General features: G+C 73.5%; 42 protein-coding genes and 5 tRNA genes (1 of these 47 cut by a window edge). 14 read left to right on the forward strand and 33 right to left on the reverse strand.

Annotation, left to right across the window (positions count from 1 at the left end; all coding sequences use genetic code 11):
* The 19 genes from secD to ACI799_RS11500 all read right to left on the reverse strand — a co-directional run.
* On the reverse strand, window positions 1-726 hold the beginning of the coding sequence (gene secD, locus ACI799_RS11410) for a protein translocase subunit SecD (RefSeq protein ID WP_456613105.1). 906 nt of this gene lie to the left of the window's left edge; 726 of the gene's 1,632 nt are visible here — the first part of the coding sequence; its start codon is at window positions 724-726; its stop codon lies beyond the left edge, outside the window.
* Window positions 727-740: 14 nt separating this feature from the next.
* Window positions 741-1,052 carry a preprotein translocase subunit YajC gene (gene yajC / locus ACI799_RS11415; protein ID WP_456613106.1) on the reverse strand — a complete coding sequence of 104 codons (312 nt, stop codon included), beginning with the start codon at window positions 1,050-1,052 and terminating at the stop codon, window positions 741-743.
* A gap of 148 nt (window positions 1,053-1,200) precedes the next feature.
* Window positions 1,201-2,325 carry a Holliday junction branch migration DNA helicase RuvB gene (ruvB, locus tag ACI799_RS11420; protein WP_456613107.1) on the reverse strand — a complete coding sequence of 375 codons (1,125 nt, stop codon included), beginning with the start codon at window positions 2,323-2,325 and terminating at the stop codon, window positions 1,201-1,203.
* Entirely contained in the window at window positions 2,322-2,960 is a 639-nt protein-coding gene (gene ruvA, locus ACI799_RS11425; RefSeq protein ID WP_456597719.1) for a Holliday junction branch migration protein RuvA, read from the reverse strand. Before ruvA ends, ruvB begins: the two co-directional genes overlap by 4 nt.
* The gene (ruvC, locus tag ACI799_RS11430) at window positions 2,957-3,529 is read right to left on the reverse strand and encodes a crossover junction endodeoxyribonuclease RuvC (protein ID WP_456597718.1); all 573 of its coding nucleotides are present in this window, start codon (window positions 3,527-3,529) and stop codon (window positions 2,957-2,959) included. The genes ruvA and ruvC overlap by 4 nt, the downstream gene beginning before the upstream one ends.
* A 108-nt stretch (window positions 3,530-3,637) precedes the next feature.
* On the reverse strand, window positions 3,638-4,399 hold the full coding sequence (locus tag ACI799_RS11435; protein WP_456588626.1) for a YebC/PmpR family DNA-binding transcriptional regulator: 762 nt from the start codon (window positions 4,397-4,399) through the stop codon (window positions 3,638-3,640).
* Window positions 4,396-5,025, reverse strand: coding sequence for a pyridoxal 5'-phosphate synthase glutaminase subunit PdxT (gene pdxT, locus ACI799_RS11440; RefSeq protein WP_456588625.1), 630 nt, complete (start codon window positions 5,023-5,025; stop codon window positions 4,396-4,398). The genes ACI799_RS11435 and pdxT overlap by 4 nt, the downstream gene beginning before the upstream one ends.
* Complete coding sequence (gene pdxS / locus ACI799_RS11445; RefSeq protein WP_456588624.1) at window positions 5,022-5,930, reverse strand: pyridoxal 5'-phosphate synthase lyase subunit PdxS; 909 nt, start codon at window positions 5,928-5,930, stop codon at window positions 5,022-5,024. Before pdxS ends, pdxT begins: the two co-directional genes overlap by 4 nt.
* 48 nt (window positions 5,931-5,978) lie before the next feature.
* Entirely contained in the window at window positions 5,979-6,530 is a 552-nt protein-coding gene (locus ACI799_RS11450) for a hypothetical protein (RefSeq protein ID WP_456588623.1), read from the reverse strand.
* A gap of 11 nt (window positions 6,531-6,541) precedes the next feature.
* Window positions 6,542-7,756, reverse strand: a complete 1,215-nt coding sequence (locus ACI799_RS11455) for a glycosyltransferase family 4 protein (protein ID WP_456588622.1) — start codon at window positions 7,754-7,756, stop codon at window positions 6,542-6,544.
* A complete protein-coding gene (locus tag ACI799_RS11460; RefSeq protein ID WP_456588621.1) occupies window positions 7,756-8,700 on the reverse strand; it encodes a phosphatidylinositol mannoside acyltransferase in 945 nt (314 codons plus the stop codon). The genes ACI799_RS11455 and ACI799_RS11460 overlap by 1 nt, the downstream gene beginning before the upstream one ends.
* Window positions 8,697-9,314 carry a phosphatidylinositol phosphate synthase gene (gene pgsA, locus ACI799_RS11465; RefSeq protein ID WP_456599338.1) on the reverse strand — a complete coding sequence of 206 codons (618 nt, stop codon included), beginning with the start codon at window positions 9,312-9,314 and terminating at the stop codon, window positions 8,697-8,699. Before pgsA ends, ACI799_RS11460 begins: the two co-directional genes overlap by 4 nt.
* Window positions 9,315-9,896, reverse strand: coding sequence for an HIT family protein (locus tag ACI799_RS11470; RefSeq protein ID WP_456588619.1), 582 nt, complete (start codon window positions 9,894-9,896; stop codon window positions 9,315-9,317).
* Window positions 9,893-11,938, reverse strand: coding sequence for a threonine--tRNA ligase (gene thrS, locus ACI799_RS11475; protein WP_456613108.1), 2,046 nt, complete (start codon window positions 11,936-11,938; stop codon window positions 9,893-9,895). The genes ACI799_RS11470 and thrS overlap by 4 nt, the downstream gene beginning before the upstream one ends.
* A gap of 50 nt (window positions 11,939-11,988) precedes the next feature.
* The gene (locus tag ACI799_RS11480; protein ID WP_456613109.1) at window positions 11,989-13,119 is read right to left on the reverse strand and encodes a CapA family protein; all 1,131 of its coding nucleotides are present in this window, start codon (window positions 13,117-13,119) and stop codon (window positions 11,989-11,991) included.
* 10 nt (window positions 13,120-13,129) lie between these two features.
* A complete protein-coding gene (locus ACI799_RS11485) occupies window positions 13,130-13,675 on the reverse strand; it encodes an MOSC N-terminal beta barrel domain-containing protein (protein ID WP_456599335.1) in 546 nt (181 codons plus the stop codon).
* Window positions 13,676-13,684: 9 nt separating this feature from the next.
* Window positions 13,685-14,068, reverse strand: coding sequence for an HNH endonuclease (locus ACI799_RS11490; protein ID WP_456588615.1), 384 nt, complete (start codon window positions 14,066-14,068; stop codon window positions 13,685-13,687).
* A gap of 92 nt (window positions 14,069-14,160) precedes the next feature.
* Window positions 14,161-14,232: transfer RNA gene (locus tag ACI799_RS11495), tRNA-Val, on the reverse strand.
* A 26-nt stretch (window positions 14,233-14,258) separates the two neighbouring features.
* The gene (locus ACI799_RS11500; RefSeq protein ID WP_456588614.1) at window positions 14,259-14,714 is read right to left on the reverse strand and encodes a TIGR02611 family protein; all 456 of its coding nucleotides are present in this window, start codon (window positions 14,712-14,714) and stop codon (window positions 14,259-14,261) included.
* 366 nt (window positions 14,715-15,080) lie between these two features.
* Between ACI799_RS11500 and ACI799_RS11505 the strand changes: the two genes are divergently transcribed.
* The 4 genes from ACI799_RS11505 to ACI799_RS11520 all read left to right on the forward strand — a co-directional run bounded on the left by ACI799_RS11505 (window position 15,081) and on the right by ACI799_RS11520 (window position 15,956).
* Complete coding sequence (locus ACI799_RS11505; protein ID WP_456588613.1) at window positions 15,081-15,545, forward strand: SsgA family sporulation/cell division regulator; 465 nt, start codon at window positions 15,081-15,083, stop codon at window positions 15,543-15,545.
* Window positions 15,546-15,640: 95 nt separating this feature from the next.
* Window positions 15,641-15,713: transfer RNA gene (locus ACI799_RS11510), tRNA-Gly, on the forward strand.
* 41 nt (window positions 15,714-15,754) lie between these two features.
* Window positions 15,755-15,825: transfer RNA gene (locus ACI799_RS11515), tRNA-Cys, on the forward strand.
* A gap of 56 nt (window positions 15,826-15,881) precedes the next feature.
* Window positions 15,882-15,956: transfer RNA gene (locus tag ACI799_RS11520), tRNA-Val, on the forward strand.
* A 123-nt stretch (window positions 15,957-16,079) separates the two neighbouring features.
* On the opposite strand, the gene coaE is transcribed toward ACI799_RS11520, so the two are convergent.
* On the reverse strand, window positions 16,080-16,676 hold the full coding sequence (coaE, locus tag ACI799_RS11525) for a dephospho-CoA kinase (RefSeq protein ID WP_456588612.1): 597 nt from the start codon (window positions 16,674-16,676) through the stop codon (window positions 16,080-16,082).
* Window positions 16,677-16,821: 145 nt separating this feature from the next.
* On the opposite strand from coaE, the gene ACI799_RS11530 reads away from it, so the two are divergent.
* Complete coding sequence (locus ACI799_RS11530; protein ID WP_456588611.1) at window positions 16,822-17,082, forward strand: hypothetical protein; 261 nt, start codon at window positions 16,822-16,824, stop codon at window positions 17,080-17,082.
* A gap of 212 nt (window positions 17,083-17,294) precedes the next feature.
* Here the strand turns inward: ACI799_RS11530 and rpsA are convergent, their stop codons facing one another.
* Entirely contained in the window at window positions 17,295-18,764 is a 1,470-nt protein-coding gene (rpsA, locus tag ACI799_RS11535) for a 30S ribosomal protein S1 (protein WP_456588610.1), read from the reverse strand.
* 220 nt (window positions 18,765-18,984) lie between these two features.
* Here rpsA and ACI799_RS11540 point away from each other — a divergent pair, with 220 nt between their 5' ends.
* Window positions 18,985-19,839 (forward strand): class I SAM-dependent methyltransferase, encoded by an 855-nt coding sequence (locus ACI799_RS11540; protein WP_456613110.1) that lies wholly within the window; start codon window positions 18,985-18,987, stop codon window positions 19,837-19,839.
* A 12-nt stretch (window positions 19,840-19,851) separates the two neighbouring features.
* Here ACI799_RS11540 and ACI799_RS11545 read toward each other — a convergent pair whose 3' ends face one another.
* Together ACI799_RS11545 and polA are read right to left on the reverse strand one after the other, a co-directional pair.
* Entirely contained in the window at window positions 19,852-20,925 is a 1,074-nt protein-coding gene (locus tag ACI799_RS11545) for an AI-2E family transporter (protein ID WP_456588608.1), read from the reverse strand.
* A gap of 52 nt (window positions 20,926-20,977) precedes the next feature.
* Window positions 20,978-23,716, reverse strand: a complete 2,739-nt coding sequence (gene polA, locus ACI799_RS11550) for a DNA polymerase I (RefSeq protein WP_456613111.1) — start codon at window positions 23,714-23,716, stop codon at window positions 20,978-20,980.
* 66 nt (window positions 23,717-23,782) lie between these two features.
* On the opposite strand from polA, the gene ACI799_RS11555 reads away from it, so the two are divergent.
* The 5 genes from ACI799_RS11555 to ACI799_RS11575 all read left to right on the forward strand — a co-directional run bounded on the left by ACI799_RS11555 (window position 23,783) and on the right by ACI799_RS11575 (window position 28,635).
* Entirely contained in the window at window positions 23,783-24,193 is a 411-nt protein-coding gene (locus ACI799_RS11555) for a PaaI family thioesterase (protein ID WP_456588606.1), read from the forward strand.
* A gap of 164 nt (window positions 24,194-24,357) precedes the next feature.
* Window positions 24,358-25,734: a branched-chain amino acid ABC transporter permease gene (locus ACI799_RS11560; protein WP_456588605.1), complete on the forward strand. Its 1,377-nt coding sequence runs from the start codon at window positions 24,358-24,360 to the stop codon at window positions 25,732-25,734.
* A gap of 3 nt (window positions 25,735-25,737) precedes the next feature.
* The gene (locus ACI799_RS11565) at window positions 25,738-26,736 is read left to right on the forward strand and encodes a branched-chain amino acid ABC transporter permease (protein ID WP_456588604.1); all 999 of its coding nucleotides are present in this window, start codon (window positions 25,738-25,740) and stop codon (window positions 26,734-26,736) included.
* Window positions 26,726-27,733, forward strand: a complete 1,008-nt coding sequence (locus ACI799_RS11570) for an ABC transporter ATP-binding protein (protein ID WP_456588603.1) — start codon at window positions 26,726-26,728, stop codon at window positions 27,731-27,733. The genes ACI799_RS11565 and ACI799_RS11570 overlap by 11 nt, the downstream gene beginning before the upstream one ends.
* Window positions 27,730-28,635, forward strand: a complete 906-nt coding sequence (locus ACI799_RS11575) for an ABC transporter ATP-binding protein (RefSeq protein WP_456588602.1) — start codon at window positions 27,730-27,732, stop codon at window positions 28,633-28,635. Before ACI799_RS11570 ends, ACI799_RS11575 begins: the two co-directional genes overlap by 4 nt.
* Window positions 28,636-29,013: 378 nt before the next feature.
* Here the strand turns inward: ACI799_RS11575 and ACI799_RS11580 are convergent, their stop codons facing one another.
* Both ACI799_RS11580 and ACI799_RS11585 read right to left on the reverse strand, forming a co-directional pair.
* Complete coding sequence (locus ACI799_RS11580; protein ID WP_456588601.1) at window positions 29,014-30,354, reverse strand: ABC transporter substrate-binding protein; 1,341 nt, start codon at window positions 30,352-30,354, stop codon at window positions 29,014-29,016.
* A gap of 234 nt (window positions 30,355-30,588) precedes the next feature.
* Window positions 30,589-31,188 (reverse strand): ANTAR domain-containing response regulator, encoded by a 600-nt coding sequence (locus ACI799_RS11585; protein ID WP_456597702.1) that lies wholly within the window; start codon window positions 31,186-31,188, stop codon window positions 30,589-30,591.
* Window positions 31,189-31,267: 79 nt separating this feature from the next.
* Between ACI799_RS11585 and ACI799_RS11590 the strand changes: the two genes are divergently transcribed.
* A tRNA-Leu gene (locus ACI799_RS11590) sits at window positions 31,268-31,341 on the forward strand.
* A gap of 8 nt (window positions 31,342-31,349) precedes the next feature.
* Here the strand turns inward: ACI799_RS11590 and ACI799_RS11595 are convergent.
* Window positions 31,350-32,678, reverse strand: coding sequence for an MFS transporter (locus ACI799_RS11595; protein ID WP_456613112.1), 1,329 nt, complete (start codon window positions 32,676-32,678; stop codon window positions 31,350-31,352).
* Here ACI799_RS11595 and ACI799_RS11600 point away from each other — a divergent pair.
* Complete coding sequence (locus tag ACI799_RS11600) at window positions 32,677-33,684, forward strand: DUF5937 family protein (RefSeq protein ID WP_456613113.1); 1,008 nt, start codon at window positions 32,677-32,679, stop codon at window positions 33,682-33,684. The two genes, ACI799_RS11595 and ACI799_RS11600, sit on opposite strands and share 2 nt — an antisense overlap.
* 21 nt (window positions 33,685-33,705) lie before the next feature.
* Entirely contained in the window at window positions 33,706-35,283 is a 1,578-nt protein-coding gene (locus ACI799_RS11605; protein WP_456613114.1) for a pyridoxal-dependent decarboxylase, read from the forward strand.
* A gap of 16 nt (window positions 35,284-35,299) precedes the next feature.
* Here ACI799_RS11605 and ACI799_RS11610 read toward each other — a convergent pair whose 3' ends face one another.
* The 7 genes from ACI799_RS11610 to trpB all read right to left on the reverse strand — a co-directional run bounded on the left by ACI799_RS11610 (window position 35,300) and on the right by trpB (window position 47,294).
* Window positions 35,300-36,178, reverse strand: coding sequence for an acyl-CoA thioesterase (locus tag ACI799_RS11610; protein ID WP_456588596.1), 879 nt, complete (start codon window positions 36,176-36,178; stop codon window positions 35,300-35,302).
* Entirely contained in the window at window positions 36,175-37,590 is a 1,416-nt protein-coding gene (gene pyk, locus ACI799_RS11615) for a pyruvate kinase (protein ID WP_456588595.1), read from the reverse strand. Before pyk ends, ACI799_RS11610 begins: the two co-directional genes overlap by 4 nt.
* Window positions 37,591-37,703: 113 nt before the next feature.
* Complete coding sequence (locus ACI799_RS11620; protein ID WP_456613115.1) at window positions 37,704-39,194, reverse strand: glutamate synthase subunit beta; 1,491 nt, start codon at window positions 39,192-39,194, stop codon at window positions 37,704-37,706.
* Window positions 39,187-43,851, reverse strand: coding sequence for a glutamate synthase large subunit (gltB, locus tag ACI799_RS11625; RefSeq protein WP_456613116.1), 4,665 nt, complete (start codon window positions 43,849-43,851; stop codon window positions 39,187-39,189). The genes ACI799_RS11620 and gltB overlap by 8 nt, the downstream gene beginning before the upstream one ends.
* 358 nt (window positions 43,852-44,209) lie before the next feature.
* The gene (gene lgt / locus ACI799_RS11630; RefSeq protein WP_456588592.1) at window positions 44,210-45,151 is read right to left on the reverse strand and encodes a prolipoprotein diacylglyceryl transferase; all 942 of its coding nucleotides are present in this window, start codon (window positions 45,149-45,151) and stop codon (window positions 44,210-44,212) included.
* Window positions 45,148-45,948: a tryptophan synthase subunit alpha gene (trpA, locus tag ACI799_RS11635; RefSeq protein WP_456588591.1), complete on the reverse strand. Its 801-nt coding sequence runs from the start codon at window positions 45,946-45,948 to the stop codon at window positions 45,148-45,150. Before trpA ends, lgt begins: the two co-directional genes overlap by 4 nt.
* The gene (gene trpB, locus ACI799_RS11640; protein WP_456597693.1) at window positions 45,945-47,294 is read right to left on the reverse strand and encodes a tryptophan synthase subunit beta; all 1,350 of its coding nucleotides are present in this window, start codon (window positions 47,292-47,294) and stop codon (window positions 45,945-45,947) included. Before trpB ends, trpA begins: the two co-directional genes overlap by 4 nt.
* Window positions 47,295-47,367: the final 73 nt, after the last annotated feature.

The raw sequence follows: 47,367 nt of genomic DNA on the forward strand, positions 1-47,367 counted from the left end.
GGTCGGGTGGGTGGCGGCGTTGGCGTCGTCGATCTCGGTGCCCTCGATGATCGTGGGGCCGAGCAGGTACTTGACGGTGCCGTCCTGGCTGCACGCGGCCACGAAGTCCTCGGGCCGGGTCACCTCGCCCAGCAGCTCCTCCGCGTCGCAGGTCAGCGTCGCGAACTCGGCGGCGGCCTCCTCCTGCGTGACGGCGGGGGCGTCCGGGTCGGGCAGCGTGGGGTCGGCGACGGCGCCGTCGCCGGTCGCCGGGTCCTCCGCCGCGTCGCCGGTGTCCTCCGCGGCGCTCCCGTCGGCCGTCTCCCCCTCGATCGCCTCGGCGTCGGTGCCGGGCTCCTCCTCGGCGGGGCCGGCGGGGGCCACCTCCAACACGGGCCGGAAGCGCAGCTGCGCCGTGGCACCGAGCTCCCGGGCCTGTTCGCCGTCGTCCCCGGGCACCGAGATGATGATGTTGGAGTCGCCCTCGGTGACCACCGAGGCCTCGGCGACGCCGAGGCCGTTCACCCGCTGCTCGATGATCCGGCGGGCCAGCTCCAGGTCCTCCTGGGCCGGCGCTTGGCCGTCGGGGGTGCGAGCGGTCAGGGTCACCGTCGTGCCGCCGCGCAGGTCGAGGCCGAGCTGCGGCGTCCGGGTGTCCCCGGTGAAGAAGACCAGCCCGTAGAGCAGGGCGACGATCAGCACGAACGCGCCGAAGTAGCGCCCCGCGGGGAGGGTGCGGTTGGCCACGGAGGTCCCCCGGGTCAGACGGTGCCGTCGGCCGGGCGCGCGGGGTCCTCGTCGGACGGCGCGGCCCCGGCCGGGCGGCGGACCTCGAGGATCGCCTGGCGGGCGAAGGTCGCCACGACACCCGGCGCGATCTCGAGGTCGATGGTGGTCTCACCGACCCCGGCCACCGTGCCGTGCATCCCGCTGGTCGTCATGACCGGGGTGCCGACGGTCAGGGAGGCCAGCAGAGCCGCGTGCTGCTCCTGCATCTTCTTGCGCTGTCGCGCGGGCAGCACGAACAGCACGACGGCCAGCAGGGCCAGCATGATCAGCGGGAAGTACTCCACGACAGGTGTGCCTCTCTTCCGCGACTGGTTGCTCGCGGTGGGTGTGGCCCGGGACGGGACCGCTCGGGTGCATCGGTTGCCGTACGCACGGCGACCAGGCGGGACGCGCACGGCCCGGCCTGCGAGTTGCGCGCCAGCGTCCGGGAGTCTAGGCGTCGAACAGGGTCTCTGACGACGACCCCGGTGCCTGTGGGTCTGCTGTGACCCGGCCGAGCGCGACGCCGCCGGCCGGCAGCGGCCGGCCGAGGTGCGCCCAGGCGGCCTCGGTCGCGACCCGCCCGCGCGGCGTGCGGGCCAGCAGCCCGGCGCGCACCAGGAACGGCTCGCACACCTCCTCGACCGTGTGCGGCTCCTCGCCGACGGCGACCGCCAGGGTGGCGACGCCGACCGGCCCGCCACCGAACTTGCCGACCAGCGCGTCCAGCACCTCCCGGTCCAGCCGGTCCAGGCCCAGGTGGTCGACGTCGTACAGGGCCAGCGCGGCCTCGGCGACCTCGCGGGTCACCCGGCCGTCGGCCTCCACCTCGGCGTAGTCGCGCACCCGGCGCAGCAGCCGGTTGGCGATGCGCGGGGTCCCGCGGGAGCGCCCCGCGATCTCCGCCGACCCCTCGTCGGTCAGCTCCACCCCGAGCAGCGCCGCGCTGCGGGCCAGCACCCGCTGCAGGTCGGCCGGCTCGTAGAACTCCATCTGGCCGACGAAGCCGAACCGGTCCCGCAGCGGGCCGGTGAGCAGCCCGGCGCGGGTGGTGGCGCCGACCAGCGTGAACGGGTTGATCTCCAGCGGGATCGCCGTCGCCCCGGGGCCCTTGCCGACGATGACGTCGACCCGGAAGTCCTCCATCGCCATGTAGAGCAGTTCCTCGGCGGGGCGGGCGATGCGGTGGATCTCGTCGATGAAGAGGACGTCGCCGGGGGCCAGGTTCGACAGCATCGCGGCGAGGTCGCCGGACCGCTCGATCGCCGGCCCGCTGGTGATCTTCACCGAGGTGCCCAGCTCGGAGCCGATGATCAGCGCCAGGCTGGTCTTCCCCAGCCCGGGCGGGCCGGAGAGCAGGACGTGGTCGGGCGTGCGGCCACGGCGGCGCGCCCCCTCGAGCACCAGGGCCAGCTGGCGGGCGACCTTGGGCTGGCCGATGAAGTCGTCGAGCGAGTGCGGGCGCAGCGCCGACTCGACGACCCGCTCCTCGTCCCCCGCCTGCGGCGACACCGACCACTCCGGCGCCGCCTCGGCGGCCAGCTCACCGGTCAGCGACCGGTCGAACGGCGCGGTCACGACCTACCCAGCAGCTGGAGCGCCCGCCGCAGCAGCACCGCGACCTCCACGCTCCCGGTCGCCGCGAGCTGCTCGTCGGCCACCGGGGCCAGCTGGGCGACCGCCCCCTCGGCCTCCTTGCCGCTCCACCCCAGCCCGACGAGGGCCGAGGTGAGCTGGTCCCGCCACGGGGCCACCGGCGTGACCGACGGCAGCCCGGCGGGCGCCGGCGCGTCCAGCGAGGTGTCGGTGCTGGTCGAGCCGAGGCGGTCGCGCAGCTCGAGGATGAGCCGCTCGGCCCCCTTCTTGCCGATGCCGGGGACCTGCATGAGCGCCTTGACGTCGGCCATCGAGACGGCGCGGCGGACCTCCCGTGGCGGGTGGATGGCCAGCACCGCCTGGGCCAGCCGCGGCCCGACGCCGTTCGCCGTCTGCAGCAGCTCGAACAGCTGGCGCTCGTCGTCGTCGGCGAAGCCGTAGAGGGTGAGCGAGTCCTCACGCACGACCAGGCTGGTGGCCAGCCGGGCGGCCTCCCCCACCTGCAGCCGGGCGATCGTCCCCGGGGTGCACTGCACCGCCAGGCCGATCCCGCCGACCTCGACGACGGCGCCGTCGGGCCCCACCGCGGCCACCCGGCCGTGCACGCTGGCGATCATCGGGCCGCCACCCCCGTCCACCGGGGCAGCGTGCCGGTGGACCGCACCGGCGCGCCGATCCCGCCGGCGATCGCGGCGGTCCGCAGCCGCTGCTGCGCCGGGCCGCGCCACGCGTGGCAGACCGCCAGCGCCAGGGCGTCGGCGGCGTCGGCCGGCTTGGGGGCGGTGGCGAGCCCCAGGACCCGGGTGACCATGAGGGTGACCTGCTCCTTGTCCGCGCGGCCGTTGCCCGAGATCGCCGCCTTCACCTCGCTGGGCGTGTGCCAGGCGACCGGGCGGTCGGCCTGGGCGGCGGCCAGCGCGGCGACGCCCGCCGCCTGCGCCGTGCCCGTCGCCGTGCCCTTGTTGTTCTGGGTGAACACCCGCTCGATCGCCACGACGTCGGGACGGTGCTCGCGCAACAGCGCCGTGACGGCGGTGTGCAGCTCGAGCAGCCGCAGCTCGAGGTCGAGCTCGGCCATGGTGCGGACCACGCCGACGCCGACCGCCGTCGGCCGCGCCCCCGGGCGCCCGTCGACCACGCCCCACCCGCACCGGGTGAGGCCCGGGTCGATACCGAGCACCCGCATCGTCACGCTCCCGTCAGCCGAACTGGTGTTCGACCGAGGCTAACCGCAGCCCCCGACCGGACCCCGTCAACACGCCAGGTGATCTGACGAATCGGCACCGGGGTCCTTCTAGGCGTCGGCGGTGACCTTCTCCATGACGTCGTCGGGCACCTCGTAGTTGGCGTAGACGTTCTGCACGTCGTCGAGGTCCTCGAGGGCGTCGATGAGCTTGAAGACCTTGGTCGCCCCGTCCTCGTCGAGCTCCACCTGGACGCTGGGCAGGAAGCCGGCGTCGGCCGAGTCGTACTCGATACCGGCCTCCTGCAGCGCGGTGCGCACGGCCACCAGGTCACCGGGCTCGCAGATGACCTCGAGCGTGTCGCCCAGGTCGCGCACCTCCTCGGCGCCGGCGTCCAGCACCGCCATCAGCACGCTGTCCTCGTCGACGTCGCCGGACTTCGGCACCACGACCACGCCCTTGCGGGAGAAGAGGTAGGAGACCGAGCCGGGGTCGGCCATCGACCCGCCGTTGCGGGTCATGGCGGTGCGGACCTCCATGGCCGAGCGGTTCTTGTTGTCGGTGAGGCACTCGATGAGCACCGCGACACCGCCGGCCGCGTAGCCCTCGTAGGTGATGCCCTGGTAGTCGACGCCACCGGCCTCGGCGCCCGATCCGCGCTTGACCGCACGGTCGATGTTGTCATTGGGCACCGAGCTCTTCTTCGCCTTCTGGATGGCGTCGAAGAGCGTCGGGTTGCCGGCGGGGTCACCGCCGCCCGTGCGGGCGGCGACCTCGATGTTCTTGATCAGCTTGGCGAAGAGCTTGCCGCGCTTGGCGTCGATCCCGGCCTTCTTGTGCTTGGTCGTCGCCCACTTGGAGTGGCCGCTCACGGCTCTCCCCTCTCTGCGTCGGCCAGGTGAGCGCGCACGATGTCGACGAACAGCGCGTGCACCCGGCGGTCCCCGGTCAGCTCGGGGTGGAAGCTGGTGGCCACCACGTCGCCCTGGCGGACCGCGACGATCCTACCGTCGGCCGCACCGCCCACGACCCGCCCGAGGACCTGCACCCCCGGGCCGGCCTCCTCCACCCACGGCGCGCGGATGAAGACGGCGTGCAGCGGGCCCCCGCCGAGCCCGTCCAGCTCGACCCGGGTCTCGAAGGAGTCGGCCTGCCGGCCGAAGGCGTTCCGCCGGACGGTCACGTCCAGCCCGCCGACGGTCGGCTGCCCCGGCGGGGCGCCGACCAGCCGGTCGGCGAGCAGGATCATGCCCGCGCAGGTCCCGTAGGCGGGCAGCCCCGCGCGCACCGCCGCGCGCAGCGGCTCGAGCAGACCGAACCGCCCGGCCAGGGTCCCCATCGTCGTCGACTCCCCGCCGGGGACGACGATCCCGTCGACGCCGGCCAGCTCCTCCGGCCGGCGCACCGGCCGCGGCTCGGCCCCCTCGGCCCGCAGCACCGCGAGGTGCTCGCGGACGTCGCCCTGCAGCGCCAGCACCCCGATGACGGGGGCGGTCACCACCCGCGGGTGGCGTAGCGCTCGGCCGCCGGCAGCGTCGAGACGTCGATCCCGACCATCGGCTCGCCCAGCCCGCGCGAGACCTTGGCGATCACGTCGGGGTCGTCGGAGAACGTCGTCGCCTGCACGATGGCCGCCGCCCGCTGCGCCGGGTCGCCGGACTTGAAGATGCCCGAGCCGACGAACACGCCCTCGGCGCCCAGCTGCATCATCATCGCCGCGTCGGCCGGGGTGGCGATGCCACCGGCGGTGAACAGCACCACCGGCAGCTTGCCGAGCCGGGCCACCTCGGCCACCAGGTCGTACGGCGCCCGCAGCTCCTTGGCGGCCACGAAGAGCTCGCTCTCGTCGAGGGTGCCCAGCGCCTTGATGCCGGCCCGGATCGACCGCATGTGCCGGGTGGCCTCCACGACGTTGCCGGTGCCGGCCTCGCCCTTGGACCGGATCATCGCCGCGCCCTCGGAGATGCGCCGCAGCGCCTCGCCGAGGTCGGTGGCGCCGCAGACGAACGGCACGGTGAACGCGTGCTTGTCGATGTGGTGCGCCTCGTCCGCGGGGGTGAGCACCTCGGACTCGTCGATGTAGTCCACACCGAGGGACTGCAGCACCTGCGCCTCGACGAAGTGGCCGATGCGGGCCTTGGCCATCACGGGGATGGAGACGGCGTCGACGATCCCCTGGACCATGTCCGGGTCGCTCATCCGCGCGATGCCGCCCTGGGCGCGGATGTCGGCCGGCACCCGCTCCAGCGCCATCACCGCCACGGCGCCGGCGTCCTCGGCGATCCGGGCCTGCTCTGGCGTGACGACGTCCATGATGACGCCGCCCTTGAGCTGCTCGGCCATGCCGCGCTTCACGCGGTCGGTACCGGTCCGGGCGACGGACGGGTCGGGCTGCGTCGTCACAGGTTTCCGCCTTGGGGTCGAGAACGGGGGTCCCCCACCCTACGGGCGTCAGCCGGCGAGGCGGCCGGCCACGTCGGCGTCCTTGGTCACGTCGCCCAGGCGGTCGTCGATGTCGAAGTAGCGCGGCAGCGGGCGCGTGCGGTGCAGGCCCGCCCAACGGGGGAAGCGCCGGCCGCGCAGCTCGCGGGTGTCGCGCACGGCGTCGTTGTAGAACCGGCGGGCCAGGGCGACCCGCGTCTGGGTGCCCGCCAGGTCCGCGCGCAGCGCCGCGGGGACGCCCGGCAGGCCGGGCGGCAGCTCGCGCAGCTGGTGCCCGAGCGCGTTCTCCGCCAGCTCGCGGTCCCCCGCGTCGCGGGCCGCGCGCGCCTCCGCTGCGTGCGACACCAGGCCGAGCCGGACCTCGGCGGCGAGGGCCGCTGGGTGGTGGCGGGCCAGCTCCTCGGCGAGCCCGGCGCGGCGCTGCAGCTGGGCGTCCAGCGTCGCCCAGGCCCGGTCGACCCGGGCGTCCAGCCGCCGCAGCCGGGTGAGCGTCCAGCCGGTCCAGACCACCAGGAGCAGGAGCACTCCGGCGGCGAGCAGCAACCAGGCCAGGGACGTCACGGTCCCCGAGGCTAGCGGCGCGGCCGCCGGATGCGGGGAGGTCCGGCCGCGGTGCCTGTCGGCGGCACGCCGGGGAACTCGTCCTCGGGCGCCGCGGTCACCACGCCGCCGCCGGGCGGCAGGACGGTCTCGTACACCGCCAGGACGCGGCGGGCGAGCACCTGCCAGTCGTAGCGCGCGGCCACCTGGGAGCCGCGCGCGGCGAGCTCGGCGCGCCGGGCGGGGTCGGCGAGCAGGTCCGCGAGCGCCCGGCCGAGCGCGGCCGGGTCGTCGCGTCGCACCACGACTCCCGCGGCCCCGTCGTCCAGCACCCGGACGAAGGCGTCCAGGTCGCTGGCGACGACGGGCGCCCCGGCGGCCATCGCCTCGATGAGGATCACGCCGAACGACTCACCGAGCAGGTTGGGTGCGCAGTAGACGTCCACGCTCCGCAGCAGCGCCGCCTTGTCCGCCTCCGAGACCTCCCCGAGCAGGGTCACGTGCGGCCGCAGCTCGGTGCCCACCATGGACCACAGCTGGTCGGCGTCACCGCGTCCGGCGATGAGCAGCCGCACCGCCGGGTGGGTCCGGACGACGGTGCGCAGCGCCGCCAGCAGCACCGGCAGCCCCTTGCGGGGCTCGTCGAACCGCCCGACGAAGCCGATGGTGGGCGGGGCGCCCGTCCCCCGGCCGTAGCCGGGCAGCGGCGGCCCGTCGGCGAAGAACGGCACGTGCACGCCGTTGGGGATGATGACGGCGTCGCCCCCCAGGTGCTCGACCTGCACGCGCCGGGCGAAGTCGGAGACGGCGATCCGGCCGCTGATCTTCTCCAGCCAGGGCCGCGTCATGGGGCCGACGGCGGCCAGCCACTTGGAGCGGGTCGTCGCCGCGTGGAAGGTCGCCACGATCGGCCCGGTCGCGATCATGCAGACCAGCAGGGACACCGACGGGGTCGCCGGCTCGTGCACGTGGACGACGTCGAACCGGCCCTCCCGGAGCCAGCGGCGCACCCGCGCGGCCGACACGGGGCCGAACTGGAGGCTCGCCATCGAGCCGTTGTACGGGACCGGGACGGTGCGGCCGGCGAAGGTGACGAAGGGGTCGGTGACCGACTCCTCGTGCTGCGCGGGCGTGAGCACCTCCACGTGGTGGCCCATCCCGCGCAGCGTCACGGCGAAATCGCGCACGTGGTACTGGACACCACCGGGGACGTCCCAGCGGTAGGGGCAGACCAGGCCGATGCGCATCAGTCCGCGCCCCCCCGGCCGGGCGCGACCGGATCGGCCGGCACGTCGGGCCAGATCCGGCCGAGCATGTGCCAGTCCTCGGGACGCTCGGCGATCCCGGCGGCGAACACGTCGGCCACCTGCTGCATCGCCGTCCCCACCCGGTCGGCGAGCCGGCCGGGACCCCGGACCGGCACCTCGGGCGAGATGCACATCCGCCACCCGGTCGCGGTGAACTGGCAGACCGCCGGCACGAGGGCGGCACCGGTGCGCTCGGCCAGCAGCGCCGCGCCACCGGGCATGGTGGCCGCCCGGCCGAAGAACGTCACCGGGACACCGCCGGCACCGAGGTTGCGGTCGACCAGCAGGCAGGCCACGCCGCCGTCGGCCAGCCACTCGCGCAGGACCTCCGAGCTCGGCCGCTCCCCACCGGTGAGCGGCACCACCCGGAAGCCCAGGGACTCGCGGTAGTCGAGGAACCGCCGGTACAGCGACTCGGGGCGCAGCCGCTCGGCGACGGTCATGAAGGGGCCGTCCAGCCAATCGGTGAACCAGGCGCCGGCCGCGTCCCAGTTGCCGCTGTGCGGCAGGGCGGCGATCACCCCGCGCCCCTCGGCGCGGGCGCGCGCGATGTGCTCGATCCCGGGGACCACGCTGTCGCGCCGGATCCGCTCCGCGGTCAGCGTCGGCAGCCGGAAGGCCTCCTGCCAGTAGCGGGCGTAGGACCGCATCGCCCGGCGGGTCAGCTCCGCGAGCTCCGGCTCGGACAGCCGCCCGCCGGTCACCACCCGCAGGTTGGCGCGCAGCTGGCGGACGCCCCGGCCGTCGCGACCGGCGGCCCACTCCCCCGCCCGGTCGAACAGTGACCGCGCGGCCGGCTCCGGGAGCATGCGCACCGCCCGCCACCCCGCTGCGTACCCCGCGTCGGACAGCCGACCGGCCAGCCGCTCCCGAGCGCCGCTCACGGTTCGATCCGCCGTCCGTCCGCGGACCGCTTCACCGCCAGCACCCGCTGGGCCACCGTGACGGCGCTGCCGGCCAGCAGCACCCACAGCGCCACGTGGACGGCGTACGGGATGCCCAGCCCGGTGAAGCCGGTGCCGGTCAGCACCAGGATCAGCCGCTCCGTCCGCTCGACGACGCCGACGTCGCAGGACAGCCCCATCCCCTCGGCCCGCGCCTTGATGTAGGAGGTGAGGACGCCCAGCACCAGGCAGAGCAGCGCGAGCAGGACGAGGAGCCGGTTGTCCCCGCTCCCGGCGAACCACCAGATCAGCGCGCCGAAGATTGCGGCGTCGGCGGCGCGGTCACCGGTGGAGTCCAGCACGGCACCGAAGACCGAGCCGCCGCCGCGCAGGCGGGCCAGCGCGCCGTCGAGCATGTCCAGCAGCACGAAGACCGTGACGGTGAACGCCCCCCAGAAGAGGTGCCCGGTCGCGATGAGCCCGGCGGCGCCGGCGATCGCCCCGACGGTCCCGGTGATCGTGACCATGTCCGGGGTGACCCCGAGCCGGGCCAGCCGCACGGCCAGCGGGTTGACCACCTTGGCCACCACGGGGCGGGCGTTGACGCCGAGCACTCAGGCCTCCGGGCTCGTGGCGTGGTGGTCCGCCCAGGCGGCGGCGAGCAGGGCGCGCGTCTCCCCCAGCACCTGCGGGAGCACGCGGGTGAGCCCGATGACCGGCATGAAGTTGGTGTCCCCGCCCCAGCGCGGCACGGCGTGCTGGTGCAGGTGGTCGGCGATGCCGGCGCCGGCGACGGAACCCTGGTTCATCCCGATGTTGAAGCCGTGCGCACCGGTCACCGCCCGCACCACCCGCATCGCCGTCTGCGTGAAGGCGCCGAGCTCGGCGACCTCCGCCGGCGTGAGGTCCGTGTAGTCGGGCACGTGCCGGTACGGCACCAGCATGAGGTGGCCGGCGTTGTAGGGGTACAGGTTGAGGACGGCGAAGACCGTCTCCCCCCGCGCCACGACCAGCCCGGCGGCGTCCTCCAGGGTGGGGATGACGCAGAACGGGCAGTCGTGCGCGCCCGTCGGCTTCCCCTCCCCGCGGATGTAGGCCATGCGGTAGGGCGTCCACAGGTGCTCGAACACCGTCGCCGGACCGCCGTCGTCGGAGGAGACCGCCACCCGGTACGGCTCGTGCGGCTCTCCGGTCATCCGGGGACCGCCGCGGTGTCCGCCGTCGGGTCGGCGTTGGTCCGGGCCGCGACCCAGGCCGCGACGAACTCGACGGCGTCGTCGACCAGCACACCGTTGCGCTGGCTGCCGTCGCGGAAGCGGAAGGAGACCGCGCCGGCGTCGGCGTCGGTGGCCCCGGCGATGAGGACGAAGGGGACCTTCTGCTTGCTCGCCGTCCGGATCTTCTTCTGCATCCGGTCGTCGGAGTCGTCGATCTCCACCCGCAGGCCGCGGGCGCGCAGCTTCAGCGCGACGTCGGTGAGGTAGGGCACCTGCTCGTCGGTGACCGGGATGCCGACGACCTGGACCGGGGCCAGCCACGCCGGGAAGGCGCCCGCGTAGTGCTCGGTGAGGACGCCGAAGAAGCGCTCGATCGAGCCGAACTTCGCCGAGTGGATCATCACCGGCTGCTGGCGGCCGCCGTCGGCGGAGGTGTACTCCAGGCCGAAGCGGGCCGGCTGGTTGAAGTCGTACTGGATCGTCGACATCTGCCAGGTCCGGCCGATGGCGTCGCGGGCCTGCACGGAGATCTTCGGGCCGTAGTAGGCCGCCCCGCCCGGATCGGGCACCAGTTCCAGGCCGGTCTCCTTCGCCGCCTCCTCGAGGACGGCGGTGGCGACCGCCCACTCCTCGTCGGACCCGATGAACTTGTCGGACGCGTCGCGGGTGGACAGCTCCAGGAAGTAGTCGTCCAGCCCGAAGTCGCGCAGGAGGCCCAGCACGAACGCCAGCAGGTGCCGGATCTCCCCGGGCGCCTGCTCGGGGGTGACGTAGCTGTGCGAGTCGTCCTGGGCGAAGCCCCGCACCCGGGTCAGGCCGTGCACGACGCCGGACTGCTCGTAGCGGTAGACCGAGCCGAACTCGAACAGGCGCAGCGGGAGCTCGCGGTAGGACCGCCCGCGCGACCGGAAGATCAGGTTGTGCATCGGGCAGTTCATGGCCTTGAGGTAGTACTTCGCGTTGTCCAGGTCCATGCCCGGGAACATGGTCTCCTCGTAGTACGGGAGGTGCCCGGAGGTCTCGAACAGCCCGCTCTTGCTGATGTGCGGGGTGCCGACGTAGTCGAAGCCCTCCTCCAGGTGCCGGCGCCGGACGTAGTCCTCCATCTCCCGCTTGATCACCCCGCCCTTGGGGTGGAAGACGGGCAGCCCGGAGCCGATCTCGTCCGGGAAGCTGAACAGGTCCAGCTCGACGCCGAGCCGGCGGTGGTCGCGTCGCTCGGCCTCGGCGAGGTGCTCCAGGTAGGCCTTGTGCGCCTCCTTGCTCTCCCAGGCGGTGCCGTAGACGCGCTGCAGCTGCGGATTCTTCTCGCTGCCCCGCCAGTACGCCGCCGCGCTCCGGGTGAGGCTGAAGGCGGGGATGCTCGACGTCCGCGGCAGGTGCGGGCCGCGGCACAGGTCGGTCCAGACCCGCTCGCCCGACCGCGGGTCGAGGTTGTCGTACATCGTCAGCTGCGCGCCGCCGACCTCGACGTCGGCGCCCTCGGCCGCGGCCCCGACGTCGTCGCCGGCGCCGCCCTTCAGCCCGATGAGCTCGAGCTTGTACGGCTCGTGGGCGAGCTCGCCCTTGGCGTCGTCGTCGCTGATCTCGCGCCGGGCGAAGTACTGCCCGGCCTTCACGATCTCCTGCATGCGCTTCTCGAGCGCCTTCAGGTCCTCGGGGGTGAACGGCCGCTCGGGGTCGAAGTCGTAGTAGAAGCCGTTCTCGACCGGCGGGCCGATGCCCAGACGGGTGCCCGGGAAGAGGTCCTGCACCGCCTGGGCGAGCACGTGGGCGGCGGAGTGCCGGATGACCGCGCGCCCGTCGGCGCTGGACGCCGCGACGGCCTCGACCTCGGCGTCGGCGTCCGGGGCCCAGGCGAGGTCCTTGAGGCTGCCGGTGGCCACGTCGCGGACGACGACGGCGCCGTCGGGGCCCTTGAGCGGGACGCCGGCGGCCTTGAGCGCGTCCTGGGCCGTCGTCCCGGCCGGCACCCGGATCGGTCCGACGGCGGTGGGCGAGGGCTGGGTGGACACGAGCATGCTCCAGGGGATCGAGGAACGGGCGCCCTGAGCCTAGTGCGCCCCCGCGCTCACCCCGGGACGATGCCCAGCCCCGCGGCCACCGCACCCCGCCGGTCGAGGACGCCGGCGATCCGCGCGAAGCTCTCGGGGTCGGCCGGGACGATCCGCACGGCGTCCTCCCCCAGCTCGATGCGCAGCGGCACCGCCTCCGCCCGGGAGACGGCGAACCGGCCGTCGGCGCCGCGGGTGAAGGTGAAGCGGGCGGCCACCGAGTCCTCGGTCGGGTACCCGCGGGTGGCGTGCTCGGCGAGGTGGTTGCCGAGGCCGTAGGCGACCCACTCGCCGCCGATCTGCTCGACCGGCTGCACCACGTGCGCGTGGTGGCCGAGCACGAGGTCGACGTCCGGGGAGCCCAGCAGCGCCCCCGCGGCCGCCTCCTGGGTGGGCGTCGGGTCGTTGTCGTACTCCTGGCAGCAGTGGAGGCTCGCGACGACGACCTCGGCGCCCGCCGCCCGCGCCCGCGCCGCGGCGGCCAGCATGCCGGGCACGTCGGGCAGGGCGGCGACGTCCACCGACCACTCCCGGCCGGCAGGCAGCGGCACGCCGTTGAGGCTGAACGTCGCCGCGACGTGGCCGACGCGCACGCCGTCCACGTCGACGAGCGTCGGCCGGCCGCTCTCCTCCCGGCTGCGGTACGTGCCGGTGTGCCCGATGCCGGCCCCCGCCAGCGTGTCGATCGTGCGGGTGAGCCCGTCGAAGCCGGCGTCCAGCGAGTGGTTGGACGCCGTGGAGCACAGGTCGTACCCCGCGCCGGCCAGCGCGTCGACGATCTCCGGCTGGACGCTGAAGCTCGGGTAGCCGCGGTACGGGCCACCCTCCGGGGCGACCGGCGTCTCCAGGTGGCAGATGGCCAGGTCGGCGTCTCCGATCAGGTCGGCGACGGGCGCGAACACCCCGCTGAAGTCGTACGAGCCGTCGGGCTGCCGGGCACCGGAGGTGAGCGCCCGGCCCTGGTGCACCAGCACGTCGCCGGTCGCGAGCAGCGTGAAGCTCTCGGGCTCGGGCTCGGGCGGCGGTTCCGGGGCCGCAGCGGACGCCCCGGGCCCGGAGACGTCGGCCGGCTCGGCGGGCGCACCGGCCCCGCCACCGCAGCCGGCCAGCAGGAGCACGGCCGCCCCGGCGGCCCCCCAGCGACGCATGGCGCCGACGCTAGAGCAGGACGGCGTCGCCGACGGTCAGCTCGCCGGGCTGTCGCACCTCGGCGTAGACGCCGAGGCAGTGCTTGGGGGTGCGGACCACGGCCAGCTCGGCGGTGCCGATCCGCACCGTGCGGCCCACCCAGCTCCGCTCGTCGTCGTCGGGCAGGTCCAGGAGCACGTTGGCGCGCGGGTCGTCGGCGGAGCAGCCCTCGGGGACGTCGCCGGCCGCCGCCCGGTCGATCGCCTGGCGGGAGACGAGGTGCACGGGGGCCGCGTCGGCACCGGAGCCCCCGGGTGCCCGCTCGATGCGCACCGGCCGGCCCAGCGCACCGCTCACCGCCGCCGCGTCGGCCTCCGGAGCGCCGGCGGGCGTGAGCGCGGCCAGGCCCGGTGCGTGCTTGCCGCGCAGCACCTCCCCGCTCTCCGCGTCGACGACCGTCCAGGCCCGGTCGCCCTCCGGGCCGGCCCAACCGACGCGGACGGAGTTCCGGGCCGTGCCGCCGAGGGACTTGACGGGGTAGATCCAGATCCGCGCCACGCGCCCGGTCGTCGTCACGGCCCGACCCTAGGCCGCCGACCGCGATCGGCGCAGGCGGCGGAGCTGCGCGTCCAGGTAGGGCCGGGCGCGCCGCTGCCCACCGGTCCGGGTGATCGCGGCGGCGAGGTCGCCCAGGGCTCGGGCCAGGCGCGCCTCGTCGGCCGGCCAGCCCCGGCGGCGGCACTCCTCCAGCCACTCGACCGGGCTGCGGTGGCCCCGCTCGCCGTTGCAGCGCGAGCAGGCGGCGACCTCGTTCTCCAGCCACGACGGCCCGCCCTTGACGCGGGGCACGACGTGCTCGGTGGTGGGGCGGACCAGCGGGGAGAACCGGCGCCCGCACCACATGCAGGTCGGCCCGTCGCGGTCCAGGAGCAGCTGGAGCCGGGCGGCGCGGTCGGGCTGGGCGCTCATCGCACCCATCGTCCCGCGATCCGGGCCGGGCCGCCGCGGAACGCCGAAGGGCCAGGCCTCCCTGCCGGGACGACCTGGCCCTTCGCGTGCGGTGGGCGATACTGGGTTCGAACCAGTGACCTCTTCGGTGTGAACGAAGCGCTCTACCACTGAGCCAATCGCCCGTTGCGCCTCTGATTGTGCCAGACGCTCATCGCCAGAGCGGTACCCACCCCGGCACCCAGTCGGGGACGCCCACCAGGTGCAGGCTGACGACGAGGATGCCGTACACGAGGGCCGCCGTCGCCAGCGCGAGCAGCAGCCGCACCCAGACCGGCTGCGCGGCGACCCAGTCGGTCCAGCGCGCGACGTGGCGCTTGGTGAACTCGAGCAGCCGCTCGGCCCAGGTGAACTCGGTGGCGAGGATGAAGAGGCCCGCGATGACCGTCAGCCACCCCGGTCCGGGCAGCGGGATGGTGACCAGGCCGATGGCCACGATGAGGCCGCCGACGATCCCCACGCCCACCCGGTAGCCGTGGTTGAGGCTCCGGCGCACGGCCAGCCGCCTCCGCCAGCGCGCCTCGGCCACGCGCTCGCGCAGGCTGCGCACGTCATCGGCGTCGTAGCGCGCGCGCCGCTCGTCCGGGGTCTCCGAGTGCTGGCGCACGCCCGCCGCCGGTGCCGTCGTGGTCTCTGATCCGCTCAGCTGGTCACCTGCCCGGTCGCGACTACCTCCGTCGGTGCCGACGGAGCCTGCCGACCGGGCTCGAGCAGATGCCGTATCCGGGGAAGCCGTCGAGGCCGGTCACCTGGGAGCCTACGGCGCCGATCTCGATCTGTGACCGCACGACGTCGCACGTGGCGAGCGCCACCGGGTCGCCGAGCCCCCGCACGACGCACGTCGCGGCGGTGGCGACCCGGCCGGTGCGACACGCCCAGCAGGTTCGGAACACCCGTCCGTGGCGCATGATGCGGGTGTGACCAGAGCACACGAAGCACGTCACTTCTCACAAGCGCCGTCGTTGGAACTGTCATGACCAGCCGATGGACTCCCGGCCACATCTCCCCCGTCACCCTGCAGCTGGTCGGCCCGCGCTCGTGGACGGAGGTCCCGGCCCTGCTCTGCTACGACCCCACCGATCCCTACGCGGTGCGCATCGCCTTCGGTGACGCCGGGGACTCGGACGACGCGGTCGACGGCGAGGAGAGCATCGCCTGGCTGGTGAGCCGGGAACTGCTCCAGGCCGGCCTCGAGCACCCCGCCGGCGACGGCGACGTCCGGGTGTGGCCCGCGCGCGCCACGGCCGACCTGCTGTACCTGCACCTGCGGGCCCCCTCGGGCGAGGCGCTCTTCGAGCTCTCCCGCGCGACGGTCGCCGCCTTCCTCCGCCACACCGAGGCCCTGGTGCCGTCCGGGTCGGAGGGCGCACTGCTGCAGCTGGACGCGGAGCTCGACGCCCTGCTGTCCAACGGCGGGCCGGACTCGCCAGGGCACTGACCTGCGAGAACGCTCCGGCGGACCCCCGGGGGAAGGGGGTGGGGGACCCCCCCTGCACACCCCCTCCGGACGTCCGCTAGAGTTCTTCTCGTAACGCGGACGTGGCTCAGCTGGTAGAGCATCACCTTGCCAAGGTGAGGGTCGCGGGTTCGAATCCCGTCGTCCGCTCGGAACCTCGGGCACCGGTCGAGAGATCGGTGCCCGCGTGCGGTGGAGTGGCCGAGAGGCGAGGCAACGGCCTGCAAAGCCGTCTACACGGGTTCAAATCCCGTCTCCACCTCGTCGCTTCCTCGCGGGGCACGAGCGCGGAGGAGGGTCCGGTCGTCAGGCCGGAAAGGGCGATTGGCGCAGCGGTAGCGCGCTTCCCTGACACGGAAGAGGTCACTGGTTCGATCCCAGTATCGCCCACCACGACAGCAGAGCCCCGGGCCGCGGCCCGGGGCTCTGCTGCGTCTCGGGACGGCGTGCCCGTGGTCGGCGCACGTGATCGAGCTCGCACCACCGCACGGTGACGATTCCCCGGGCGGCCGGCGCTCAGCTCCGCAGTGGCTCGACCCGCTGGGCCCAGAAGCGCTCGACCTGCTCGGCCAGCTGCTCGAGGGACCCGCTGTTGTCCAGGACGACGTCGGCGACCGCGCGCCGCTGCTCGTCGCTCGCCTGCGTGGCGATCCGGGCACGCGCGTCGGCCTCGGCGAGACCTCGCCCGACCAGCCGGGCGAGGCGCGTCGACAGGTCTGCCTCCACGACGACGACGAGGTCGTAGGTTCCCGCCTGCCCGGTCTCCACGAGCAGGGGGACGTCGTTGACGACGACGGCGTCGTCCGGCGCCGTGGCGACCAGCTCGGCGGACCGCTGCCGCACCATCGGGTGGACCAGTGCATCGAGCCGACGGCGGGCCTCCTCGTCGGAGAAGACGATCGCCGCCAGTGCGGCGCGGTCGAGGGAGCCGTCGGCCGCGAGCACCCCGTCGCCGAACGCGGCCGCGACCGCGGCGAGCCCCGGGGTGCCCGGCTCGAGCACCTCCCGCGCGATCCGGTCGGCGTCCACGACCACCGCGCCCCGTTCGGCCAGCAACCGGGCCACGGTGCTCTTGCCCGAACCGATGCCACCCGTGAGTCCGATCCTCAGCACGCACGGACAGTAGCGACCGCCCGGACGCAGATCACGGAGAGGTAACACGCCGCCGACGCGCCGGGCGCGTCGCAGCAGTCACACGCGCACCACCGTTAACGTCTGCCCCGGCGATCTTCCCCGCCGAGAGAGGCAGAACGAGAACATGTCACGTCACACGCCCGTCGCATCCCCGTCGTCCCGCGCCGCCGGCCGGCACCGGCTCGGTGCTGCCTCGGGCGTGCGCTGCGCCGACATCCCCGCCGTCCGCGAGCGGATGCAGTACCAGCGCCCCGCCGTCGCCCACCGCAGCTCGCTGCTGCGCTGGATGTTCTCCACGCCGACCACCGGCCGTCACACCTGGAGCTTCCTCGCCGGCTCCGGCGGCCGCCCCCGCACGGCGTTCGCCATCATCCTCAGCCTCTGAAAGAGGCCCCTCCTGCAGGGAGGGCGGGCCGACCCCAGCCGGGTCGATCACGATGCGAAGGGCCCGTGGACACCGTCCACGGGCCCTTCGTCGTGCTCGCACCCGCGCCGACGCACCCGCGGGGCTCGGGCAGCGGCCGCGAACGTCAGAGGCCCAGGACCGCTCGGGTCCTGGGCCTCTGACGTTCAGCGCTGGCGGGTCAGACCCTCAGGTCACTCCCCGCCGGCCAGCTTGGCACGCAGCGCGGCGAGCGCCTCGTCGCTGGCCAGCGTGCCGCCGGTGCTGGCCGGGGCGTCCGGGCCAGCAGCGTCGTCGCTGGAGTAGCTGCCGCCCGCCGCAGCCTCGGCGTCGGCCTCCTTGGCCGCGGCGATCTGCTTGCGGTGCGCCTCGTAGCGCGCCTGGGCCTCGGCGTACTGCCGCTCCCACGCCTCGCGGGCCTCGTCGTAACCCTCGAGCCACTCGCCGGTCTCGGCGTCGAAGCCCTCGGGGTAGATGTAGTTGCCCTGCTCGTCGTAGGACGCAGCCATGCCGTAGGCGGCCGGGTCGAAGGTCTCCTCGTCGCCGACGACGCCCTCGTTGGCCTGCTTGAGCGACAGCGAGATCCGGCGGCGGTCCAGGTCGATGTCGATGACCTTGACCAGGATCTCGTCGCCGACCTGCACGACCTGCTCCGGGATCTCCACGTGGCGCTCGGCCAGCTCGGAGATGTGCACCAGACCCTCGATGCCCTCGTCGACGCGCACGAACGCACCGAACGGGACGAGCTTGGTGACCTTGCCGGGGACGACCTGCCCGATCTGGTGCGTGCGGGCGAACTGACGCCACGGGTCCTCCTGCGTCGCCTTCAGCGACAGGGAGACCCGCTCGCGGTCCAGGTCGACGTCGAGGACCTCGACGGTGACCTCCTGGCCCACCTCGACGACCTCGGACGGGTGGTCGATGTGCTTCCACGACAGCTCGGAGACGTGCACCAGGCCGTCGACGCCGCCCAGGTCCACGAACGCGCCGAAGTTGACGATCGAGGAGACGACACCCGAGCGGACCTGGCCCTTGGCGAGCTTGTTGAGGAACTCGCTGCGGACCTCGGACTGCGTCTGCTCCAGCCACTGGCGGCGGGACAGGACCACGTTGTTGCGGTTCTTGTCCAGCTCGATGATCTTCGCCTCGAGCTCGCGGCCCACGTAGGGCTGCAGGTCGCGGACGCGGCGCATCTCCACCAGCGACGCCGGGAGGAACCCGCGCAGGCCGATGTCCAGGATGAGGCCACCCTTGACGACCTCGATGACGGTGCCGGTGACGACCTCGTCGGCTTCCTTCTTGGCCTCGATCGTGCCCCAGGCGCGCTCGTACTGCGCGCGCTTCTTGGAGAGGATCAGCCGCCCTTCCTTGTCCTCCTTCTGGAGGACCAGGGCTTCCACCTCGTCGCCGACGCTGACGACCTCGTTCGGGTCGACGTCGTGCTTGATGGACAGCTCGCGCGAGGGGATGACGCCCTCGGTCTTGTAGCCGATGTCCAGCAGCACCTCGTCCCGGTCCACCTTGACGATGACGCCCTCGACGATGTCGCCATCGTTGAAGTACTTGATCGTCTGGTCGATCGCCGCGAGGAAGTCCTCGGCGGTACCGATGTCGTTGATGGCGACCTGGGGAGTGCTGGAAGGACGGACCTGAGTGGAGGTCATGTGGTTGGTTGCTCCGGACGGTTTATGCGTAGGGACAGGACGACCCGCGGCCGTCGGACCGCGGGGAGGTACAGCGGGGAGAACCGGCGCGGGCATTCCCGGAAAGGGAAGGGCACGACAGACCTCTGGCGCGTCTCCATGGTACGGACGCCGGGCGCGTCCGGTCCACCTGGGTGGGAGCGGTCTTCCCCGGTCGGCGGCGTGTCACCATCGGCGTGTCATGGACGCATCCTCCGCCGGCCCGCCCCTCCCCCTCGGCAGCGACGGCTACCCGGCCGCCGGGGGCGTCGCCCGCCGCCCGGCGGGCACCGCGGAGTCGGTGCGCGCCAACCGCCGCTGGTGGGACGCGGCCGCGCCCGCCTACCTCGCGGAGCACGGCCCCGACCTGGGGGACGCCGACTTCCTCTGGTGCCCCGAGGGGCTGCGGGAGGCCGATGCGCACCTGCTGGGCGACGTCGCCGGCCGGCGGGTGCTCGAGATCGGCTGCGGCTCCGCGCCCTGCGCCCGGTGGCTGCGGACGGCCGGGGCCGAGGTCGTGGCCATGGACCTCTCCGGCGGCATGCTCGCCCGCGCGGCGGAGCTGAACCGGTCCACGGGCATCGCCGTCCCGCTGCTGCAGGCCGACGTCGGCGCCCTCCCGGTCGCCGACGCGAGCGTCGACGTCGTGTGCTCCGCGTTCGGCGGGCTGCCCTTCGTCGCCGACGTCGAGGGGGCGCTGAGCGAGGTGGCGCGGGTGCTGCGACCCGGCGGCCGGTTCGTGGCCTCGGTCAACCACCCGATGCGCTGGCCGTTCCCGGACTCGCCCGATCCCGAGGACCTGCGGATCGTGGCCTCCTACTTCGACCGCACGCCGTACGTGGAGACCGACGGTGCGGGCCGGGCCGTCTACGTGGAGCACCACCGCACGGTCGGCGACTGGGCGCGCGCCGTCGTCGGCTCGGGCCTGGCGCTGCAGGACCTGGTCGAGCCGGAGTGGACGCCGGGCCGCACCGAGAACTGGGGCCAGTGGTCCCCCGAGCGCGGCGCGCTGGTGCCCGGGACGTTGATCATCGTCTGCGGGAAGCCGGCGGCCTGATCCCCGCGCCGGTCACGCCTCCGCCGGCTCCCCCGCGATGGGCGGGCACCCGCGCCGCACCCACAGCTCGTGCGCCGCGGCCGTGATCGCGGCCGCCAGCGGGACGAACAGCAGCGCGCCGGCGATCCCCCACAGGACGCCGCCCGCCGTGACGGCGATCAGCACGGTGGCGGCGTTGAGCGGCAGGCGGTTCTTCATCACCCACGGCTCGACGACGTCGTTGCCGATCTGCTGGACCACCACCACCAGCGCCAACACCAGCAGCGCCGTCGTCAGCCCGCCGGAGCCGTAGGCGACGGCCACCGCGAGGAGGCCGGCGACGAAGGCACCGATCGTGGGGATGTAGGAGGCGAGGAACTGCAGCACGGCCAGCGTGAGCGCCAGCGGGACGCCGATCAGCAGCAGCCCGGCGCCGATGCCGACCGCGTCGAACAGCGCCACGACCGTCAGCCCGCGCACGTACCCGCCGACCGTCGTCCAGGCCGCACGACCGGCGGCGTCGACGTCCTCGCGCACCTGGCCGCCGAACTTGCCCAGCAGCCAGCCCCACATGCCGGCCCCGCCGGCCAGGAAGAGGAAGGCCAGCACCAGGGTGAGGAAGGCGGCGATCAGCACCTCGGCGACGGTCTGGGCGGGGCCGAGGAGATCGCCGGCGCTCGCGCCCCCGGCCCCCGAGCCGCCACCGGAGGAGTTCGCCCACGGCACCTGGATGCCGAACCGCTCCGACAGCTGGGCGGTGACCTGCTGGAACTGGTCGCGCAGCTGGGGCAGCTGACCGACGATGCGGGCGCCCAGCCCGGCGGCGATCCCGGCCACCGCCGCCAGCAGCAGGGCGAGGGCGCCCAGGGCGCCCAGCCAGCGCGGAACGCCCGTGCGCTCGGCCCACCCCACCGCGGGCGCGGCGACACCGGCCAGCAGCAGCGCCACGGCCACGGCCACCAGGGGCAGGGTGAGCCGGACCGCGAACCCGGCGAGCAACCACAGCAGGACCGCCAGCACGAGCAGCCGACCACCCACGGCCGCCGACCGGGCCAGCCAGGGCGGGACCGACTGCTGCCCGGGACCGGGCGGGCGTGGAGAGCTCATGCCTCCGACATGATCAGCAGCGCGGCAGCTGACACATCGGCCCGGGAGGGCCTCAGTGCGCGGCGGCGTCCCAGCTCGGCCCGACGCCGACCGAGACCTCCAGCGGCACCGAGAGCTGGGCCGCCCCGGCCATCTCCCGGCGGACCAGCGCCTCCAGGGCGTCCTGCTCCCCCGGCGCGACCTCGAGCACGAGCTCGTCGTGGACCTGCAGCAGCATCCGGGACCGCAGGCCCTCGGCGGCGATCGCCTTCTCCACGTTGAGCATCGCAACCTTGATCACGTCGGCGGCGGAGCCCTGGATGGGCGCGTTGAGCGCCATCCGCTCGGCCATCTGCCGGCGCTGCCCGTTGTCGCTGGTGAGGTCGGGCAGGTAGCGCCTGCGGCCCAGGGTGGTCTCGGTGTAGCCGGTCTGCCGGGCGTCGTCCACGACGCCGTCGAGGTAGTCGCGGATGCCGCCGAAGCGCTCGAAGTAGGCGTGCATCTGCTCGCGCGCCTCCTCCACGGAGATGCGCAGCTGCCCGGACAGCCCGTAGGCGGAGAGGCCGTAGGCCAGGCCGTAGCTCATCGCCTTGATCCGGCGCCGCATCTCCGGGTCGACCTCCTCGATCGGGATGTCGAACGCCCTGGACGCGACGAAGGAGTGCAGGTCCTCCCCCGAGGTGAACGCCTCGATGAGCCCCTCGTCGCCGGAGAGGTGCGCCATGATCCGCATCTCGATCTGGCTGTAGTCCGCCGTCATGAGCGACTCGTAGCCCTGGCCCACCACGAACGCCTGCCGGATCCGGCGGCCCTCGGCGGTGCGGATCGGGATGTTCTGCAGGTTCGGGTCGGTCGAGGAGAGCCGGCCGGTGGCCGCGATCGTCTGCTGGAACGTGGTGTGGATGCGGCCCGCGTCGTCGACCATCGGGATGAGGCCGTCGATGACGGTGCGCAGCCGCGTGACGTCGCGGTGGCGGAGCAGGTGCTCCAGGAACGGGTGCCCGGTCGTGGCCAGCAGGCCGGTCAGCGCCTCGGCGTCGGTGGTGTAGCCGGTCTTGTTCTTCTTGGTCTTGGGCAGACCCAGCTCGTCGAAGAGCACCGCCTGCAGCTGCTTCGGGGAACCGAGGTTCACCTCCCGGCCGATGACGGCGTAGCACTCGGCCGCCGCCGCGGCGACGCCGTCGGCGAACTCCTTCTGCAGGTCGTGCAGGAACTCCAGGTCCGCGGCGATGCCCCGGTACTCCATCGCGGCGAGCACCCGGGTGAGCGGCAGCTCGATCTCGCCGAGCAGGTGGCCGCCACCGCGCTGGCCGAGCACCTGCTCCAGCGCATCGGAGAGGTCGTTGACCGCGACGGCCTTGAGGACGTCGGCCTTCGCGGCCTCGGCGGCCCGGTCGTCCTCGCTGGGCCCGAGCCCGTCCAGGGTGAGCTGACCATCGGCCTCGGCGGCGTCCTTCAGCTCCCGGCGCAGGTAGCGCACCGCGAGGTCGCCCAGGTCGAACGAGCGCTGCCCGGGCAGTGCGAGGTAGGCGGCCAGCGCGGTGTCGCTGACGACCCCGGCGAGCTCCCACCCGCGTGCCCAGATGGCCAGCAGCGGGCCCTTCACCTCGTGCACGACCTTGGGGCGCTCGGCGTCGGACAGCCACGCGGCGAGCGCCTGCTCGTCGGCGACGTTCAGGGCCGGGCCGAGGTCGACGAAGGCGGTGTGGTCGTCCGCGGCGGCCAGCGCCAGCCCGGTGAGCTCACCGGTGCCGCGACCCCACGTGCCGCGGAAGATGACGCCGGTCTGCCCGGTGCGGGCGTGGGCGTCCAGCCAGGAGCCGAGCTCGCCGGCCGGGACCTCGTCGACGGTGACGTCGAAGCCGCCCTCGACCTCCGGCTCGGCGCTGGTCAGCGTGGCGAACAGCCGGTCGCGCAGCACGCGGAACTGCAGGTTGTCGAAGAGGGTGTGCACCTCGTTGCGGTCCCAGGCCTGGACGGCGAGGTCCTGCGGCCCGACCTCGAGGGGAACCTGCCGGTCGAGCTCGGTGAGGCGCCGGTTCTGCAGCACGGAGGAGAGGTGCTCGCGCAGCTTCTCCCCCACCTTGCCCTTGACCGTGTCGACCTGGTCGACCAGGGCGTCGAGGGAGCCGTACTCCCGCACCCACTTGGCGGCGGTCTTCTCACCGACGCTCGGGATGTTGGGCAGGTTGTCGCTCGGGTCCCCCCGGAGGGCGGCGAAGTCGGGGTACTGCACGGGGCTCAGCCCGTACTTGGCCTCGACCTCCTCCGGCGTGAACCGGGTCATGTCCGAGACGCCCTTGCGCGGGTAGAGCACGGTGACGTGCTCGTTGACCAGCTGCAGCGCGTCGCGGTCGCCGGTGGCGATCAGCACGTCCATGCCGTGCTCCACCGCCTGCACGGTGAGCGTGGCGATGACGTCGTCGGCCTCGTAGCCCTCGGCGGTGATCACCGGGACCCGGAGCGCGCCGAGCACCTCCTGGACGAGGCTCACCTGGCCGCGGAAGTCGGTCGGGCTCTCGGCCCGGTTGGCCTTGTACTCCGCGTAGATCTCGCTGCGGAAGGTCTTCCGGCCGACGTCGAAGGCGACGGCGAGGTGGGTGGGCCGCTCGTCGCGCAGGATGTTGATCAGCATCGACGTGAAGCCGTAGACGGCGTTCGTCGGCTGGCCCGTGGTGGTCGAGAAGTTCTCCACCGGCAGCGCGAAGAACGCGCGGTAGGCCAGCGAGTGCCCGTCGAGCAGGAGCAGGCGCGGGCGCGTGCCCGTGCTCGAGGGGGCGGCGGGCGCGGAGGTGGCAACCGGAGCGGACATCGTCGACGATCCTAGGGGCGGCTCCCGACAGAACCGGGGCGCCGACCGCTGGCTACGGTGCCAGCCGTGACCACCCCTCCCCCGGACTGGCTGCCCGACGGCATCAGCAGCCCTCTCGACGACAAGCTCGGCGTGCGGATCACCGACTGGAACCCCGACCGGCTGGTCGCCACGATGCCGGTCGCCGGCAACGAGCAGCCCTTCGGTCTGCTGCACGGCGGGGCCACCTGCACGCTCGCCGAGACGATCGGGTCCATGGCCGCGGCCGTCGGCGCCGGCCCGGACCGGCAGGTCGTCGGCATCGAGCTCAACGTCAGCTATCTCCGCGCGGCGACGGCCGGCACGGTGACGGCCGTCTGCACGCCGGTGCGCCGTGGGCGGACGCTCTCGACCTTCCTGATCGACATCACCGACGACCAGGGCCGTCGGACCGCCACCGCGCGGCTGACCTGCATGTCGATGGCCGCGCGGGGCTGAGCCCGCCGGATCGGCCGCGTCCCCCGCCCGGTCTACATCTCGCGACTGTCCGCAACGCCCGCAGCACGGCGTGTCGCGGAAAGGTCACAGCTCGGCGCACGGTGGCGGCTTGACCGCGCAACTGCGTTAGGTTCCTGCCTCAACGAATCCGCCGAGGAGGTCGAGTGACGCACCCGACGGACCGTGTCCGCCGGCACGGTCGACGATGCAGGCCCGCACGCGCGTGGTCTGGGAAGCCGGCCGGCACACCGGGGAGCGGCGGCCTCACGGCCCTGCGCCTGCTGCTGGTCGCGCTGTTCACCGCCGGCCTCGCCACGCTGACCCCGGGCGCCGCGCACGCAGCGGAGGACCCGGCGGAGACCGCGAGCGAGCAGGTCTCCGGCACCCTGCGCACCAGCCTCAGCGGCCCCATCGAGGGGGTCGAGGTCGTCGTCACCACGCCGGACGGCGACGAGGTCGGCACCGACGAGACCGACGAGAACGGCCGGTTCGCCGTCGAGCTGCCCGGCCCCGGCGAGTACACGGTCACCGTCCCCGAGGACGCGCTCCCCGAGGGGGTCGAGTTCAACTCGGGCAACAGCCGGACCGTCACCGTCGACCCCGGTCGCAACCAGGGCGTCATCATCGGCCTCGACGACGGCAGCCGGAACTCCGGCGGCGGCACGGTCCGGTGGGTCCAGCTGCTGGTGGACGGCCTGCGCTTCGGCCTGCTGATCGCCATGGCCGCGGTCGGCCTGTCGCTGATCTTCGGGACGACCGGCCTGACCAACTTCGCGCACGGGGAGCTGGTGACCATCGGCGCCATCGCCGCCTGGTTCATCAACGTCGAGGGCGGGGTGCCGCTGATCCCGGCCGCGTTGCTGGCGATGGTGATCGGCGCCGTCGTGGGCCTGCTCAACGAGCGCCTGCTGTGGCGGCCGCTGCGCCGCCGGGGCACCGGCCTGGTGGCCGCCCTGGTCATCTCGATCGGCCTCTCGCTGCTGCTGCGCTACGCCTACCAGATCTTCTTCGGGGGCAGCTCGCAGGCGTACGCCGACTACCGCGGGCAGCGCGCCGTCGACTACGGCCCGTTCAACATGACCGACAAGGACCTCTACTCGATCGTCATCGCGCTGGTCGTGCTCCTGCTGGTCGCGCTGATGCTGCAGCGGACCACGATGGGCAAGGCGATGCGCGCGGTGGCCGACAACCGCGATCTCGCGGCGTCGTCGGGCATCGACGTGAACCGGGTGATCCTGGTCGTCTGGATGATGGGCGGCGCGCTGGCCGCGCTGGGCGGCGTACTGCTCGGGCTGTCCGACGAGGTCCAGTGGGACATGGGCTTCCGGCTGCTCCTCCTGATGTTCGCCGGGGTGACCCTGGGCGGGCTCGGCACCGCCTACGGCGCGCTGGTCGGGAGCATCGTCGTGGGCGTCTTCGTGCAGATGTCCACGCTGGTCATCCCCAACGACGTCAAGTACGTCGGCGGGCTCCTGCTGCTGATCGTGATCCTCATGGTCCGACCGCAGGGCATCCTCGGCAGCCGGGTTCGGGTGGGTTGAGCAATGGGTGAGTTCATCGACGCGCTGGCGATCGCGGTCAAGGCAGGGATCGGCTTCCAGGCCGTCTTCCTGGCCCTCCTGGCGCTCGGCATCAACATGCAGTTCGGCTACGCCGGCCTGCTCAACTTCGGCCAGATCGCCTTCGCCATGGTCGGCGCCTACGGGATCGCGGTCTCGGTCAGCCAGTGGGGGCTGAACTTCTGGGTCGGGGTCGCCATCGGGCTCGCCGCCGCGGTGGTCCTGGCGCTCCTGCTGGGCCTCCCCACGCTGCGGCTGCGCGCGGACTACCTCGCCATCGCGACCATCGCGACGGCGGAGGGGCTGCGGCTGCTGTTCCGCTCGGTGTCGGCGACGCCGGTCACCAACGGCTCCCGCGGCATCTCCGGCTTCAACCGCGGCTTCGTGGAGCTGGCCCCGTGGGACACCAGCCGCCGCTACCGCCTGCTCGGCACCTTCTGGAGCGGTGCGGACCTGTGGGTGACGGCGGTGGGCTGGACGCTGGTCGCCCTCGGCTGCCTGCTGGTGTGGGGCCTGGTCCGCAGCCCGTGGGGCCGGGTCGTGAAGTCGATCCGCGAGGACGAGGACGCCGTCCGCGCGCTCGGCAAGAACGTGTACGTCTACAAGATGCAGGCGCTGGTCCTCGGCGGCGTCTTCGGTGCCCTCGGGGGCATGGTCTACGCCCTCGGCACCGGGTCGGCGACCCCGGACCAGTACCAGAACGCCAACACGTTCCTCGCCTACGTGGCGCTCATCCTGGGCGGCGCCGCGCGCGTGCTCGGGCCCGTCGTGGGCGCCATGCTGATGTACTTCATCATCCAGTTCGCCGACTCCGGTCTCCGGAGCATGATCGAGACCGGTGTCATCCCCGAGGGCCTGCTGTCGACGACCGACGTCGCCCAGATCCGCTTCGTCATCATCGGTCTCGGGCTGATCCTGCTGCTGGTGTTCCGCCCGCAGGGGATCTTCGGCGACCGACGAGAGGTGATGCTCGATGCCCGCTGAGCCCATCCCCACCGGCGCCACGGCGTCCGGCGCCACGGCGTCCGGCGCCCGCATGCTGGCCCGCGAGGCGCTGCGCGACGTCCCCTGGGAGATCGGCGTCGCCAAGCCGGACCCGACGATCGTCGTGGACGGCGTGACCCGCACCTTCGGCGGGCTGACCGCCGTCTCGGTCGACCACCTGGAGATCCAGCGCGGCGGCATCACCGGCCTGATCGGCCCGAACGGGGCCGGGAAGACCACGCTGTTCAACCTGCTCACCGGGTTCGACCAGCCCGACGGCGGGACCTGGTCCTTCGACGGGCGACCGCTGGGCAAGCTGGCGTCGCACCAGGTGGCCCGGCTCGGTGTCGTGCGCACCTTCCAGCTCACCAAGGCGCTGTCCCGGCTCACCGTGCTGCAGAACATGCTGCTCGGCGCCCAGGGCCAGAAGGGCGAGGGCTTCTTCTCGGCGCTCGTCCCCGGGCTGTGGCGGGCGCAGGAGCGGGCCAACACCGAGAAGGCGCTGGAACTGCTCCGACGGTTCAAGCTCGACGCCAAGAAGGACGAGTTCGCCGGCACCCTGTCCGGTGGTCAGCGCAAGCTCCTCGAGATGGCCCGGGCGCTGATGAGCGACCCGAAGGTGGTCATGCTCGACGAGCCGATGGCCGGCGTGAACCCGGCCCTGACCCAGAGCCTGCTCGGGCACGTCAAGGACCTGCGCGAGCAGGGCATGACGGTCATCTTCGTCGAGCACGACATGGACGTGGTCCGCGACATCAGCGACTGGGTCGTGGTGATGGCCGCGGGCAACGTGATCGCGGAGGGGCCGCCGGAGTCGATCAGCCAGAACCAGGCCGTGGTCGACGCCTACCTCGGCGCCCACCACGACGCCCCCCTCAGCATCGAGGAGGAGGACGCGCAGCTCGCCGAGGCCGAGGACACGATCGCCCGGCAGCAGGGCCGGGGCGGGGACACCCTCCGCTCCGACGGCACGCACCGGAAGGGCGGCGACCGATGACGATCGATCCGGGCGCGGGCGGGGACCCGCGCACCAGCACGAACCCCGAGTACGAGTTCGACCGGCCGGTCGACCAGGGCACCGGCGCGCCGGTCGCCGCGGGAGAGGACGGCCCCACGGCCGGCCTCTCCCCCGCCGAGCTCGCCGCCACCCGGCCCGAGCACACCCGGCTGGCCGAGGGCGCCCTGGTGCGGGGCGACGAGCTCGTCGCCGGCTACGTCCCCGGGGTGAACATCCTCAACGGGTGCGACTTCTACCTGCAGGAGGGCGAGCTGGTCGGCATCATCGGCCCCAACGGGGCCGGGAAGTCGACGCTGCTCAAGACCCTCTTCGGGCTGATCCCGGTGCGCTCGGGCACGGTGACGCTGCGCGGGGAGGACATCACCTCGGCGCCCGCGCACCGGCTGGTGTCCCTCGGTGTGGGTTACGTGCCGCAGAACAACAACGTGTTCCCCTCGCTCACCATCGAGGAGAACATGCAGATGGGCGCCTACCTGCGGCCCAAGGTGTTCAAGGAGCGGTTCGACTACGTCGCCGAGCTGTTCCCCATGCTCGGTGAGCGGCGTCGGATCAAGGCCGGCTCGCTCTCCGGCGGCGAGCGGCAGATGGTCGCCATGGGCCGGGCGCTGATGATGGAGCCGTCGGTGCTGCTGCTCGACGAGCCCTCGGCCGGCCTCTCCCCCGTCTACCAGGACGAGGTGTTCATCCGGTGCCGCCGGATCAACGCCACCGGGGTCTCGATCATCATGGTCGAGCAGAACGCCCGGCGCTGCCTGCAGATCTGCGACCGCGGCTACGTCCTCGACCAGGGCCGCAACGCCTACACCGCGACCGGCGAATCGCTGATGCACGACCCGAAGGTCATCGAGCTCTACCTCGGGACGCTGGCCAAGGCGCACTGACCCCCGCTCGGCACGCACACGGCGCCGGCACCCCGCACGGGGTGCCGGCGCCGTCGTCGTCCTGACCGGTGCGCCGCGGGTGGCCCCGGGCCCGTGGTCGCGACCCCAGGCGTGTGCAGCTGCGGCGACGACGCACGCCCGGAGCGGGTATCCGTGCAGCCGGTGCCGGCGCCGTCGTCGTCCTGACCGGTGCGCCGCGGGTGGCCCCGGGCCCGTGGTCGCGACCCCAGGCGTCTGCCACCGCGGCGACGACCGCACGGCTGCGGCGACGGCGCGCAGCGGTGCGCACTGCGACCGGGCAGACGCACAGGGGCCCGGCACCGATGCGGTGCCGGGCCCCTGGTGGCTGTCAGCGGATCAGCGATCCGCTCGCCGGGTTCAGCCGCGCGCCGGGCCGATGCCCTGCGCGTTGAGCCCCTCGATGATCCGGGCGGACTCGTCGAAGCCGATGACCACGATGGCGTCGGGGTTGAGGTCGACCATCTGCTGCACCTCGGCGTCGTAGTTCGCCGCCGTGGGGTCGTAGATGACCAGCTCGATGCTGTCCTCCGCCAGCCCGCTGCTCACCAGGTTGTCGACGGTGTTCTCCGCCAGCCCGGTGCCGTAGGAGTCGTTGCGGGCGAGGATCCCGACGGTGCTCACACCGTCAGCGATGATCTCGTCGGCCAGGGCGCGAGCCTGCAGCGTGTCCGGCGGGGCGGTGCGGAAGTACAGCCCGCCGTCGTCGTAGTTGGTGAACTCGTCGGACGTGTTCGCCGGCGAGATCTGCACGACACCGGCACCGGTGACCTTGTCGATGACCGTCCGGGTGACGGCCGAGGAGGCCGCACCGACGATCACGTCGACGTTCTGCTGCAGCAGGGCGTCGACCGACTGGGTCGCGATGTCGGTCGAGGTGTCACCGGAGTCGCGCTGGATGAGCTGCACCGGCTGGCCGAGCACGCCGCCGACCCCGTTGATCTCCTGGACGGCCAGCTCGGCGGCGGCGATCTCCGGGGGGCCGAGGAAGGCCAGGTCGCCGGTCTGCGGGAGCAGGGTGCCGATGACGAGCGGGTCGTCGGAGGTGGCGCCCGGCGGGGCTGGCGCAGGGCCCTCGTCCTCCGCGGCGTTCGCCTCGTCGCCGGCGAGCACGAACTCGGTCTCGTCGGCGGCGATCGTGTTGTCGTCGCCGAACTGCAGGATGCCGAAGCTGGCCACGGAGGGCTCACCGGGCGCGGCGAAGGCCAGCGGGCCGGAGACACCGTCGTAGTCGGGGTTGCCCCCGGCGTTGACGATCTCCTGGCAGGAGGCGAAGTCCGTGCAGGTCTCCCCGCCGAAGGTCACGCCGTTGATGTAGGGGGCGAACACGGCGGGGTCGGTGCTGCCCGCCAGCGACGCGGCGATCGCGGAGATCATGATCGCGTCGTAGGTCTCCCCGGCGTAGTTGAAGTCGACCAGGTTCGGGTCGACCTCGAGCAGCCGGTTGGTGAAGTCCTCACCCAGGTCGGTCAGGGGCGTGGTGCCCTTCATCCCGGCGAGCGCGCCCTCCTCGGTGAACGACTCCCCGAGCGCGTTGCCCATGTTGCCGTCGGTGCCGTAGACGTTGACCTGCTTCTCGCCGCTGTCGCCGCCGCCCTCGGCCGACGTGCCACCGTCCTCGTCGCCGCCACCGCAGGCGGTCAGCGCGAGCAGGGCAGCACCGGTGACGGCGATGCTGCGGGCAGTAGTGCCAGTGCGCATCAAATGACTCCCAGTGTCATCAGTGCGCCCGGCGCCGGCGCGCGTACGCGACGACCGCCGACCGGGCGCCGATCGGTGCGCAGAACCTAGCTGCCGTCCGGAAGGTTGCACCCGGCCCGAGAGGGACCGTGATGAGGTCGTGACCTCGGTGTCCGCATGGTGGAACCGCGGGCACGGTCGGTGATCGCCAGGCGACGCTGCGGCGCGACAGACCTGCCGGAACGCCGTCCGGGATCAGGCGGTGCTGTCGTCGGGCGTCGCGGTGGCCGTCAGGATCGACTCCGCGAGGGCCTTCATGCTGGTCCGCTGGTTCATGGCGGTGCGCTGGATCCAGCGGAACGCCTCGGCCTCGGTCATGCCCTGGTCGGCCATCAGCCGGCCCTTCGCCCGCTCGACGACCTTGCGGGTCTCCAGCCGCTCCTCGAGCGACTTCACCTCGCCGTCGAGCGCGGTCATCTCGGCGAACCGGCCCCGCGCCACCTCGATGGCCGGCACGAGGTCGTTCTTGGAGAACGGCTTGACCAGGTACGCCATCGCCCCGGCGTCGCGCGCCCGCTCCACCAGCTCGCGCTGGCTGAACGCGGTGAGCACGATGACCGGCGCCACGCGGGCCGAGGCGATCTGCTCGGCGGCGGAGAGCCCGTCGAGCACCGGCATCTGGATGTCGAGGATGACCAGGTCGGGGCGGAGCTCCTCGGCGCGTTCCACGGCCTGCTGGCCGTCACCGACCTCTGCGACGACCAGATACCCCTCCTCCTCGAGCATCTCCTTGAGGTCGAGACGGATCAACGCCTCGTCCTCGGCGATCAGAACCCGGATCGGCTCGCTGCTCACGGGGTGGCAGCCTATCGGCGTGGGCGCCGGCCCACCGCCCGGCTACTCTTCTCGGGCGCCGGTCGCACCTGGCCGGCACGCCCCCGTACCCCAATCGGCAGAGGGAGCGGATTCAAAACCCGCGCAGTGTGCGTTCGAGTCGCACCGGGGGCACCGAGCGGTCACCGTTCCACCGGGTCGGCCGCCCGGCGTGCGATGGCGAGCGTGAGCAGCCCGGCGACGAGGAAGGTCGCACCGAGCACCGCCCACCCCGCCGCGCCGTGCTCGACGGCGGTCGCGGTGACCACCAGCGGCGCGGCCATCGCACCGAGGGCGTAGCCGGTCTGGCTCACCCCCTGGTACGCCCCGGCGCGGCGCTCGTCGGCCAGCTCGAAGGCCAGCCCCCAGCTGCCGGCCTCACCCCACATCTCGCCGGCGGTGTGCGCGAGGGCCGCGAGCACCAGCACGCCGACCGCCACCACGACGCCGCCGAGGCCGGCCGCCGCGTACAGCGCGCACGCCACCGCCAGCATGGCCCCGGCCAGCGCCACGGCGCGCCCTGCGGTGGGGATGTCGTGGGTGCCGCGCGCGGCCCGGACCTGGAAGAGCGCGACGAGCACCGTGTTCAGCACGAGGAGCACCGAGACGGTCACCGGGGGCGCGGCCGTCCCGCCGGCCACCCAGAGCGGGACGCCGACGGTCTGCAACCCGAAGTGCATGGCGAGGACCGCGTTGAGGCCGGCGACGGCCAGGTAGCGCCCGTCCCGCAGCGGCGAGCGACCTCCCGGCGCCTGCGCGAGCGTGACGGCCGGGGTGTCGCCGCAGCGCCCCCGTACGAGCGCCGGGAGGCCGAGCAGCGGCAGGCAGGAGAGCAGCACGAGGACGCCGACCGCGCCGAGCGTGGCCCGGTAGGCGCCCGCGGTGTCGTGCAGCAGCGCACCCGCGGCCAGGCAGGTGCCCAGGCCGATGAAGACGTTGGTCACCACCCGCAGCCGCGCCCGCACGCCGACGCGGTCCGCGCCGGGGAAGCACCTGGCCAGCAGTGCGGAGCGGGCGGTGCCCTGGACCTCGCGGAACCCGACCGCACAGCAGGCGGTGAGGACGAACGCGACCGCGCTCGTCGCGATGCCGTACGCCAGCAGCGCGACACCCTGGGCGGCGGTCGCCGCCAGCAGGACGCGTTCCGCGCCGACGCGGTCGGCGAGGTAGCCGGCACCGAAGCTGCCGGCCACGCCGACGGCTCCGGCGACGACGAGCCCCAGCCCCACCGTGGTGGGCGCCAGGCCGATGACCCGGGTGAAGAAGAGCGCGCTGACGCTGTAGAACAACCCGCTGCTGAGCGACCCGGCCATGGTGGACCAGTTCAGCGCCCGGGCCAGCGGGTCGGACGGGCGCAGGGTGGAGGAGGCGGCCGCCGACCATCTCGCCGGCGCCGCCGCGATCGCGGAGGGCACGGGGCAGTTCTGCCAGCCGGAGACGGGAAGACCGATCGATGTAGCGTTGTACTTCATGATCCGCTACGAGCTGGCCGGGATGGACCTGGCGGACGTCCGCTTCGCCATCTCACCGCTCAACGAGCTGGTCTTCTCCCTGCGGGCCTGGCGCGACCCCGGCCGCTACCCGCTGCACCTGCCCTGGCTGCACCGCGTCGAGGCCGCACGCCCGGACCTCGACGGGGACCTGCTGCTGGCCCTGACCAACGAGGAGCTGTGGACGCCGGACTTCCTCACCCCGCGGCCGCACTCCCCGCTGACCCGGATCGAGGAGGAGCTCCGCGCAGTGGCGGACACCGACCCCGCGGTCGTCGTCCGCGACCTCCGCGTGCTGCACGACCCCCTGCCGCCGGCGCTGCGCGGGAGGCCGCAGGCGGTGCGCGCCCGGATCGTCGACGCGCTGCTCGGGTACTGGGAGCGATCGTTCGCCGAGGACGCGTGGCCGCGGATGCGCGCGGTGCTCGAGGCCGACGTCGTCCACCGCGGACGGGAACTGGCCCAGCGCGGGATGGCGCACACGTTCGCCCACCTCGGCGAGACGGTGAGCTTCGCCGACGGCGTCGTCTCGGTGCGCCTGAAAGCGGCGATCAGCTACACCCGGTCGACCAGCGGGGAGGGGCTGACGCTCGTGCCCACGCTGTTCGGGCGCACCGCCTCCGCCCCCATCTCGCCCGAGGAACCGCCGCTGGTCATGTACGCCGCCCGCGGGGTGGGCACGCTGTGGGAGAGCCGGCGGCTGACCTCCCCGGCGGCGCTCGCGGGCCTGGTCGGAGCTGTCCGCGCCGGGCTGCTCACCGAGCTGGCCACCCCGTCGTCGTCCACCGAGCTCGCGGTGCGCCTGGGGGTCACCACCCCCGCGGTCAACCAGCACCTGCGCGCGCTGCGCGCCGCCGGCCTGCTCCTCTCCGCCCGGCACGGGCGCTCGGTGCTCTACCGCCGCTCCGACCTCGGCGACCGGCTCGTCGCCGGCAGCGGGCCGGACGGCCCCGGTACCGCGCCCGGGTGCCCTCCCCGGTCGCGCTGAGCGACGCAATACGGTGGCACCGTGACCGAGCCCGCGCCGCACATGACGCCCGAGCAGTTCCGGCAGCACGGCCACGAGGTGGTCGACTGGATCGCCGACTACTGGACGCGCATCGCCTCCTTCCCGGTGCGCTCGCAGGTCTCCCCCGGCGACGTCCGCACGGCGCTGCCCGCGGATCCCCCGGAGTCGGGTGAACCGTTCTCCGCGGTGCTGGCCGATCTGGACCGCGTGGTCATGCCGGGCATCACGCACTGGCAGCACCCGGGGTTCTTCGGCTACTTCCCGGCCAACACCTCCGGCCCGTCGGTGCTCGGCGACCTGGTCTCGGCGGGCCTGGGCGTGCAGGGCATGTCCTGGGTGACCAGCCCGGCGGCGACCGAGCTGGAACAGCACGTCATGGACTGGTTCGCCGGCCTGCTGGGCCTGCCGGAGTCCTTCCTCTCCACGGGCAGCGGCGGGGGCGTCGTCCAGGACTCCAGCTCCGGGGCGAACCTCGTCGCGCTGCTGGCCGCCCTCCACCGCGCCTCCGGCGGGGCCACCGTCCGCGGCGGGGTGCAGCCCGACCGCGCCACCGTCTACGTGTCCGCCGAGACGCACTCGTCGATGGAGAAGGCCGTGCGCATCGCCGGCCTGGGCAGCGATGCGGTCCGGATCGTGGAGGTCGACGGCGACCTCGCGATGAACCCGGGGGCGCTCGCCGCCCGGCTCGAGCGGGACGTCGCCCGCGGGTACCGGCCCGTGCTGGTCTGCGCGACCATCGGCACGACGTCGACCACCGCGGTCGACCCGCTGGCCGCCATCGGTCCCATCTGCCAGCAGCACGGCGTCTGGCTGCACGTCGACGCCGCGTACGCCGGCGTGAGCGCGGTCGCCCCCGAGCTGCGCGAGCTGCAGGCCGGCGTCGAGTGGGCCGACAGCTACACCACCGACGCCCACAAGTGGCTGCTCACCGGCTTCGACGCGACGCTCTTCTGGGTCGCCGACCGGGCGGCCCTCACCGGCGCCCTGGCGATCCTCCCCGACTACCTGCGCAACGCCGCCACCGACGCCGGCGCCGTCGTCGACTACCGCGACTGGCAGATCGAGCTCGGCCGGCGCTTCCGCGCGCTCAAGCTCTGGTTCGTCCTCCGCTGGTACGGCGCGGAAGGGCTGCGCGCCCACGTCCGTGGGCACGTGGCGCTGGCCCAGGAGCTGGCCGGCTGGGCCGCGGCCGACGACCGGTTCGACGTCGTCGCACCGCACCCGCTGTCCCTGGTCTGCCTCCAGCCCCGCTGGCCGGCCGGTGTCGACGCCGACGTCGCGACGATGACGCTGCTCGACCGCCTCAACGACGGCGGCGAGGTCTTCCTGACCCACACCACCGTGCGTCGGGAGGTGGTCCTGCGCGTCGCGATCGGCTCGCCGGCGACGACGCGGGCGCACGTCGAGCGGGTGTGGGCCCTGCTGACCGAGGGCCACGACTGGCTGGCCGCCGACTTCGCCACCCAGGCCGCCGAGCAGGCCGCGGCACGCGCCGCCGAGCGCGAACGGGCCGAGCAGCCGGCTGCGCAGCCGGACGGGGAGCGCACCGGCGACACGGCGGGCGCGGGCCCCGCCTGAGCGGCGGGGCCGGGGCTCACCGGTCCAGGGACCGGATGAGCCCCTCCTGCGCCACGGTGGCCACGTGCCGGCCGTCGGCGGACCAGATCTGCCCGAAGCAGAGCGCGCGCCCTGCCGACGCCGCGGGGCTGTCGGTCTCGTAGAGCAGCCAGTCGTCGGCACGCACCGGCTGGTGGAACCACACGGCGTGGTCGAGGCTGGCGCCGATGAAGTCCGGCCACCCCCCGCCCAGCCGGGCGAACCCCGCCGAGAGCAGGGTCAGGTCGCTAACGAACGTCAGCGCCGCCGCCTGCACCACCGGGTCGTCCCCCAGCTCGCCGGCGACGCGGAACCAGGTCCACGACTGCGTGTGCGGCGGCGACTTGGGCGGCGCGGCGAACGGGTCCTGCTGGAAGCGCTGCTCGACGACCCGCCCCATCGCCGCCATGAACGCGGCCCGCTCGCCGTGCCGGGCCACGACCTCGTCGGTGCCCATCATCTCGTCGGGGCCGGGCGCCTCCGGCATGGGCAGGGAGTGCTCCGCCACGGCGGGCTCCCCCGCGTGGAAGTCGGCGGTGAGGGCGAAGATCGCCACGTCCTCGCCCCCGCGCCGCTGGCAGGCGATGACCCGCCGGGTGGAGAACGAGCGCCCGTCGCGGATCCGGTCGACGGAGTAGCGGATCTCCTCCGACGGGTCGCCGGGCCGGAGGAAGTAGGAGTGCAGCGAGTGCACGCCCCGCTCGCCGGGCACGGTGCGGCCCGCGGCCACGAGCGCCTGGCCGGCCACCTGCCCGCCGAAGATCCGCTGCCGCTCACTGCTCGGCGTCTTGCCGACGAACACGTCGGGCTCGCGCTCGGCGAGGTCGAGCACCGACAGCAGCGCCGCCGCCTGGGTGTCCTGCGGCCCCCCGGTCACGAGTCCGTCCCCACCTCGTGCACGCGGATGAGGTTCGTGGACCCGACCGTGTTGGGCGGGCTGCCCGCCACCACGACCACCCGGTCGCCCACCTTCAGCCGGCCGATGGACAGCAGCGAGAAGTCCACCTGCGCCACCATGTCGTCGGTGTGCTCCACCATGGGCACCAGGAAGGTCTCCACGCCCCACGACAGGGCGAGCTGGCTGCGCACCCTCGCGTCGACGGTGAACGCGAGCAGCGGCTGCCTGGGGTGCAGCGCCGCGAGCCGCCGGGCGGTCTCCCCCGTCTGCGTGAAGGTGGCCAGCGCCTTGACGTCCAGGGACTCCCCGATGTCCCGCGCCGCCCGGACGATCGCGCCGGAGCGGGACCGCGACCGCCGTGCCACCTCGGGCACCCACAGGTGGTCGCTCTCGACCGCCTCGATGATCCGGTCCATCGTCCGGACCGCGCCGATCGGGTACGCCCCGACGGAGGTCTCCCCCGAGAGCATCACCGCGTCGGCGCCGTCGAGCACGGCGTTGGCGACGTCGGAGGCCTCCGCGCGGGTCGGCCGCGAGTTGGTGATCATCGACTCGAGCATCTGGGTCGCCACGATGACCGGCTTGTTGCGCTCGCGGGCCGCCTGGATGGCCCGCTTCTGCACCAGCGGCACCTGCTCGAGGGCGAGCTCCACGCCCAGGTCCCCGCGAGCGACCATGATGCCGTCGAACGCCTCGACGATGGCATCGAGGTTGCGCACCGCCTCGGGCTTCTCCAGCTTGGCGATGACCGGGACGGAGATGTCCTCCTGGCGCATGATGTCGCGGACCAGCGCCACGTCCGCGGGCGAGCGCACGAAGGACAGCGCGATGAAGTCGACGCCGAGGTGCAGGGCGAACCGCAGGTCGCGCTCGTCCTTGTCCGACAGGGCCGGCACGCTCACCGCCACCCCGGGCAGCGAGAGCCCCTTGTTGTTCGACACCTTGCCGCCCTCGACGACGAGGCAGAAGACGTCGGGGCCCTCGACGCGGACGACGCTGAGGGAGAGGTTGCCGTCGTCGACCAGGAGCCGGTCCCCCACCCGGACGTCGTTGGCGAGGTCCTTGTAGGTGGTCGAGACCCGCTCCGCGGTGCCCTCGACGTCCTCGACGGTGATGCAGACCTCGCTGCCGGTCGCCCAGGTGACCGGACCGTCGGCGAAGGTGCCCAGCCGGATCTTGGGCCCCTGGAGGTCCGCCAGGATGGCCACGGCGTGGCCGGTGCTGTCGGAGGCCTGCCGCACCAGGTGGTAGGCGGTCGCGTGGTCCTCGTGGGAACCGTGGCTGAAGTTGAGGCGGGCGACGTCCATCCCCGACTCGACGAGGGCGGTGACCTGCTCGGCGGAGCTGGTGGCCGGACCGAGGGTGCAGACGATCTTCGCGCGGCGGGACATGGGGATAACGCTAGTGCCACGACGAACTCGGTGGCGGAGCGACCCGGGCCCGGTTCCCGCGTGTCGGTGATACCGACCGGTAGGAACCGGGCCCGGGGCTGGAGCGGGTGCTGCTACCGCAGCGCGACCGCCGTCGGGGTGACCGGCCGGGGCAACATGGACTCCCCGGTCAGCCAGGTGTCGACGGCGGCAGCAGCGGCGCGGCCCTCCGCGATCGCCCAGACGATGAGCGACTGGCCCCGGCCCATGTCGCCGGCCACGAAGACGCCGGGCACGGTGGACATGAACTCCCCGTCACGGGAGACGTTGCCCCGGCCGTCGACCTCGACGCCGAGGGTGTCGACGAGGCCCTCGCGCTGCGCCCCGGTGAAGCCCATGGCGAGGAACACCAGGTCGGCGGGGAGCTCTCGCTCGGTCCCCTCGATCTTCTGGAACCGGCCGTCGACGCGCTCGACCTCGTGGAGGAGCAGCGCGCGGACGTTGCCGTTCTCGTCGCCGAGGAACCGCTCGGTGTTGACCGAGTACAGCCGCTCGCCGCCCTCCTCGTGCGCGCTGGAGACGCGCATGATCATCGGGTAGGTCGGCCACGGGTTGCTGGCCTGGTCGCGACGGTCCGGCGGCGCCGGCATGATCTCCAGCTGCGTGACCGAGGCCGCGCCCTGGCGGTGGGCGGTGCCGAGGCAGTCGGCACCGGTGTCACCGCCACCGATGATCACGACGTGCTTGCCGTGGGCGTTGATCGGCGGGTCGTCGAGCTCGCCGAGAGCCTGGCGGTTGCCGTAGGGCAGGTACTCCATGGCCAGGTGGATGCCGGCCAGCTCACGGCCGGGAGCCGGGAGGTCGCGGCCGATGGTCGCGCCGCCGGCGAGCACCACGGCGTCGAAGTCGCCGCGCAGCTGCTCGACCGACAGGTCACCCTCGCCGCTACCGCCCACCTCGACGCCGGTGACGAACCGGGTGCCCTCGGCGCGCATCTGGTCCAGCCGCCGGTCCAGGACGGACTTCTCCATCTTGAACTCGGGGATGCCGTAGCGGATCAGCCCGCCGATGCGGTCGGCCCGCTCGTAGACGGTCACGTCGTGGCCGGCCCGGGTGAGCTGCTGGCCGGCGGCCAGCCCGGCGGGGCCGGACCCGACGACGGCGACCTTCTTGCCGGTGCGCTCGACCGAGGTCTGCGGCTGCACCCAGCCCTCGTCCCAGGCGCGGTCGATGATCTCCCACTCGATCTGCTTGATGGTGACCGGCGACTCCTGCAGGTTCAGCACGCAGGAGCCCTCGCACGGCGCCGGGCAGAGCTTCCCGGTGAACTCCGGGAAGTTGTTCGTCGCGTGCAGCCGCTCGATCGCGTCGTGCCAGTCGTCGCGGCGGGCGAGGTCGTTCCACTCCGGGATCAGGTTCGCCACCGGGCAGGCGTGGTGGCAGAACGGGATGCCGCAGTCCATGCAGCGGGCGGCCTGCTTGCGCACCTCCGCCGTCGGGAACAACGGGTCCTCCCCGTTCTGGCGCCGGGTGTAGACGTCCTTCCAGTCCAGGAGGCGGACCTCGACGGGGCGGCGCGGCGGGAGGTCGCGCTCGTACTTCAGGAAACCGGTCTGGTCAGCCACGTGCCGCCTCCATCACTGCTCGGTCCACGTCCGTACCGGCGGCCTCCGCGGCCCGTCGGGCCTCCAGTGCCCGCCGGTAGTCGCGCGGCATGATCACGCTGAACTGCTCCGACCAGCGGCCCCAGTCGGCCAGCAGCGCGGTCGCCACGGTCGACTCGGTGTCGGCCGCGTAGCGCACGAGCACGTCGCGCAGCCACTGCGCCGACTCGCCGTCCAGCGGCTCGACGTCCACCATCTCGGGGTTCACCCGGTGCCGGGCGAGGTCCAGCACGTACGCGATGCCCCCGGACATGCCGGCGGCGATGTTGCGGCCGGTCGGCCCGAGGATCACCGCGCGCCCCCCGGTCATGTACTCGAGGGCGTGGTCGCCCACGCCCTCGACGACGGCCAGCGCGCCGGAGTTGCGCACGCAGAACCGCTCGCCGACCCGGCCCCGGAGGAAGATCTCCCCGCCCGTGGCGCCGTAGCCGATGACGTTGCCGGCGATGACGTTGTCCTCGGCCGCGAACGACGCCTCGCGGGACGGCCGCACGATGATCCGGCCGCCGGACAGCCCCTTGCCGACGTAGTCGTTGGCGTCACCGAACAGCCGCATGGTGATGCCGCGCGGCACGAACGCGCCGAACGACTGCCCGGCCGATCCGCCGAAGGTGAGGTCGATCGTGCCGTCGGGCAGCCCCTCGCCGCCGAAGCGGCGGGTGACCATCGACCCCAGCATCGTGCCCACGGTGCGGTTGACGTTGCGCACCGGCAGCTCCAGGCTCACCGGTCGCGCGTCGAGCAGCGCCCCCTCGCACAGCTGGATGAGCGTCTGGTCCAGCGCCACGTCCAGGCCGTGGTCCTGGCCGCGCACGGCCCGCCGCGGCGTGCCCTCGGGCAGCTCGGGCACGACGAGCACCGGTGCGAGGTCGAGGCCCTGCGCCTTCCAGTGGTCGACGGCCTGGCGGGTGTCCAGCAGCTCGGCGTGACCGACGGCCTCGTCGATGGACCGGAAGCCCAGCTCGGCCAGGTAGGAGCGCACCTGCTCGGCGAGGAACTCGAAGAACGTGACCACGAACTCCGGCCGCCCGGTGAACCGCTTGCGCAGCTCCGGGTTCTGGGTGGCGACGCCGACCGGGCAGGTGTCGAGGTGGCAGACCCGCATCATCACGCACCCGGAGACCACCAGCGGCGCGGTCGCGAAGCCGAACTCCTCGGCCCCCAGCAGCGCCGCGACGATCACGTCGCGACCGGTCTTCATCTGGCCGTCGACCTGCACCACGATGCGGTCGCGCAGCCCGTTGGCCAGCAGGGTCTGCTGGGTCTCCGCCAGACCGAGCTCCCACGGCGAGCCCGCGTGCTTGAGCGAGGTGAGCGGCGCGGCACCGGTGCCGCCGTCGAACCCGGAGATCAGGACGACGTCGGCGTGCGCCTTGCTGACACCCGCCGCGACCGTGCCGACGCCGACCTCGGCGACGAGCTTGACGTGCACCCGCGCCTGGTCGTTGGCGTTCTTCAGGTCGTGGATGAGCTGCTTGAGGTCCTCGATCGAGTAGATGTCGTGGTGCGGCGGCGGGCTGATCAGGCCGACGCCCGGCGTCGAGTGCCGGGTCCGGGCGACCCACGGGTAGACCTTGCCGCCGGGCAGCTGTCCGCCCTCGCCGGGCTTGGCGCCCTGCGCCATCTTGATCTGGATGTCGTCGGCGTTGACCAGGTACTCGCTGGTGACGCCGAACCGGCCGGAGGCCACCTGCTTGATCGCCGAGCGGCGCAGGTCGCCGTTCGGGTCGGGGGTGAACCGGTCGGGGTCCTCACCGCCCTCGCCGGTGTTCGAGCGACCGCCGAGGCGGTTCATGGCGATGGCGAGGGTCTCGTGCGCCTCCTGCGAGATCGAGCCGTAGCTCATCGCGCCGGTGTTGAAGCGCTTCACGATCTCGCTGACCGGCTCCACCTCGTCGAGCGGCACGGGCGGACGCACGCCGGTCTTCAGCGTGAACAGGCCGCGCAGCGTGGCGGCTTCCTCGGACATCTTGTCGACGGTCTGCGTGTACTTCTCGAAGACGTCGTACTGCCGGGAGCGCGTGGCGTGCTGCAGGAGGAACACCGTCTCGGGGTTGAACAGGTGCACCTCGCCCTCGCGGCGCCACTGGTACTCGCCGCCGACCTCGAGGCGACGGTGCGCGGTCTCGGTGGGGTTCTCCGGGTAGGCGCGGCGGTGGCGCATGGCCACCTCCTCGGCCAGCACGTCGATGCCGACGCCGCCCAGGGGGCAGGAGGTGCCGGTGAAGTACTCGTCGACGAGCTCCTGGGAGAGGCCGACGGCCTCGAAGATCTGCGCCATCGTGTACGAGCCGACGGTGCTGATGCCCATCTTGCTCATGACCTTCAGGACGCCCTTGCCCAGCGCCTTCACCACGTTGCGCACCGCCTGGGCGGGCTCGACGCCGGTGAGGACGCCGTCGCGGATGAGGTCCTCGATCGACTCGAAGGCCAGGTAGGGGTTGACCGCTGCGGCGCCGTAGCCCAGCAGCAGCGCGACGTGGTGCACCTCGCGGCAGTCGCCGGACTCGACGACGAGGCCCACCTCCATGCGGGTCTTCTCCCGCACCAGGTGGTGGTGCACCGCGGCGGTCATCAGCAGCGACGGGATGGGAGCGCGCTGCTCGTCGCAGTCCCGGTCGGAGAGCACGATGATCCGGGCGCCGGCGGAGATGGCCTTGGAGACCTTGGTGCGCAGCTGCTCGATCGCCTCGGCCAGCGCCGTGCCGCCGCCGTTGACGTCGAAGTGACCGGTGATCCGGACGGCGGCGTACCCGGGCAGGTCGCCGTCGTCGTCGATGTGCAGGATCTTGGCCAGCTCGTCGTTGTCGATGACCGGGAAGGGCAGGTAGACCTGCCGGCAGGACGCCGGGGTGGCGGCGAGCAGGTTCTGCTCCGGGCCGAAGGTGCGGCTCAGGCTGGTCACCAGCTCCTCACGGATGGCGTCCAGCGGCGGGTTGGTCACCTGCGCGAACAGCTGACCGAAGTAGTCGTAGAGCAGCCGGGAGCGGTCCGACAGCGCGGCGATGGGGGTGTCGGTCCCCATCGAGCCGATCGGCTCGGCGCCGCTGGCCGCCATCGGCGTGACCAGCATGCGCAGGTCCTCCTCGGTGTAGCCGAAGAGGAGCTGACGGCGCACGACCGACTCGTGGCTGGGCCGGGAGCGACGGCGCTCGGGCAGCTGCGGCAGGTGCACCAGGCCGGCGTGCAGCCAGTCGTCGTAGGGGTGCTCCGCGGCCAGGGCGCCCTTGACCTCCTCGTCGGAGACGATCCGCCCCGAGGCGGTGTCGACGAGGAACATGCGGCCCGGCTGCAGCCGGCCCTTGGCCACGACGTCGGCGGCCGGGATGTCGAGCACGCCGACCTCGCTGGCCATGACCACCAGGTCGTCCTTGGTGTGCCACCAGCGGCCCGGGCGCAGGCCGTTGCGGTCGAGCACCGCGCCGATCAGCGTGCCGTCGGTGAAGCAGACGGCGGCGGGGCCGTCCCACGGCTCCATGATCGAGGAGTGGAAGCGGTAGAAGGCCCGGCGGGCGGCGTCCATCTCGGCGTGGTTCTCCCACGCCTCGGGGATCATCATCAGCACCGCGTGCGGCAGCGAGCGGCCGGACAGGTGCAGCAGCTCGAGGACCTCGTCGAAGGTCGCCGAGTCGCTGAAGTCGCTGGCGGTGACCGGGAAGATCCGGTCCAGGCCGAGCTCGCTGGCCGGGCCGGCCGGGCCGTCGAACAGCTCGGTCTCCAGCTTGGCCTCGCGGGCGCGCATCCGGTTGCGGTTGCCCTTGATCGTGTTGATCTCGCCGTTGTGCGCGATGAAGCGGAACGGGTGGGCCAGTGGCCAGCTCGGGAAGGTGTTGGTGGAGAACCGGCTGTGCACCAGCGCGATCGCCGACTCGTAGCGCTCGTCGCGCAGGTCGGTGAAGAACAGCGGCAGCTGGTCGGTGGTGAGCATGCCCTTGTAGGTGATCGTGCGCGACGACAGCGAGGCGATGTACAGCGAGCTGCCCGCGTCGACGGCGGCCCGCTCGGCACGCTTGCGCAGCACGAAGGAGCGCCGCTCCAGCCGGGTGACCCCGTTGCAGACGACGTTCCCGCCGAAGGCCTTCTCGTCGGCCCGGCCGCCCATGGTCTCGGCGACGAAGACCTGGGCGAAGTGCGGCATCACCGCCCGCGCCGTGGGGCCGAGGTCCGCGCCCTCGGGCTCGACCGGGACGTCGCGCCAGCCGAGGACGGTGAGCCCCTCCTCCTCGGCGAGGCGGGCCACGTCGTCGTACCGGGCGGCGCGCTCGGCCTCGTCGGTCGGCAGGAACGCGATGCCGACCGAGTACTCGCCGAGCGGCGGCAGGTCGAAGCCCACGCTGGCGCGCAGCAGCGCGTCGGGGATCTGGGTGAGGATGCCGGCCCCGTCACCCGAGTTCGGCTCGGCGCCGGCGGCGCCGCGGTGGTCGAGGTTGTGCAGCGCGGTGAGACCGGCGGCGACGATCCGGCGGCTCCGGCGGCCACGGGCGTCGGCCACGAAGGCGACACCGCAGGCGTCCTTGTCGTTGGCCGGGTCGTAGAGCCCGCTGGGGGCGGGCACGGCGGAGAACGGCACAGCGCTGGCGGGGGCTGCCGCGGTGGCGGTGGCGGGAAGGTCGGTCATGTCACTCCCGTCGTCGGCGCACCGTCGTCCCTCGGAGCGAGGGGTGGACGGGGGGCGGGGGCCCGGGCCGGGGGTCAAGGGCGGCGGTCAGGGGCGGCACGTGCGGAGGCGCGGGGACCGGCCGGACACAGGTGGCCCCGACCGGCAGCGGCGCGCGAGCCCACCGGTTGGTGCCGGCAGGCCGTCGTCCGCGGGGCAGCGCTGGCCCGGTCCGACACTACGACCCGACCAGGATCGCTGGCGGGTCAGCCGGAAGAGTACACAGCCGTAACACCGTCCTGACACGTCCGAAGCCGATCCGTGACGGTGCACACGCCCACCGGCCGCGGGTCGTCGCACCGGACCGGCGGTGCCGCCGTCAGCCCGTGGCCGGCGGTCGGTGATCGTCGTCACGCGCCCCGGCCGCCGAGGCCCCGGACGACTCGCCGGACGCCTCGGCCGCCGGCCCGGAGGACGGGCGGGGACCGCGGTCGACGACCTCCCGGGGGCGCCCGCGCTGCCAGACGAAGTAGGCGACGGCGAGCAGGCCGACGACGATCGAGGTGAAGACGTTGACCCGGACTCCGAAGAAGGTCTCCGCGGGGTCGGTGCGCAGCAACTCGATCCACAGCCGCCCGGCGCAGTAGGACGCCACGTAGAGCGCGAACGCGCGGCCGTGGCCGAGCCGGAAGCGGCGATCGGCCCAGATGACCAGCGCCGCGGCCGCGAGGTTCCACAGCATCTCGTAGAGGAACGTCGGGTGGAACGTCCCGAGGACGACAGGCTCACCATCCGCGCCGGTGACCGCCTGGCCCCCGCTCCACTCGTAGATGGTCAGCGCCCAGGGGAGGTCGGTCGGGCCGCCGTAGAGCTCGTTGTTGAACCAGTTGCCCAGCCGGCCGATCGCCTGGGCGACGAGCAGCCCGGGCGCCAGGGCGTCGGCGAACGCGGGCAGCGGGATGCCGCGCCGCCGGCAGGCGATCCACGCCCCCACCCCGCCGAGCGCGATCGCGCCCCAGATGCCGAGGCCGCCGTCCCAGATGGCGAAGGCGCGCAGCGGGTCGCCACCCTCGCCGAAGTACGGGCGGGGGCTGGAGACCACGTGGTAGAGCCGGCCGCCGGCGATGCCGAAGGGGACGGCCCAGATGGCGATGTCCAGCACGTCGTCGGCGTGCCCGCCCCGGGCGACCCAGCGCCGCTGGGTCAGCACGATGGCGGCGACGATCCCGGCGATGATGCACAGCGCGTAGGCGCGGATCGGCAGCGGACCGAGGTGCCAGACGGCCTGGGTAGGGCTGGGGATGGCCGCGAGGACGCTCACGCGCGCACCTCCGCCCGGCGGACGCCGTCGGCCAGGTCCCGGGTCAGCACGCGGACGCCCTCGGTCCCCCGCCCCTCGAGCAGCTCCCGCACGTACGCGGAGCCGACGATGACCCCGTCGGCGAACGCGGCCACCTCCGCGGCCTGGTCGCCGTCCGAGACGCCGAGGCCGACGCAGACGGCGAGGTCGGGCGCAGCCTCCCGGGTGCGGGCCACGAGCCGCTCGGCGGCGTCGCCGACGGTGGCACGGGTGCCGGTGACCCCCATGGTCGAGGCCGCGTACACGAACCCGCGGCAGGCGGCGGTGGTGGACCGCAACCGGGCGTCGGTCGACGACGGGGCGACGAGGAACACCCGGTCGAGGTCGGACCGCTCGGCGGCGGCGATCCACGCACCGGCCTCGTCGGGGATGAGGTCGGGGGTGATGGCCCCCGCTCCCCCGGCCGCGGCCAGATCGGTCGCGAACCGCTCGACGCCGTAGCGCTCGATCGGGTTCCAGTAGCTCATCACCACCGGGACGGCGCCGGCCGCGGCCACCGCCTCGACGGCCCGCAGGACGTCGCGCATGCCCACCCCGGCCCGCACGGCGACGTCCACCGCCTGCTGGATGACGGGTCCGTCCATGCCGGGGTCGCTGTACGGGACACCGACCTCGATCACGTCCGCCCCCGCCTCGACGGCCGCCACCATGGCGGCGATCGACCCCTCGACGTCCGGGTAGCCGACCGGCAGGTAGGCGATCAGCGCCGCCCGGCCCTCGGTCCTCGCCGCGCCGAGCCGCTCGGCCAGCCTGCTCACGCCATCTCCCCTGCGTCCGGGCCGGCCACGGCCTCGTCGTTGGTGACCCCGCCCTCGGTGGGCTGCTGATCGGTGTCCAGGCCCGGGCCCGGGGCGGCGTCGTCCCGGTCGCCCAGCCCGAACCACCGGGACGCGGTCTCCACGTCCTTGTCGCCGCGGCCGGAGAGGTTGACCAGCAGCAGCGAGTCCGGACCCAGCTCGCGCCCCAGCGCGAGCGCCCCCGCGAGGGCGTGCGCCGACTCGATCGCCGGGATGATGCCCTCGGTCCGGCAGAGCAGCGCGAAGGCCTCCATCGCCTCGGCGTCGGTGACCGGCCGGTACTCCGCCCGCCCGATGTCGTGCAGGTAGGAGTGCTCCGGGCCGACGCCCGGGTAGTCCAGCCCCGCGCTGATCGAGTGCGACTCCACGGTCTGGCCGTTCTCGTCCTGCAGCAGGAAGGACCGGGCGCCGTGCAGGACGCCGGGCGAGCCCCCGGTGATCGTGGCCGCGTGGCGGTCGGTGTCGACGCCGTCGCCGCCGGCCTCCAGGCCGATCAGCCGCACCCCGTCGTCGGGGACGAAGGCGGTGAAGATGCCGATGGCGTTGGACCCCCCGCCGACGCAGGCCAGGACGGCGTCGGGCAGGCGCCCCTCGCGCTCGAGCACCTGGGCACGGGCCTCGTCGCCGATCACCCGCTGGAAGTCGCGGACCATCGCCGGGAACGGATGCGGCCCCGCGACGGTGCCGAAGACGTAGTTGGTGGTCTCGACGTTGGTGACCCAGTCGCGGAAGGCCTCGTTGATCGCGTCCTTGAGGGTGCGCGAGCCGGTGGTGACCGGGACGACCTCGGCGCCGAGCAGCCGCATGCGGGCGACGTTCAGCGCCTGGCGTCGGGTGTCCTCCTCGCCCATGTAGACGGTGCAGGACAGCCCCATCAGCGCCGCCGCGGTGGCGGTGGCGACGCCGTGCTGGCCGGCGCCGGTCTCCGCGATGACACGGGTCTTGCCGATCCGCCGGGTGAGCAGGGCCTGGCCCAGCACGTTGTTGATCTTGTGCGAGCCGGTGTGGTTGAGGTCCTCGCGCTTGAGCAGGACCCGCGCGCCGCCCGCGTGCGCCGCGAACTTCGGCACCTCGGTGACCGGGCTCGGCCGGCCGGTGTAGTCGCGCTGCAGGCGGGCGAACTCGCTGAGGAACGCCGGATCGACCCGCATCGCCTCGTAGGCCTCGGTCAGCTCGTCGAGGGCGGCGATCAGCGCCTCGGGGACGAACCGGCCGCCGAAGACCCCGAAGTGCCCGGTGGCGTCCGGCCAGCCCGGTCGCGCCGGGAGCGAGAGGTCTCCGGTCTGCGGTGGGCTGGTCGTCGTCATGCGCACAGTGTCCCGCGCCGGGGACCACGAGCGGCGCAGGGGTGCGCGGGACGTCACCGGATCGGTCGAGTGC

It is taken from the genome of Blastococcus sp. SYSU DS0753 (assembly GCF_054051175.1).

What these genes read in the sequence shown, in the direction of transcription:
- pyk (WP_456588595.1), bottom strand. Translation starts at nt 37,590, where the DNA reads ATGTCCCGCCGCGCGAAGATCGTCTGCACCCTCGGTCCGGCCACCAGC.
- ACI799_RS11455 (WP_456588622.1), bottom strand. Translation starts at nt 7,756, where the DNA reads ATGCGCATCGGCCTGGTCTGCCCCTACCGCTGGGACGTCCCCGGTGGT.
- ruvA (WP_456597719.1), bottom strand. Translation starts at nt 2,960, where the DNA reads ATGATCGCCAGCGTGCACGGCCGGGTGGCCGCGGTGGGGCCCGACGGC.
- ACI799_RS11580 (WP_456588601.1), bottom strand. Translation starts at nt 30,354, where the DNA reads ATGCGCACTGGCACTACTGCCCGCAGCATCGCCGTCACCGGTGCTGCC.
- ACI799_RS11565 (WP_456588604.1), top strand. Translation starts at nt 25,738, where the DNA reads ATGGGTGAGTTCATCGACGCGCTGGCGATCGCGGTCAAGGCAGGGATC.
- ACI799_RS11505 (WP_456588613.1), top strand. Translation starts at nt 15,081, where the DNA reads ATGACCAGCCGATGGACTCCCGGCCACATCTCCCCCGTCACCCTGCAG.
- ACI799_RS11540 (WP_456613110.1), top strand. Translation starts at nt 18,985, where the DNA reads ATGGACGCATCCTCCGCCGGCCCGCCCCTCCCCCTCGGCAGCGACGGC.
- gltB (WP_456613116.1), bottom strand. Translation starts at nt 43,851, where the DNA reads ATGACCGACCTTCCCGCCACCGCCACCGCGGCAGCCCCCGCCAGCGCT.
- ACI799_RS11490 (WP_456588615.1), bottom strand. Translation starts at nt 14,068, where the DNA reads ATGAGCGCCCAGCCCGACCGCGCCGCCCGGCTCCAGCTGCTCCTGGAC.
- ACI799_RS11575 (WP_456588602.1), top strand. Translation starts at nt 27,730, where the DNA reads ATGACGATCGATCCGGGCGCGGGCGGGGACCCGCGCACCAGCACGAAC.
- polA (WP_456613111.1), bottom strand. Translation starts at nt 23,716, where the DNA reads ATGTCCGCTCCGGTTGCCACCTCCGCGCCCGCCGCCCCCTCGAGCACG.
- ACI799_RS11595 (WP_456613112.1), bottom strand. Translation starts at nt 32,678, where the DNA reads ATGAAGTACAACGCTACATCGATCGGTCTTCCCGTCTCCGGCTGGCAG.
- ACI799_RS11570 (WP_456588603.1), top strand. Translation starts at nt 26,726, where the DNA reads ATGCCCGCTGAGCCCATCCCCACCGGCGCCACGGCGTCCGGCGCCACG.
- trpB (WP_456597693.1), bottom strand. Translation starts at nt 47,294, where the DNA reads ATGACGACGACCAGCCCACCGCAGACCGGAGACCTCTCGCTCCCGGCG.
- rpsA (WP_456588610.1), bottom strand. Translation starts at nt 18,764, where the DNA reads ATGACCTCCACTCAGGTCCGTCCTTCCAGCACTCCCCAGGTCGCCATC.
- ACI799_RS11480 (WP_456613109.1), bottom strand. Translation starts at nt 13,119, where the DNA reads ATGCGTCGCTGGGGGGCCGCCGGGGCGGCCGTGCTCCTGCTGGCCGGC.
- ACI799_RS11545 (WP_456588608.1), bottom strand. Translation starts at nt 20,925, where the DNA reads ATGAGCTCTCCACGCCCGCCCGGTCCCGGGCAGCAGTCGGTCCCGCCC.
- ACI799_RS11600 (WP_456613113.1), top strand. Translation starts at nt 32,677, where the DNA reads ATGATCCGCTACGAGCTGGCCGGGATGGACCTGGCGGACGTCCGCTTC.
- ruvC (WP_456597718.1), bottom strand. Translation starts at nt 3,529, where the DNA reads ATGCGGGTGCTCGGTATCGACCCGGGCCTCACCCGGTGCGGGTGGGGC.
- thrS (WP_456613108.1), bottom strand. Translation starts at nt 11,938, where the DNA reads ATGCTCGTGTCCACCCAGCCCTCGCCCACCGCCGTCGGACCGATCCGG.
- ACI799_RS11530 (WP_456588611.1), top strand. Translation starts at nt 16,822, where the DNA reads ATGTCACGTCACACGCCCGTCGCATCCCCGTCGTCCCGCGCCGCCGGC.
- ACI799_RS11470 (WP_456588619.1), bottom strand. Translation starts at nt 9,896, where the DNA reads ATGACCGGAGAGCCGCACGAGCCGTACCGGGTGGCGGTCTCCTCCGAC.